Annotated in this window: 50 protein-coding genes and 1 pseudogene; 25 read left to right on the top strand and 26 right to left on the bottom strand. The window is 65.1% G+C overall.

Features of this window, described 5'->3' with window-relative positions; all coding sequences use genetic code 11:
- Positions 1-83: 83 nt before the first annotated feature.
- Entirely contained in the window at positions 84-2,249 is a 2,166-nt protein-coding gene (locus GA0061098_RS09445) for an anthranilate synthase component I (protein ID WP_091956084.1), read from the top strand.
- Positions 2,250-2,395: 146 nt separating this feature from the next.
- Positions 2,396-2,935: an adenine phosphoribosyltransferase gene (locus tag GA0061098_RS09440; protein ID WP_018323310.1), complete on the top strand. Its 540-nt coding sequence runs from the start codon at positions 2,396-2,398 to the stop codon at positions 2,933-2,935.
- Between the two features lie 16 nt (positions 2,936-2,951).
- Here GA0061098_RS09440 and GA0061098_RS09435 read toward each other — a convergent pair whose 3' ends face one another.
- From GA0061098_RS09435 to GA0061098_RS09395, 9 genes are all read right to left on the bottom strand, one after another.
- Positions 2,952-3,284, bottom strand: a complete 333-nt coding sequence (locus tag GA0061098_RS09435; RefSeq protein ID WP_091956083.1) for a GIY-YIG nuclease family protein — start codon at positions 3,282-3,284, stop codon at positions 2,952-2,954.
- Positions 3,285-3,370: 86 nt separating this feature from the next.
- Positions 3,371-4,039, bottom strand: a complete 669-nt coding sequence (locus tag GA0061098_RS09430) for a P-loop NTPase family protein (RefSeq protein ID WP_091956082.1) — start codon at positions 4,037-4,039, stop codon at positions 3,371-3,373.
- 60 nt (positions 4,040-4,099) lie between these two features.
- Entirely contained in the window at positions 4,100-4,852 is a 753-nt protein-coding gene (locus GA0061098_RS09425; RefSeq protein WP_038972150.1) for a P-loop NTPase family protein, read from the bottom strand.
- Between the two features lie 218 nt (positions 4,853-5,070).
- Entirely contained in the window at positions 5,071-6,291 is a 1,221-nt protein-coding gene (locus GA0061098_RS09420; RefSeq protein WP_091956081.1) for a M48 family metallopeptidase, read from the bottom strand.
- Positions 6,292-6,325: 34 nt separating this feature from the next.
- Positions 6,326-6,886, bottom strand: a complete 561-nt coding sequence (locus GA0061098_RS09415; protein ID WP_091956080.1) for a LemA family protein — start codon at positions 6,884-6,886, stop codon at positions 6,326-6,328.
- Between the two features lie 138 nt (positions 6,887-7,024).
- On the bottom strand, positions 7,025-8,005 hold the full coding sequence (locus GA0061098_RS09410; RefSeq protein WP_165637262.1) for a small ribosomal subunit Rsm22 family protein: 981 nt from the start codon (positions 8,003-8,005) through the stop codon (positions 7,025-7,027).
- Between the two features lie 57 nt (positions 8,006-8,062).
- A complete protein-coding gene (gene smc, locus GA0061098_RS09405; RefSeq protein WP_091956078.1) occupies positions 8,063-11,527 on the bottom strand; it encodes a chromosome segregation protein SMC in 3,465 nt (1,154 codons plus the stop codon).
- A 218-nt stretch (positions 11,528-11,745) separates the two neighbouring features.
- Positions 11,746-12,402 carry a DsbA family protein gene (locus GA0061098_RS09400; RefSeq protein ID WP_091956077.1) on the bottom strand — a complete coding sequence of 219 codons (657 nt, stop codon included), beginning with the start codon at positions 12,400-12,402 and terminating at the stop codon, positions 11,746-11,748.
- 138 nt (positions 12,403-12,540) lie between these two features.
- Positions 12,541-13,032, bottom strand: coding sequence for a DUF721 domain-containing protein (locus GA0061098_RS09395; protein ID WP_091956076.1), 492 nt, complete (start codon positions 13,030-13,032; stop codon positions 12,541-12,543).
- 197 nt (positions 13,033-13,229) lie between these two features.
- Here GA0061098_RS09395 and mutY point away from each other — a divergent pair, with 197 nt between their 5' ends.
- Positions 13,230-14,348 (top strand): A/G-specific adenine glycosylase, encoded by a 1,119-nt coding sequence (mutY, locus tag GA0061098_RS09390; RefSeq protein ID WP_091956075.1) that lies wholly within the window; start codon positions 13,230-13,232, stop codon positions 14,346-14,348.
- A 52-nt stretch (positions 14,349-14,400) separates the two neighbouring features.
- A pseudogene (locus GA0061098_RS09385) lies at positions 14,401-14,821 on the top strand (PaaI family thioesterase).
- 3 nt (positions 14,822-14,824) lie between these two features.
- Here the strand turns inward: GA0061098_RS09385 and GA0061098_RS09380 are convergent.
- Positions 14,825-15,283 carry a hypothetical protein gene (locus tag GA0061098_RS09380; protein WP_091956074.1) on the bottom strand — a complete coding sequence of 153 codons (459 nt, stop codon included), beginning with the start codon at positions 15,281-15,283 and terminating at the stop codon, positions 14,825-14,827.
- On the opposite strand from GA0061098_RS09380, the gene GA0061098_RS09375 reads away from it, so the two are divergent.
- Entirely contained in the window at positions 15,282-15,548 is a 267-nt protein-coding gene (locus tag GA0061098_RS09375; RefSeq protein WP_091956073.1) for a hypothetical protein, read from the top strand. The genes GA0061098_RS09380 and GA0061098_RS09375 overlap by 2 nt on opposite strands.
- A gap of 437 nt (positions 15,549-15,985) precedes the next feature.
- Here GA0061098_RS09375 and GA0061098_RS09365 read toward each other — a convergent pair whose 3' ends face one another.
- Positions 15,986-17,266: a flavin-dependent oxidoreductase gene (locus GA0061098_RS09365; RefSeq protein WP_091956071.1), complete on the bottom strand. Its 1,281-nt coding sequence runs from the start codon at positions 17,264-17,266 to the stop codon at positions 15,986-15,988.
- 125 nt (positions 17,267-17,391) lie between these two features.
- On the opposite strand from GA0061098_RS09365, the gene GA0061098_RS09360 reads away from it, so the two are divergent.
- Entirely contained in the window at positions 17,392-18,012 is a 621-nt protein-coding gene (locus tag GA0061098_RS09360) for a glutathione S-transferase family protein (RefSeq protein ID WP_091956347.1), read from the top strand.
- A 98-nt stretch (positions 18,013-18,110) separates the two neighbouring features.
- Here the strand turns inward: GA0061098_RS09360 and GA0061098_RS09355 are convergent, their stop codons facing one another.
- Positions 18,111-19,034, bottom strand: a complete 924-nt coding sequence (locus tag GA0061098_RS09355; RefSeq protein WP_091956070.1) for a LysR family transcriptional regulator — start codon at positions 19,032-19,034, stop codon at positions 18,111-18,113.
- Between the two features lie 91 nt (positions 19,035-19,125).
- On the opposite strand from GA0061098_RS09355, the gene GA0061098_RS09350 reads away from it, so the two are divergent.
- From GA0061098_RS09350 to GA0061098_RS09340, 3 genes are all read left to right on the top strand, one after another.
- Positions 19,126-19,569 carry a nuclear transport factor 2 family protein gene (locus GA0061098_RS09350; RefSeq protein WP_165637261.1) on the top strand — a complete coding sequence of 148 codons (444 nt, stop codon included), beginning with the start codon at positions 19,126-19,128 and terminating at the stop codon, positions 19,567-19,569.
- Between the two features lie 11 nt (positions 19,570-19,580).
- Positions 19,581-19,790: a DUF1127 domain-containing protein gene (locus GA0061098_RS09345; RefSeq protein WP_245323220.1), complete on the top strand. Its 210-nt coding sequence runs from the start codon at positions 19,581-19,583 to the stop codon at positions 19,788-19,790.
- A 329-nt stretch (positions 19,791-20,119) separates the two neighbouring features.
- Positions 20,120-22,129, top strand: a complete 2,010-nt coding sequence (locus GA0061098_RS09340; protein WP_165637260.1) for a methyl-accepting chemotaxis protein — start codon at positions 20,120-20,122, stop codon at positions 22,127-22,129.
- Between the two features lie 58 nt (positions 22,130-22,187).
- Here the strand turns inward: GA0061098_RS09340 and GA0061098_RS09335 are convergent, their stop codons facing one another.
- The 3 genes from GA0061098_RS09335 to GA0061098_RS09325 all read right to left on the bottom strand — a co-directional run bounded on the left by GA0061098_RS09335 (position 22,188) and on the right by GA0061098_RS09325 (position 24,641).
- Positions 22,188-22,874 carry a glutathione S-transferase family protein gene (locus GA0061098_RS09335; RefSeq protein WP_091956067.1) on the bottom strand — a complete coding sequence of 229 codons (687 nt, stop codon included), beginning with the start codon at positions 22,872-22,874 and terminating at the stop codon, positions 22,188-22,190.
- A gap of 125 nt (positions 22,875-22,999) precedes the next feature.
- Entirely contained in the window at positions 23,000-23,326 is a 327-nt protein-coding gene (locus GA0061098_RS09330) for a hypothetical protein (RefSeq protein ID WP_018323332.1), read from the bottom strand.
- Between the two features lie 184 nt (positions 23,327-23,510).
- Positions 23,511-24,641, bottom strand: coding sequence for a site-specific DNA-methyltransferase (locus tag GA0061098_RS09325; protein ID WP_091956066.1), 1,131 nt, complete (start codon positions 24,639-24,641; stop codon positions 23,511-23,513).
- Positions 24,642-25,074: 433 nt separating this feature from the next.
- Between GA0061098_RS09325 and ypfJ the strand changes: the two genes are divergently transcribed.
- Both ypfJ and moaB read left to right on the top strand, forming a co-directional pair.
- Entirely contained in the window at positions 25,075-26,010 is a 936-nt protein-coding gene (gene ypfJ, locus GA0061098_RS09320; RefSeq protein ID WP_091956065.1) for a KPN_02809 family neutral zinc metallopeptidase, read from the top strand.
- A 222-nt stretch (positions 26,011-26,232) separates the two neighbouring features.
- Positions 26,233-26,796 carry a molybdenum cofactor biosynthesis protein B gene (gene moaB / locus GA0061098_RS09315; RefSeq protein WP_091956064.1) on the top strand — a complete coding sequence of 188 codons (564 nt, stop codon included), beginning with the start codon at positions 26,233-26,235 and terminating at the stop codon, positions 26,794-26,796.
- A 181-nt stretch (positions 26,797-26,977) separates the two neighbouring features.
- On the opposite strand, the gene GA0061098_RS09310 is transcribed toward moaB, so the two are convergent.
- A complete protein-coding gene (locus GA0061098_RS09310) occupies positions 26,978-27,937 on the bottom strand; it encodes a bifunctional helix-turn-helix transcriptional regulator/GNAT family N-acetyltransferase (RefSeq protein WP_091956063.1) in 960 nt (319 codons plus the stop codon).
- 63 nt (positions 27,938-28,000) lie between these two features.
- Positions 28,001-28,576, bottom strand: a complete 576-nt coding sequence (locus tag GA0061098_RS09305) for a glycosyltransferase family protein (RefSeq protein WP_028141674.1) — start codon at positions 28,574-28,576, stop codon at positions 28,001-28,003.
- 325 nt (positions 28,577-28,901) lie between these two features.
- Between GA0061098_RS09305 and GA0061098_RS09300 the strand changes: the two genes are divergently transcribed.
- Positions 28,902-29,741, top strand: a complete 840-nt coding sequence (locus tag GA0061098_RS09300) for an RMD1 family protein (RefSeq protein ID WP_091956062.1) — start codon at positions 28,902-28,904, stop codon at positions 29,739-29,741.
- Positions 29,742-30,117: 376 nt separating this feature from the next.
- Here GA0061098_RS09300 and GA0061098_RS09295 read toward each other — a convergent pair whose 3' ends face one another.
- From GA0061098_RS09295 to GA0061098_RS09285, 3 genes are all read right to left on the bottom strand, one after another.
- The gene (locus tag GA0061098_RS09295) at positions 30,118-31,152 is read right to left on the bottom strand and encodes an AbiJ-NTD4 domain-containing protein (RefSeq protein ID WP_091956061.1); all 1,035 of its coding nucleotides are present in this window, start codon (positions 31,150-31,152) and stop codon (positions 30,118-30,120) included.
- 103 nt (positions 31,153-31,255) lie between these two features.
- The gene (locus GA0061098_RS09290) at positions 31,256-32,458 is read right to left on the bottom strand and encodes an acetate/propionate family kinase (RefSeq protein ID WP_091956060.1); all 1,203 of its coding nucleotides are present in this window, start codon (positions 32,456-32,458) and stop codon (positions 31,256-31,258) included.
- A gap of 2 nt (positions 32,459-32,460) precedes the next feature.
- Positions 32,461-34,875 (bottom strand): phosphoketolase family protein, encoded by a 2,415-nt coding sequence (locus tag GA0061098_RS09285; RefSeq protein ID WP_165637259.1) that lies wholly within the window; start codon positions 34,873-34,875, stop codon positions 32,461-32,463.
- Positions 34,876-35,085: 210 nt separating this feature from the next.
- Between GA0061098_RS09285 and GA0061098_RS09280 the strand changes: the two genes are divergently transcribed.
- From GA0061098_RS09280 to GA0061098_RS09265, 4 genes are all read left to right on the top strand, one after another.
- A complete protein-coding gene (locus GA0061098_RS09280; protein WP_028141670.1) occupies positions 35,086-36,252 on the top strand; it encodes a PA0069 family radical SAM protein in 1,167 nt (388 codons plus the stop codon).
- A 23-nt stretch (positions 36,253-36,275) separates the two neighbouring features.
- Positions 36,276-36,731: a VOC family protein gene (locus GA0061098_RS09275; RefSeq protein ID WP_091956059.1), complete on the top strand. Its 456-nt coding sequence runs from the start codon at positions 36,276-36,278 to the stop codon at positions 36,729-36,731.
- A 73-nt stretch (positions 36,732-36,804) separates the two neighbouring features.
- Positions 36,805-37,662, top strand: a complete 858-nt coding sequence (rnhB, locus tag GA0061098_RS09270) for a ribonuclease HII (protein ID WP_091956344.1) — start codon at positions 36,805-36,807, stop codon at positions 37,660-37,662.
- Between the two features lie 240 nt (positions 37,663-37,902).
- On the top strand, positions 37,903-39,411 hold the full coding sequence (locus GA0061098_RS09265) for a glycosyltransferase family 39 protein (RefSeq protein WP_091956058.1): 1,509 nt from the start codon (positions 37,903-37,905) through the stop codon (positions 39,409-39,411).
- A gap of 134 nt (positions 39,412-39,545) precedes the next feature.
- On the opposite strand, the gene GA0061098_RS09260 is transcribed toward GA0061098_RS09265, so the two are convergent.
- Positions 39,546-40,352, bottom strand: coding sequence for a uracil-DNA glycosylase (locus GA0061098_RS09260; protein WP_091956057.1), 807 nt, complete (start codon positions 40,350-40,352; stop codon positions 39,546-39,548).
- 146 nt (positions 40,353-40,498) lie between these two features.
- Between GA0061098_RS09260 and GA0061098_RS09255 the strand changes: the two genes are divergently transcribed.
- From GA0061098_RS09255 to GA0061098_RS09245, 3 genes are all read left to right on the top strand, one after another.
- Entirely contained in the window at positions 40,499-42,160 is a 1,662-nt protein-coding gene (locus tag GA0061098_RS09255) for an electron transfer flavoprotein-ubiquinone oxidoreductase (RefSeq protein ID WP_091956056.1), read from the top strand.
- Positions 42,161-42,456: 296 nt separating this feature from the next.
- On the top strand, positions 42,457-44,253 hold the full coding sequence (locus GA0061098_RS09250) for a tetratricopeptide repeat protein (protein ID WP_091956055.1): 1,797 nt from the start codon (positions 42,457-42,459) through the stop codon (positions 44,251-44,253).
- 28 nt (positions 44,254-44,281) lie between these two features.
- Entirely contained in the window at positions 44,282-45,166 is an 885-nt protein-coding gene (locus tag GA0061098_RS09245) for a 4-(cytidine 5'-diphospho)-2-C-methyl-D-erythritol kinase (protein WP_165637258.1), read from the top strand.
- A gap of 122 nt (positions 45,167-45,288) precedes the next feature.
- Here GA0061098_RS09245 and GA0061098_RS09240 read toward each other — a convergent pair whose 3' ends face one another.
- The 5 genes from GA0061098_RS09240 to GA0061098_RS09220 all read right to left on the bottom strand — a co-directional run bounded on the left by GA0061098_RS09240 (position 45,289) and on the right by GA0061098_RS09220 (position 49,891).
- Positions 45,289-46,164 carry an alpha/beta fold hydrolase gene (locus GA0061098_RS09240; protein WP_091956343.1) on the bottom strand — a complete coding sequence of 292 codons (876 nt, stop codon included), beginning with the start codon at positions 46,162-46,164 and terminating at the stop codon, positions 45,289-45,291.
- A gap of 7 nt (positions 46,165-46,171) precedes the next feature.
- Positions 46,172-46,804 (bottom strand): LysE family translocator, encoded by a 633-nt coding sequence (locus GA0061098_RS09235; protein ID WP_091956053.1) that lies wholly within the window; start codon positions 46,802-46,804, stop codon positions 46,172-46,174.
- 44 nt (positions 46,805-46,848) lie between these two features.
- The gene (gene fabF / locus GA0061098_RS09230; protein WP_091956052.1) at positions 46,849-48,111 is read right to left on the bottom strand and encodes a beta-ketoacyl-ACP synthase II; all 1,263 of its coding nucleotides are present in this window, start codon (positions 48,109-48,111) and stop codon (positions 46,849-46,851) included.
- Position 48,112: 1 nt separating this feature from the next.
- Complete coding sequence (locus tag GA0061098_RS09225) at positions 48,113-48,628, bottom strand: winged helix-turn-helix transcriptional regulator (RefSeq protein ID WP_091956051.1); 516 nt, start codon at positions 48,626-48,628, stop codon at positions 48,113-48,115.
- A gap of 255 nt (positions 48,629-48,883) precedes the next feature.
- Positions 48,884-49,891 (bottom strand): polyprenyl synthetase family protein, encoded by a 1,008-nt coding sequence (locus tag GA0061098_RS09220; RefSeq protein WP_091956342.1) that lies wholly within the window; start codon positions 49,889-49,891, stop codon positions 48,884-48,886.
- 135 nt (positions 49,892-50,026) lie between these two features.
- Here GA0061098_RS09220 and GA0061098_RS09215 point away from each other — a divergent pair, with 135 nt between their 5' ends.
- The 6 genes from GA0061098_RS09215 (at position 50,027) to glyS (ending at position 55,697) form a co-directional block, all read left to right on the top strand.
- A complete protein-coding gene (locus GA0061098_RS09215; RefSeq protein WP_018323354.1) occupies positions 50,027-50,254 on the top strand; it encodes a putative signal transducing protein in 228 nt (75 codons plus the stop codon).
- Positions 50,247-51,011 (top strand): tRNA1(Val) (adenine(37)-N6)-methyltransferase, encoded by a 765-nt coding sequence (locus GA0061098_RS09210; protein ID WP_091956050.1) that lies wholly within the window; start codon positions 50,247-50,249, stop codon positions 51,009-51,011. Before GA0061098_RS09215 ends, GA0061098_RS09210 begins: the two co-directional genes overlap by 8 nt.
- 214 nt (positions 51,012-51,225) lie before the next feature.
- Positions 51,226-52,134 (top strand): S49 family peptidase, encoded by a 909-nt coding sequence (locus tag GA0061098_RS09205; RefSeq protein WP_091956049.1) that lies wholly within the window; start codon positions 51,226-51,228, stop codon positions 52,132-52,134.
- 105 nt (positions 52,135-52,239) lie between these two features.
- Positions 52,240-52,431 carry a hypothetical protein gene (locus GA0061098_RS09200; RefSeq protein ID WP_008131462.1) on the top strand — a complete coding sequence of 64 codons (192 nt, stop codon included), beginning with the start codon at positions 52,240-52,242 and terminating at the stop codon, positions 52,429-52,431.
- Positions 52,432-52,662: 231 nt separating this feature from the next.
- The gene (locus GA0061098_RS09195) at positions 52,663-53,598 is read left to right on the top strand and encodes a glycine--tRNA ligase subunit alpha (protein ID WP_038948278.1); all 936 of its coding nucleotides are present in this window, start codon (positions 52,663-52,665) and stop codon (positions 53,596-53,598) included.
- Complete coding sequence (gene glyS, locus GA0061098_RS09190) at positions 53,598-55,697, top strand: glycine--tRNA ligase subunit beta (RefSeq protein ID WP_091956048.1); 2,100 nt, start codon at positions 53,598-53,600, stop codon at positions 55,695-55,697. Before GA0061098_RS09195 ends, glyS begins: the two co-directional genes overlap by 1 nt.
- Positions 55,698-56,078: the final 381 nt, after the last annotated feature.

Genomic DNA, 56,078 nt, shown 5'->3' with positions numbered 1-56,078 from the left:
GCCAGCGCAGTGCGGCGGCCTGATCGTTTGTCCTGTGTGGCGTTTCCTCGGCAAGTCTCGTAAGAGGACCCCAAGAGGATCACATGAACAGGACAGTCTTTGCCCTCCCGGCCAGAAGCGATTACGTGACCCGCGCGGGTCTCGCGATCACGCGCGTGGCCGAGCAATTCACCGGCGGCGCGAGCCGGCTCGACGACCTCATCAATCTGCTCGACCGCCGTCGCGGCGTGGTGCTGTCCTCGGGCACGACCGTCCCCGGCCGCTACGAGAGCTTTGACCTCGGCTTCTCCGATCCGCCGCTCAAGCTCGAGACATCAGGCGTCAATTTCAAACTGGAAGCGCTGAACGAGCGCGGGCAGGTGCTGATCGCCTTCCTGGCCGATGTGCTGCGCGAGCCCTGCGTCGTCATCTCCGAGAAGACCACGACGCGCCTTGCGGGCCACATCATCCGCGGCGATGCTCCGGTCGAGGAGGACCAGCGCACGCGCCGTGCCAGCGTGATGTCGTTGGTGCGCGATCTCGTCGCCGCCTTCTCTGCCAATGACGACGGGCTGCTCGGCCTGTTCGGTGCTTTCGCCTACGACCTGGTGTTCCAGATCGAGGACCTCGTGCAAAAGCGCGCACGAGAGAGCGACCAGCGCGACATCGTGCTCTACGTGCCCGATCGCCTGCTGGCCTATGACCGCGCCACCGGCCGCGGCGTGGTGCTCTCGTACGACTTTGCCTGGAAGGGCAAATCCACCGAGGGCCTGCCCCGCGAGACCGCCGAGAGTCCTTACCTGAAGACGCCGCGGCAGGGTTTTGCCGACCACGCGCCCGGCGAATATCAGGCGACGGTGGAGACCGCACGCGCGGCCTTCGCCCGCGGTGATCTCTTTGAAGCGGTGCCTGGGCAGCTGTTCGCCGAGCCTTGCGATCGTTCGCCGGCTGAAGTCTTCCAGCGCCTCTGCGTCATCAACCCGTCGCCTTACGGCGCGCTGATGAATCTGGGTGAGGGCGAATTCCTGGTGTCGGCCTCGCCGGAAATGTTCGTGCGCTCGGACGGGCGCCGGGTCGAGACCTGCCCGATCTCGGGCACGATCGCGCGCGGCAGCGATGCGATCGGCGATGCCGAGCAGATCCGCCAGCTCCTGAACTCGGAGAAAGACGAGTTCGAGCTCAACATGTGCACCGACGTCGACCGTAACGACAAGGCGCGCGTCTGCGTGCCCGGCACGATCAAGGTGCTGGCGCGGCGCCAGATCGAGACCTATTCAAAGCTGTTTCACACCGTCGATCATGTCGAGGGCATGCTGCGTCCCGGCTTCGACGCGCTCGACGCCTTCCTGACCCACGCCTGGGCCGTCACCGTGACCGGTGCGCCAAAGCTGTGGGCGATGCAGTTCGTGGAGGACCACGAGCGCTCGCCGCGGCGCTGGTATGCCGGCGCGATCGGCGCGGTGAATTTCGACGGCAGTATCAACACCGGCCTGACCATCCGCACCATCCGCATGAAGGATGGTCTCGCCGAAGTGCGCGTCGGCGCCACCTGCCTGTTCGATTCCGATCCGGCCGCAGAAGACCGCGAATGCCAGGTCAAGGCCGCCGCGCTGTTCCAGGCGCTGCGCGGCGATCCGCCGAAGCCGTTGTCGACCTTCGCGCCGGATGCGACCGGTTCGGGCAAGCGGGTGCTGCTGATCGATCACGACGACAGCTTCGTGCACATGCTCGCCGATTATTTCCGCCAGGTCGGCGCTGACGTCACCGTGGTCCGCCATGTGCACGCGCTCGACATGCTCAAGCGGAAGACATGGGATTTGCTGGTGCTGTCGCCGGGCCCCGGCAGACCGGAAGATTTCGGGATCAAGAAGACCATCGATGCGGCGCTGGAGAAGAAGCTGCCGGTGTTCGGCGTTTGCCTCGGCGTGCAGGCGATCGGCGAATATTTCGGCGGCGAGCTCGGCCAGCTCACCCATCCTGCGCACGGCCGTCCCTCGCGGGTGCAGGTGCGCGGCGGACGCTTGATGCGCAATTTGCCGAACGAGATCGTCATCGGCCGCTATCACTCGCTCTTCGTCGAGCGCGACAGCATGCCGGAGGTGTTGTCCGTCACCGCCAGCACCGAGGACGGCGTTGCCATGGCGCTGGAGCACAAGACGCTGCCGGTCGCCGGCGTGCAATTCCACCCGGAATCGCTGATGTCGCTCAGCAATGAGGTGGGACTACGTATTGTCGAGAATGCGTTCCGGCTGGATGCTGGGGCGAATTGAGTAAGAGCCGTCATTGCGAGGAGCCCGCGACAAATTGCGAAGCAATTTTGCGCTGGCGACGAAGCAATCCAGATTGTTGCGCGGAGAAGGTCTGGATTGCTTCGCTTCGCTCGCAATGACGGTGGAAAAGCCAGAGCGAGATAACCATGACCTTTGACCACGACATCAAGGCGAGCGTCCGGACCATCCCCGACTATCCCAAGCCGGGGATCATGTTCCGCGACATCACGACCCTGCTCGCGGACGCGCGCGCGTTCCGCCGCGCGGTCGACGAGCTCGTCAACCCCTGGGCCGGCAACAAGATCGACAAGGTCGCCGGCATGGAGGCGAGGGGCTTCATCATCGGCGGTGCGGTGGCGCACCAGCTCTCGGCCGGCTTCGTGCCGATCCGCAAGAAGGGCAAGCTGCCGCACACCACTGTGCGCATCGCCTATTCGCTCGAATACGGCATCGACGAGATGGAGATGCATGTCGACGCCATCCAGCCCGGCGAGCGCGTCATCCTGGTCGACGACCTCATCGCCACCGGCGGCACCGCGGAAGGCGCGGTGAAGCTGCTGCGCCAGATCGGCGCCAACGTCGTCGCCGCCTGCTTCATCATCGATCTGCCCGAGCTCGGCGGCGCCGCCAAGCTGCGCGCCATGGACGTGCCGGTGCGAACGCTGATGACGTTCGAGGGGCATTGAGAGGTCGCCGCGATCCTCAGATCGCTTCGGCCTTCAGTTCATCCCGCCAATGCAGCAGGCGCTCCTTCAGGAGCGCGTTCCTGACATAGGCGGTTTCCTCATCCTCCAGGCGCTCGCATTCGCCAAAGGTCAGGCCGGCCTCGCCATGCGCATTCCAGGCAGCCTGAAGGCTGCGGCAGGTGTGGCTGCCCTGGCGTAGCGAGAACCAGATGCGGTTCCGGATCGTCTCGAGGTTCGGCGCCTGGCCGACCCAGGCCTCGCTCGAGACCGCGCAGCGCACGACGAAGATGCCCGCAATGGTCTTTCGCTCCTTGTAGGCGGCAATCGCTGCTTTCCGGTCGATGCTCACGGTGACGGGCCTTGCTGAGGGGATACTGATGTCCGCCTCAATAAGCCCGCTCCAACCCGCAGTCAATATTATCCGGGTGAAATTATCTAGGATCGCTGCAGGATCAGGCTGAGCTCGAGCTCGCGGAAGGCAAAGTAATTCCGCCGGGTCCATTGGTGCAGCTCGGTCGAGGCGTCCTTCTCCTGGCGCAGATAGCCGGTGAAGGAGAAGTTCAGCCGGTCGACATAGATCTTGAGGAAGCCGGGCAAGGCAGGCAGGCGGAACAGGCGGCCGCCGGCCATCGCGGCCGGCAGCTCGCCGCGCACGACATATTCGTTGTCCACGGTGATCAGGTTCATCCGCGGGATCTGCCCGCGCAGCATCTCGTGGGCGCGGGCCGAGGCGCGGTCGGTGTCGGCGACGAACAGGATCTGAGGCGCGACATGGCGGCGGGCGGCCTCCTTCAAGAGGCCGATCTCGTCGGTCATCTTGAAGAACTCGTCGAAGGCGTGGAAGCCGAGGTCGATCACCTTGGCCATGCCGTCATCGACGATGACGCGGTCCATCAGCTGCATCTTGCCGTAGGTATCGATCACGTCGGCGGTCTCCGTGATCTTTGGCAGGTAGTCGAGCAACGACGGTTCCTTCAGATTGACGTCGAAGGCCGCGACATTGCCGTTCTTGAGCAGCAGAAATTCGGCAAGCAGCCGCGCCAGCAGCGTCTTGCCGACCTGCGGGCGGGGCGAGCAGATGATGTAGACAGGCGTTGCGGGCATCGGCAGCTATATCAGTCGAACCTGGCGACCAATCCAGCCGTATCAGCCCTGCTTGCGCAACTATTTTTCGCTGTTGCGGGTCGCGGGTTTCGAGCCGACGATGTCGGTCAGCCGGATCCGGTCGAACTCGCTCCAGACATTCGCCAGCCAGTGCCGGACATAGCCGCGCAGCACGAACGAATAATTCGCGGCCTCGTCGCTGATGCCCTTGTTGGCGACGAATTTCAGGAACGGGACGGAGGACACTTCGACCTGCTCATAGGCCATTTCGTTGAGCTTGGGGATGGTCAGCTCGGTCGCGTCCTTGATGCGGTGGAAGTAGGAATTGTAGGTCGCCTGGTCCCATTGGAAGAACTGGGTGTCGTTGATGAAGTTCTTCACCAGGAAATATTTTGCGCCGGTCATGAAGCCGGCGGTCTCGGCGATCTCCTCCAGCGAGGCGATCGAGGGCCCGAGGATGTGGAACACCGCGAAGGTGATCTGGCCGGCCTTGGCGGCGTCGAGGAAGCCGATGTCGCGCAGCGAAGCCAGAGCGGGCGAGAGCAGGCCGGCGCGAACGTCGATCACGGTCACCGACGGGCTCACCGCGTTGAGCGTGTCGAAGATCTTCATCTGGTCCGATGTCGTCGTCATGTCGACGATCTCGGTGATGTCGGGGTGGAAGCGCTTCAGGGTTCCGCGCGGCGATTCCGTGTCGAAGGCGCGCGTCGGCACGTTGTTGGCGGAAAAATAATCGAGCAAGGTACGCGATACCGTGGTCTTGCCGACCCCGCCCTTGTCCGCGCCCACCACAACCACTGCCGGCTTTGCCATTGCTGTCCCCTAACGCGCGCCCCCGATCGCGAGGTCGCAATCGGCCGGGCCCCAAATCGATGTCCCAAGGATGCCCCAAGGATGTCCCAAGTCTGCTGTTGGGCGCGAACATGGCAGAAACAAGGGAGAATTCAATTCCTCGGCATGTCGATACGGCAATTCCCGAAGTTTTTCCCAATCGCGGCGAAACCCACCGCGCATGGCGGGACATCGCGTGCTTAATGACGGCCCCAAGGACCCATGAGATTGCCCGCGGGGTTGCTGCTCGCGGTCCCGGAGGGGCCGGGTGCGGGTAGGGGCGGCGGAGCGGCCGGCCCACTCGCATCGTCCCACGGGCCATGACGCAGCGGTGGTGGGGCGTTCTGCGGGTCAGCTTGCGCCTCGGGCTCGTCCGTTTCCTCGGTCGGCGGCAGCGGGCCCGGATCGTGGCCGCCGGCGAACTTGACGAGCGCGTCGACCCGGGACTGCACGGAGGGGTGGGTCGCGAACAGATCGGCAAAGCCCTCGCGGGGATTGTCGACGCAGAGCTCCATCACGGCCGAGGTCGCGCCGGGCAGCTCGCCGCGATTCTCGATCTTGCGCAGCGCCGAGATCATCGCATCGGGGTCTTTCGTCAGCTCGACGGAGCCCGCGTCGGCGAGATATTCGCGCGAACGTGACAGTGCGAGCTTGACCACCTGGGACAGCAGCCAGGCCACCACGATCAGCACGATCGCGATGATGATCACGATTACCGCGCCGCCGCCGGAACTCTTGTTGTCGCTCGATGATGAGGACGACCGCGACGACGAGGAGGAGCCCGAGGACCATGAGCCGCCGGAGCCGGAGTTCCAATTGAAATTGGTGAACAGGCGGAAGAACAATTCGCCGAAGAAGCCGACCACGCCGGCGATGATGACCGCGACCACCATCAGCTGCACGTCGCCGTTCTTGATGTGGGTCAGCTCGTGGCCCAGCACCGCCTCGATCTCCTTGTCGTTCAGCGCGTTGAGGAGACCCGTGGTGACGGTGATCGAATATTGCCTGGGATTGAGGCCGGTCGCGAACGCGTTCAGCGCCGGGCTCTCCATGATCTTCAGCTTCGGCATGGTGATGCCGCGCGAGATGCAGAGGTTTTCCAGCAGATTGTAGAGCCGCGGCTCCTCCTGCCTCGTGACGTCGTGGCCGCCGGTCACCGCGTCGATCATCGACTGGTGGAAGAAATAGGCGATCACGACCCAAGCCGCCGCCACGATCGTCGCAACCGGTGCGGCCACGATCAGATCGTGGAGGGCCCGCCTCAGGTAATAGACGACGGTCTCATTGCCGTTGATGACGACTTCGGCGACCAACGCGCCAGCATAGACCAGCACGTAGACCAGCATGAACAGGCCGGCGAGCAGCAGCATCGAACGAAACTTGTTCGAGGCGATGTGCGTGTAGAGACCATACGCGGCCATGACGCGGGTGCCCTGCCGGCCTATCGGCTCAAGATCAGAACTTCACCTGCGGCGCGGCCTCGACCTCGGTGCGGCTGGCGCCGAGATCGAAGAAGTCCTTCCTGGTGAAGCCGAACATGCCGGCGAACAAAGCGGCGGGCAGCTGCTGGATGCCGGTGTTGTATTCCTGGACCGCGTTGTTGAAGAAGCGGCGGCTCGCCGCGATCTTGTTCTCGAGGTCGGAAAGCTCGGATGCGAGTTGCTGGAAATTGGCGTTGGCCTTGAGGTCGGGATAGGCCTCCGACAGCGCGATCAGCCGGCCGAGCGCGCCGGACAGCTGGTTCTCGGCCGCGGACACCTGCGCAGGACCCTGCGCCGACATTGCCGAGTTGCGCGCCTTGATGACATCGTCGAGCGTGCCGCGCTCATGCGAGGCGTAGCCCTTCACCGTCTCGACCAGGTTCGGGATCAGGTCGTGGCGCTGCTTGAGCTGCACGTCGATATCGGCAAAAGCCTGGCCGACGCGCTGGCTCAGCGCCACCAGGCGGTTGTAGGCGTTGAAGGCGAACAGCGCGAGGACGACGATGACGCCGAGAACGATCCAGCCGGTCGACATGGAGAACTCCTGAAGGGGGAAGAAGCAGGGCGCTAGGGTAGACCAAATCGGCGCGAAACGAGAGCCCGGCGCAGAGGGGAGGTAAGACTTGGTCGAATGAGGAACCGCCCGAGTTCAAGGCGAAAGTCCGGAACGAGGTTAACTTTCGGACAGAATGGCGTCGCCCCAGCGCCAACGCCGGGCACTTGCATAGGCGGTCTTGTCGCGCCGCGGGACTTTCGTCAGCGCGACGCCATCCCCGGTGCAGAGCTTCGCCGTGATCTCGGCCTTACCGACATCCGGCGGCGCCAGCACGCGCGCAGCACGCGTTGCGGGCGGCTTGCGAGTCAGCGCGACGTAAATAAAACGTTCGTCCTCGAACGGCACGTCGGCGCCCTTGATCTGGCGGTGGGCCTGCGAGCGCGGCAGGCGCTGGCTGAAATGGCACCAGTCGGGGGCGGTGAGCGGGCAGGGCCTTTCGTGCGGGCACGGCGCGGAGACAAAGGCGCCCAGCGCGATCAGCTGCTGGCGCAGGGCGAGGATGCGCGCGTAGCCCGCGGGCGTGCCGGGCTCGATCACGACCAGCGCGTGGCGCGCTTTCGCCCACATCGCTTCCGCGAGCTTGCGTTGATCGGCCTCGCTCAATTCGCCGATGACGTAGCTCGCGACGACGAGATCGGCTTCGGAAACTTCGACGAGATTCGCGCCTGCATCGCCCGGCAAATAACGGCACTCCGCCAATCGCGAGCTGTCGCGCGCCAGCTCGAGCGCGAGCCGGCTGAGCGTGGCGTTGGCGTCGAGCAGGGTGAAATCTTGCAGCGAGGAAAAGGCCTCCGCGGCAGCCCAGCTCGCGGTGCCCGGGCCCGCGCCGACATCAAGCAACGTTTCCGGGGCGAGATCGGGCGCAATCTCGGTGAGCGCATTGAGGCTGGCGGCCACGGCCGCGTAGGTCGCCGGCATTCGCGCGAGCGCATAGGCGAGCGCATCGGCGTCCGACTTGATCGTGCCGGAGCCGCCGCCGGCGCGATAGGCGGTCGAGATCTTCTGCGACCGCTGTGCAGCGTCGGTGCGGGAGAAGCCCTGCAGCTTGCCGTCGAGGGCGGCCTTGAGTTCAGGAGGGAGCGTGGGCGAGATCATCATCAACCTCACGTCATTCCGGGTTCTCGCTTCGCGAGCCCCGGAATGACGCCAAGGATATCACGCCACGTTCTGGTCGAGAATGTCCACCGCCTCTGACAGGCTGACCGACACCAGCTGCGAGACGCCGCGCTCGGCCATCGTGACGCCGAACAGGCGGTTCATCCGCGCCATCGTGATCGGATTGTGCGTGATGATGATGAAGCGCGTGTCGGTCGAGCCGGTCATCTCGTGCAGCAGGTTGCAGTACCGTTCGACGTTGTGGTCGTCGAGCGGCGCGTCGACTTCGTCCAGAACGCAGATCGGCGAAGGGTTGGTCAAGAACACCGCGAAGATCAACGCCATCGCGGTCAGCGCCTGCTCACCGCCCGAGAGCAACGACAGCGTCTGCGGCTTCTTGCCGGGCGGCTTGGCAATGATTTCGAGGCCGGCTTCCAGCGGGTCGTCGCTCTCGATCAGGTGCAGCGCCGCTTCGCCGCCGCCGAACAGCTCGACGAACAGGCGCTTGAAGTGGTTGTTGACGACCTCGAACGAGGTCAGAAGCCGCTCGCGCGCCTCCTTGTTGAGGCTCTGGATGCCCTGGCGCAGACGCTTGATGGCCTCGACGAGGTCGTCGCGCTCGGTGACCAGACCATTGTGCTGGGTCTCGACCTCGCGCAGCTCTTCCTCGGCGCGCAAATTGACGGCGCCGAGGCGCTCGCGGTCGCGGCGCATCTTTTCGAGGTCTTCCTCGATGTCGTGCAGCGGCGGCAGCTCTGCGCCGGGCTCGATCTCGGCGAGGCCGGCAACGGCCTGCGGCTCGACTTCCAGCATGTCGCGGATCTCGCGCTCGATGTCCTCGAGCCGGCGCCGCGCGCCTTCCATGCGCTCCTCGGCGCGGGCGGTGGCCTCGCGCGAGCTGGAGAGTGCCTCCAAGGTCAGCTTGGCGACGCGATCGGTCTCGGCCATCGCGGTCTCCGCGGCGGCGAGCGCGTCGGCGGCCATGCGGCGGTCGTTCTCGGCGTATTCGATCTCGGTGATCAGCGCGCTGCGCTTTTCCGCGAACACTTGCGGCGCGTTTTCGAGCTCGCTGCGCTCGATCGTGAGCTCGGCGATACGGGCCTGGATGGTGTCGATGTGGGAAGCCGCGCTCTCCTTGCGGTTCTGCCACTCGGTGCGTTCGGCCAGGATTGCCTGCACGCGGCGGTCGGCGAGCTCGGCCTCGCGCGCCAGCGCCTGCGCCTCGGCGCGGACCTGGGCGGCCATGCGGCGATGGCCTTCGATGTCGCTGCGGACCGCGGCGAGACGGGTCTCGGTGTCCTCGCTCGACGGCAGCTCGGAGATGCCGGCTTCGGCATATTCATACGCAGCTTCGGCCTCGGCGCGGTCGGCGGCGAGACGGCTGTGCGCTTCCGACAGTGTCGCCTTGCGCGCGGCGTGACGGCTGATCTCGCGCTCGGCGGTGGCATGGCGCTCACGCGCGACGTTGAGCTCGCGCTGCGCGGCGCGCCAGGCTTCGCGGCTGGCGCCTTCCGTGCTGGCCGCCATCTGCAGCTCGGACTCGGCATTCTCCAGCGCCTGGCGCTTGATCTGCGCGTCGATGCGGGCCTGCTCCAGCTCGTTCTCGATGTCGACGAGACGGGCGCGCTCGGCAAGGCGCCGCGCGGCACCGGTCGGCGCATGCGCCGCGGCAACAAAACCGTCCCAGCGCCAGACGTCGCCCTCGGGCGAAACCAGCCGCTGGCCGGTCTTGAGCTGCGAGACCAGCTCGGCACCGCGCTCGCGCGGCACCACACCGATCTGGGCCAGACGGCGCGTCAGCTCGGCCGGCGCCTGCACATGATTGGCGAGCGGCACGGCGCCTTCGGGCAGCTCCGGATCGCCGTCGGTCTGTCCGACATTGGTCCAGCGCATCGGCGCCGACGGGTCGATCGGGGCATCGAGGTCGTCGCCGAGCGCGGCGCCGATCGCCTTTTCAAAGCCCTTGTCGACGGTGATGCCGTCGATGATCGGCGGCCACAGATTCTTGGTCTCGCCGTTGAGGATCTTGGAGATCGTGCGCGCCTCGGTTTCGAGCCGCTGTGCGCGCTTGTCGGCCTCGACCAGCGGTGAGCGCGAGGATTCCAGCGTCTGGCGTGCCGCGACGTGGGCGGCTTCGCTCGCTTGCGCTGCGGCTTCCGAGGCGGCCAGCGTCTGCTCCGCGGTTTCGACCGTCGCGGTCAGCTCGTCGAGATCGCCAAAGCCGCCGGTCTCGGCGGCAAGCTTCTGCTCTTCCGCAGCGACGTTCCCGATCTCCTGGTCGAGCCGGGCGAGCTTGTCGCGGTGGGTGCGGACGTTGGCCTCGAGCTGATTGCGCTTGGCGGTGAGGTCGGCCAGCGCGGTGGTAAGCTCGGCGAACTGCTGCTCGGTTTCGGTCAGCACCGCCTCGGCTTCGCCGACGCGCTCGTCGACGCCCGAGCGCTTCTCGACGCGCGACTTGATCTCTTCCTTCAGCTCGGAATCTTCGGTGTCGAGCCGCTGCAGCGCGACGTCGGCGTCCATGGTCTGCTGCTGGGCGCGCGAGATATCGCCTTCGAACTGGGCGAGACGACGCTCGAGCTCGGCGACGCGCTCCTTGGCGCGCTCTTCCTCGCGGTCGAGCAGCTCGCGAGCATTGGTCAGGCGCTGCAAGCCTGCGGCGGCGCGCGCCTCGGCATCGCGCAGCGCCGGCATTTCGGCGGCGCGGATCGCCTGGATGCGGGCGGCTTCGGCCTGGTGCTGGGTGCGCTCGGCCATCTCGCGCACCGCGAGATCATGAGTCTGGCCGGATTCGTTGACGTCGGCATGCGCGCCGATCCAGCGCAGGTGGAACAGCGTGGCTTCGGCCTTGCGGACCTTGGCCGCGACCTCGCGGTAGCGCACGGCTTGGCGGGCCTGCTTCTTCAGGCCTTCCATTTGTCCTGCGAGCTGGCCGATCACGTCCTCGACGCGGGTGAGATTGGTTTCGGCCGCCTTCAGCCGCAGCTCGGCCTCGTGGCGGCGGGCGTGCAGACCGGCGACGCCGGCAGCGTCTTCCAGCACGCGACGGCGCTGCTCGGGCTTGGCCTGGATGATCTCGCCGATCTTGCCTTGGTGGACGAGAGCCGGCGAACGCGCGCCGGTGGCGGCATCCGCAAACAGGATCTGCACGTCGCGGGCGCGCACGTCGCGGCCGTTGATGCGATAGACCGACCCCGCCTCGCGCTCGATGCGGCGGGAGATTTCGAGAAGCTGGCTGTCGTTCATCGCTGCTGGGGCGGTGCGATCGGCATTGTCGATCGTCATCGTCACTTCGGCGTGGTTGCGCGCGGGACGGTTGCCGGAGCCTGCGAAGATCACCGCGTCCATGTCGGCGGCGCGCAGCGACTTGTACGAGGTCTCACCCATCGCCCAGCGCAGCGCTTCGACGAGATTCGACTTGCCGCAGCCGTTGGGTCCGACCACGCCGGTCAGGCCGGGCTCGATGACGAAGTCCGTGGCCTCAACGAAGGACTTGAAGCCGTGAAGGCGCAGGCGGGTGATTTTCATAAGCACGCATCTCTGTTGGCAGGCGCGAATCCCCCCTGCCGGGACAATACCATGGAAGGCAATGTCGTTATCCGGGCGAGTCGCGCGAGGCGCCTCATGCGGCTGGACAATGGCCGCGGTGCGCCGCGAGGGCAACCGGCGAAAGCCGCTTTTCCCAAGGGATTTATGCCGGGAAAGATACGGCTTTCGAGATGCGAATCAGAATTGGGGCGTGCGAATCAGCTCTTCAACAGCGGATTGATCTTCTTGGCGAATTCCTCGAACGAGGCCTCGCCCTTGATCTTCTCGCCGTTGATGAAGAAGGTCGGCGTCGAATCCACCTTCAGAACGTCGCTGGCATATTTCTGGTCGGCGGCGATCTTGTCGAGCAGCGCCTGGTCCTTCAGGCAGGCTTCGACCTGCTGCTGGGTGAGACCGGCCTGCTTGCCGATCCGCGTCAGGGTCTCGGTGGTGTTCTTCACCACCCAGTCGTTCTGCTGCCGGAACAGCATGTCGGTGACGGCGAAGTATTTCGGCCCATCACCATTGGCGATGCAGCGCGACAGCATCGAGCCGGCGGCGGCTTTGATGTCGAGCGGGAACTCGCGGAAGATGTACTTCACCTTGCCGGTGTCGATGTATTCCTTCTTGATCTTCGGGAACACCTGCTCGTTGAAGGCGGCGCAGTGGGGGCAGGTCATCGAGGCGTATTCGGTGATGGTGACGGCGGCATCGTTGGGCCCGAGCGCCATGTCGGGCAGCGACACGGGCTTGGCGACGTCGGCAGCCGACTGCGCCATGGCGTCGGAGATGAGCCGCAGCGGCGAGAACCCGGCGACCGCGGCAAGCCCGGTCAGCGACAGCATCGTGGTGAAGGCGCGGCGGGTGATGATCAAGGTCGGCTCCCGAATTGGCAAAAATGTCGCCCCAGGGTCTATGAAGTTCCCGCCCGGGCGGCCTGTCGCTAGCTTGAAACGTAGCTTGAGGCAATGGCGAGCGGTAGAGACGGGTCCAGATTGACCGCGAAATAAGGCTCAATTTCGCTTGATGGCGGCCCCCAGCCGCGCCAGCGCCGTCTTCAGTTGTTCATCTTCGATGTCACCAAGGCTCTCCGCCACCTTGGCCACCGATTTGGGATCGGGCGGGCCGGGCCGCACCGGCCGGCGCGCGCGCGACAGCGGAGCCTGGCGGAAGGCGAGCTTGCCGACCGCGCTCCAGCCGAAGAAACGGTTGACGCGCTCCAGGATGATGTCGGCGGAATGCTGGATCTCCAGCGCCATCGGCCCCTCGACCCGCAGCACCAGGGTCGCCGGCTCCTGCGGCTGGCCCTCCACCGGGCGGGGCCATTGCATCTTCAGCGGCTCGGCATGGGCCGCGATCTCGGGACCTGCAATCTGCGCCCACCGCGTCACCAACTCGCGCGCCGCAAAGCCCTGCTTGGCATAGGCCTCGGCAAAGACGTCGTTGAGCAGGATGCCCAGCGGCTTGGCGCTGATGGGACCGGGTTTGGGAGGGAATTTGGACATGGGTCCTTATAGCACTCTGACGCGCCGGCCGCAGAGACTTCGTCGTCATGGCCGGGCATAGCCGACCGAAGGACGGCGTCGCTTCCGCTCGCCTATGTCCCGGCCATCCACGTTCTCCCGCGAAGAAAGGCGTGGATGCCCGCGACGAGCGCGGGCATGACGTAGAGAGATTGGTGTCACACCGCTACAGTGGGAGCATGAGCCCTAAATCCGCGCTGAAGGCGAAATCGGAACCCAGTCAGCCGGAGACCTCGTCGCGGCCGGTGGCGTTGCTCGCTTGGTACGACCGCCACCGGCGCAGGTTGCCGTGGCGGGCCGCGCCCGGCGAGACGTCGGACCCATACCGCGTCTGGCTGTCGGAGATCATGCTGCAGCAGACCACGGTGAAGGCGGTCGGGCCCTATTTCGAAAAATTCGTAGCGCGCTGGCCGGATGTCACTGCGCTCGGACGGGCCTCGCAGGATGATGTGCTGCGGATGTGGGCCGGGCTCGGCTATTACTCGCGCGCGCGTAACCTGTACGCCTGCGCGGTCGCGGTGACGCGCGAGCATGGCGGCATCTTTCCCGACACCGAGGAGGGGCTGCGTGCGCTACCGGGCATCGGGCCGTACACGGCGGCGGCGATCGCGGCGATCGCCTTCGATCGCCACACCATGCCGGTCGACGGCAATATCGAGCGCGTGGTGTCGCGGCTCTTTGCAGTTGAAGATGAACTCCCGCAGGCGAAACCTCTGATTCAGCAATTGGCGGCGACGCTGCTTGCAAACTCCCGCGCCGGCGACAGCGCGCAGGCGCTGATGGATCTAGGCGCCTCGATCTGCACGCCGAAAAAACCGGCTTGCTCGTTGTGTCCGCTGAACGAGGATTGCACGGCGCGCCTCCAGGGCAAGCAGGAGACCTTTCCGCGCAAGGCGCCGAAGAAGAGCGGAACGTTGCGGCGCGGAGCGGCCTTCGTCGTCACACGCGGCGAGGAGCTGCTGGTCCGCAGCCGGCCCGAAAAGGGCCTGCTCGGCGGCATGACCGAAGTGCCTGGCTCGGACTGGCTCGCCGGCCAGGACGACGCGGCGGCGAAATTGCAGGCGCCGGCGCTGAAGGGGCTGTCGCGCTGGCAGCGCAAAATGGGCGTCGTCACCCACGTCTTCACGCATTTTCCGCTGGAACTGGTGGTCTACACGGCGAAGGCCGCAGCCCGCACCCATGCGCCCGAGGGCATGCGCTGGGTGCCGGTCGCCACCCTTGCGGACGAGGCGCTGCCCAATGTCATGCGCAAGGTGATCGCGCACGCGCTCAACCTTTCAGCGGGCTCGTCCTCCTGACAGCACGCTGGCAGCAGCGCTACGCTATCGGGATGCGAAACGGAGGCTGCCAATGGTCAAGACCGCGCTCGACAATTTTCCAAGGCCACCCTGTGCGGAGCTGTTGGGATGGCGCCTGCTCGATGCCCGCCCCGAGGAGGGCTGGATCCAGCTCGGCTTCGAGGGTAAGCCGGAATTTCTGCAATCCGGCCGGCTTCATCCAGGGCGGCATGCTCTCGGCCATGCTCGACGACACCATGGGCCCGGCGGTGCTGGTGATGAGCGAGGGCCGGCTCTATACCACCACCATCAGCATGACCGTGAATTTCCTCAGCCCCGCCAAGCCCGGTCCGATCATCGGGGAGGCGAAGGTGACGCAGCTCGGCAAGACGATTGCGTTCGTCGAGGCCAAGCTGATGGCGGAGAACGGCACGGTGCTGGCAACGGCAAGCGCGACCGAGCGGTTGCTGGAAGCGGCGAGGGTGGTGCGGTAGTCGTTACCGTCGGGGCCGTCTCGCGGAGTGCTGCGCGCAAGGCTTATACAGCGCCTGAAGTGCTTTGCCGCGCAGCAAGATGAGTTGCGGCCTCAACCCGCCGCGCGCCGCGATCCAACGCTGCACCGGCGCGGGATACATGGAGTATAGGTAATTGGTGGCGTCAGGGTCGGTAATCGTCCTTCCTTTCCGACCGAAATCCCAAGCAGCGTGGAAGCCGAGAGCGGCCTTCGAGGTCACACAGATTTTGTCAGCGCCAACTGCGCCGAGAACGATGGTGCACGATGAGGCACAAAGTCCATCGATGATGACGGTCTCTCCGGAAGTGCGCAGGCGTTCATATCTGTCAACATAGGTGTCGATTAGCCCGCCACGATCGCCGGCGATCCGTATCGCCGCATGACTTACGTGTATTTCGGCCAGCAAGATGGCCGCCGCAAGCAACCCCGCCCGGAACTTCATGATCGCAGCCTCGGTTATTCGCGTCTATCGAATGGACAAATTTCTCTCGCATCCAAGGATGTGGCTTAGATCGAAGCGCACCAGCGGGCGGTTGCGGCCGCTCATGGTCTTCAGCCTCGGCCTGAAAGCGCTGGACCATTCCGGGTCTTTGAAACAGGCAGGCGTTGATCTAGGTCAATTGGACATGCAGGGCGCGCCAAATGATGGGGCAAGTGCCTGTCCCGTTGACGGCATCACCCTGCGGATAGAACCGGCACTCCAATGACGGGAGGACGCCCATGTTTCGATATGCTCTGGTTGGCTTGGCCGCAGCCGTTCTTGTCGGCGCAAGCCTTGTTCCCGATGACGCACTCGCCCGCGGCGGCCGCGGAGGAGGTGGCGCCTATCGGGGAGGGGGATTTCATGGAGGAGGCGCGCACTACAGAGGCGGTGCCGTTCACGCTGGTCGCTACGGCCGCGCTCACGTCTCCCGGCCGATAGCAGGGTACCCCGTAGCACGTACTGCGGCGCGTAGAGGCGTCTACCGGGGAGCCGCATACGGAGCCGCGGCAGTAGGAGTCGGAGCGGCGGCGGCAGGTGCATACGGCTACTACAACAACCGTTGCTACGATGCCTACGGCAACTGGGTGTGTTCCGGACAGTATGGTTATTGATGGGCCGTGACGGACGCGGGGCGGTTGGACAACTCTTACCGCCCCGCCTTCAGGCGCTCGCGCGCTTCGCATCTCCACTGACGATCGGCGGCTTCGCGTTCAGCGCCTCGACCTGGAAGCCCGCAACGCGCTTGTAGTTGGCGGCGATGTCTTCCAGTTCCTTCTGCGACAGCACGTCGGTGACGACCTCAAAGCCGTCGGGCGCGCGCTCCTCGACCAGTTGCATGACCTGCTCGGGTCCGTTCTTGCGATTGAGCAGGACGAGGTCGGTGGTCGCGGACCGGCGCTCGGCCTCATAGGCGAGCAGCGCCGCGGTCGTCGGTCCATGCGCGAGAATCTCGCGGGTGATGGTGCGGGCATCGAGGATTGCCTGCGAGGCGCCGTTCGAGCCGATCGGGTACATCGGATGCGCGGCATCGCCCATCAGCGTGACCTTGCCGAAGGTCCATTGCGAGACCGGATCGCGGTCGACCAGCGGATATTCGTAGGCGTGCGGGCAGTTCTTGATCAGGCCGGGCACATCGAGCCAGTCGAACTGCCAGCTCTCGAACCAGGGCAGAAACTCTTCCAGCCGCGCGGTGCGATTATAGTCCTCGCGCCGCCATTGATAGGTCGGTGGCATGTGGCGCTCGGCGACCCAATTGATCAGATGGTTGCCCGCGGCGTCCGGCGCCTTGCTGATCGGATAGCAGACGAATTTGAGGATCTCGTGACCGGCCATGATCATGGTGCGGCCAGTCAGGAAGGCCTTGGAAGGCGTGACGCCGCGCCAGAGGATGCGGCCGTTCCAGATCGGCGGACCTTCATTGGGATAGAGCTTTTCGCGCGCGGCGGAATGAATGCCGTCGGCGGCGATCAGGATCGCGCCGTCGTAACTCCCGGCGGCCTTGCCGGTCGCCCGATCGATGAAGTCGGCGCGCACGCCGTCTGCCGTCTCGCTCCAGCCGGTCAGATGGTGGCTGGTGAGGATGTTGTCACGGCCGAGCCGCTCGATCGCGGTGTCGAGCAGGAGCTGTTGCAGCGTGCCGCGATGGATCGAGAATTGCGGCCATTTGTAGCCGGCCTCCAGCCCGCGCGGCTCGCTCCAGATCGGCTTGCCGTGCTTGGAGAAATAGGCGAGTTCGCGCGTCCGCACCCCGCTGGCGTCCAGTCTGTCCATCAGCCCGAGCTCGATCAGCTCGCGCACCGCATGCGGCAGCACGTTGATGCCGACGCCGAGCGGCTTCAGTTCCGCGACGCTCTCGAACACTTTTGCGGGAACGCCGATCTGGTGCAGGCTGAGCGCAAGCGTCAGCCCGCCGATACCGCCACCGGCGATGAGTACGGTCATGACAAAATCCCCCTCCGATTGACGGCGTCTTCGCACGGCCGGGCGGCCGTGGGCAACTGCGAAGAGGTCCCTATGGACGGGGCGGCGGAGGGCCGTTAACCTCGGGCTTTCCCATGAGGCCCGACATGCTCAAGCTCTACTACGCCACCGGCACCTGCGCGCTCGCCACCTACATCACCCTGGAGGAGGCCGGCGCCGACTACGCGGCTGAACGGCTGAGCTTCAAGGACAACCAGCAGAACAGCCCGGACTATCTCAAGATCAACCCGAAGGGCCGCGTGCCGGCGCTGGTGACCGATCGCGGCGTCCTCACCGAGACGCCGGCGATGCTGGCCTATCTCGCGCAGACCTTCCCCAAGGCAAAGCTCGCGCCGCTCGATGATCCCTTCGACTTCGCCCAGGTGCAGTCGTTCAACTCCTACCTCTGCTCGACCGTGCACATCAATCATGCCCACAAGATGCGCGGTCCGCGCTGGGCGACGCAGGAGAGCTCGTTCGCCGATATGAAGGCGATGGTCCCGAAGACCATGGCCGCCTGCTTTGCCCTGATCGAGCAGAAGATGTTTCGGGGGCCCTGGGTGATGGGCGATCAGTTCACGATCTGCGATCCGTATCTCTACACGCTCTCGACCTGGCTCGAAGGCGACAGCGTCGACATCAACGCAACCCCGAAGATCGCCGACCATTTCAAGCGCATGTCTGACAGGCCCGCGGTGCGCAAGGTGATGGACGCGCAGAAGGCGTAGTGCGCGGCTCTTGTAGGGTGGGCAAAGGCGCAAAGCGCCGTGCCCACCATCTTTCCGCGAAGACGACAGAATGGTGGGCACGCTCCGCTTTGCCCACCCTACGAGAGCTTGCGCTTGGCTTGCTCCAATTCCCGCCCCGTCTCCAGCATCAGTCGGCGCAGCCAGATCGAGCCGGGGTCCATCTGCGCGCGGGTCGGGTAGAACATGAACTGCTCGTCGATCCCGGGGTCGAGCGGCGGGGTCACCGCGACGAGGCCGAGCTGTTTCGACAGTGCTGCGATCAGCCGGCGTGGCACGAAGGCGACGAGATCGGTGCGGGCGGCGACGTGCAGCGCTTCGAGATAGCCTGACACGACCAGCGAGATGTGCCGCTCGATGCCCTTGGCCCTGAGCCAGGTGTCGATCAGATCCTCGTTGCTGCCTCGGATGATCACGCCGACATGGCGCGCGGCCAGGAACGTCTCGCGCCGCTTCAGCTTCGCGGCCAAGGGGTGGCCGCGCCGCACCGCCAGCGCGTCGCTGTCGACGTAGAGCAGCTGGCGGTGAAAGCCCTTGAAGGCGTTGCCGATCGAGATCACGAGGTCGATGGTGCGGGCGAACTCGGCGTGGAAGATCGCCGATCCCCGCCATGGCACGATGTCGATGCGGACGTTGGGCGCGGCCCGCGTCACTTTCTCCATCAGCGGCGGCATCAGCAGCTCGACTGCGAGATCCGGCATCATCAGGCGGAATTGCCGCTCGCTGCGTGCGGCATCGAAGTCATCGGGCACGAACAGGCCGCGCACCTGATCGAGCGCCTGCGCCAGCGGCGCGCGCAAGGCCTGCGCCCGCGGCGTCAGCTCCATCCGTGCACCGGTGCGCACCAGCAGCGGATCGCCAAGTATGTCGCGCAGGCGCTGCAGTGCGTGGCTGGCCGCCGGCTGCGACAGGCCCATTCGAAGCGCGGCGCGGCTGACACTGGCCTCGCGCAGCAGGGCGTCGAGCGCGGTCAGCAGGTTGAGGTCAAGCGAATTCAAATTCATCAGGCGAATAGATATCATATTCTCTATCGATTTGAAGAATTATGATGCTGCGGCGATGATCTCCGCGTTCCCACCAAACGGAGATGCCGCCATGAACGTGAGCGCCAACAAGAAACTGATGCAGGATATTTTCGCCGCCGCCGCCAATCCAGATCCGGCTGCGCGCGATCGCGCCCTGTTCGCTGCAAGCCTTGCCGAAGATGCCAAATGGGTCGTGACCGGCCAGTATTCATGGTCGCGCACCTTCTCAGGCAAGGAGTCGATCCTCAACGATCTGCACGGCTATGTGCGCACCCGCCTGCGCGACCGCACGCGCACGGTCGCGCACCGCTTCATCGCCGACGGCGATGTGGTCGTCGTGGAGGCCAAGGGCGACAACGTCACGCCCGAAGGCGTGCGCTACGACAATGACTACTGCCTGGTGTTTCGTCTCGAGGACGGCAAGATCAAGGAGATCCGCGAGTACTGCGACTCGATCCTGACCGAGCGGGCGCTCGGTTCTTTTCCCCAAGGGGGCGTCAGAGCCGCGGGCTGACTGACTTGAGCATGATCTGGTCCGCAAGCCGGCGCCGTCCGTCACGGTTGGCGATGGTCGCGTCGGCCTGGCAAAGACTGGCGAAGATCGTCCGTATCAGGCGCGAGCGGTCTTCGGCGCGCCGTCAGCTCGTGGCGATGAGCGAGCGGGAGCTTCTGGACTGCGGGATGTCTCGTTCGGAGATTGAGTACGAGCTGAAGAAGCCCTTCCGGCGGAAATGAAAACAGAGAGAGAATGGGAGGGATTCGGGGCGGCAATTGCAGCAGGCCACCGCGTAACAGGCATGCATCCGGGCGCCCATGCGGGTATCTATCTGCATGGGTCGCACGCCTTGCGCCAAGGGCGCACGCAACTGGCTATAAAATCAGCAGATATTGTGCGCGCCACTTTGGTGCGCGCGAAAAATTTGAAGGTTCAATTAACGAGTGTCCCCCATTGTGTCGCGGTGCAGCGTGGGTCGCAAAGACGCGCGGCTGCCAGGGTGGTCGTGACGATTTGCCGGACTTGTTCGGCCGCTCGAAGTGAAATGACATCTGGGTGGACAGTGGGAATGCCGAAGTTTCGTTTGCGGATCAGGGGACGCCTGTACGCAGGCTTCATGGCCTTGGTGGCGGTCGGTCTCGCGATGGCGGTGGTTGCCGTCTGGAATTTGCGGGCGGTGCAGGATCAGGTCGCGAGACAATCCGCACTTTCGGACAGCACGGCGCGGGTTTTGGAAATATCGACCCATCTTCAGGCGATCCAGCGGGCCAATCTGCGTTACGTCTACGACGCCAACGAGCCCGCGATGAAGGAGGCGCAAGAGCGGGAAACCGCGGCGACCGAGCTGTTGCGGATCGGCGCCAAGGGGACGCTCTCGGAGGATCGGCGAGCGCTCTACAACGGCCTCATCGACGACATTGCCAAGATGCGACGCCTGCGTGACAACCTCGGCGACGCCGTCAACGAGGCGCGAACGGGCAAGGCCACGTTGCTGCCGAGCGGCGAAGAGCTGGCCGTCAAGATGGGCAAGCTGGTCGATGCAGCGCGCGCAGCCGTCGACGAAGACACCGCGGCCCTCGTCGCCGACCTCGAATCCAGGATCCTCCTTGTTCGGGTCGCAAACTGGCGTTTCCTGGCCTTGCGCGACGCGCAGGGACCCGCGAATTTCAGGGCGAGCGTAGATAGGGCGGCGCAACGGCTCGCGGCTCTCGAAAAGAGCCCGCAGGCAGCGGAATTGCGATCCACGCTCGCGCCCGTAAAGACCTCGCTCGGAATCTACAAATCGGCGTTCGAGACGACATCCGCCGCGATGCTTCAGGCCGACGAGATCTACCACAAAACCCTCGCGCCCCTCATCGTTGACAGCGTCGGCAGGCTCAAGGCCGCGGAAACGACCCTGAAGAAGGACTACCAGGAATCGCGTACGACCGCCGAAGCCGTGATCGCCGGTACGACGACCATTCAGGAGATCGCCGGTGGCCTCGCCATCCTCTTCGGCGGCATCGTCGCCTTCCTGATCGCCCGCAGCATCGTCGGTCCCCTGACCTCGATGACGCGCGCGATGGGACTGATCGCGGGCGGCAATCTCGAGGTCGAGATCCCCGGACGCGGCAAGGCCGACGAGATCGGCGACATGGCCAAGGCGATCCAGGTGTTTAGGGACAACATGGTCGAGACCGAGCGCCTGCGCGCCGAGCAGACCGAGGTCGAGGCGCGGCAGGAGGAAAGCCGCAAGGCCGACATGGTCAGGCTCGCCGATCAGTTCGAGCAGGCGGTCGGCGAGATCGTGAACACCGTGTCGTCGGCATCGAACGAGCTCGAAGCCTCCGCCGGCACCTTGACCACGACCGCCTCGCGGGCCCAGGATTTGTCGACGGAGGTCGCCAGCGCCTCGCAGGAGGCCTCGGCCAATGTGCAGGCGGTTGCCTCGGCGACCGAGGAGCTGTCCTCCTCGGTGTCCGAGATCGCCCGCCAGGTGCAGGAATCCGCCCGTATCGCGGTCGAGGCCGTCGGTCAGGCGAGCAGGACCAATGACCGGGTCGGCGCGCTCTCCAAGGCCGCCGCGCGGATCGGCGACGTGGTCGAGCTGATCAGCACCATCGCCGGCCAGACCAACCTCCTGGCGCTGAACGCCACCATCGAGGCGGCGCGCGCGGGTGAAGCCGGCCGCGGCTTTGCCGTGGTCGCCTCCGAGGTCAAGGCGCTCGCCGAGCAGACTGCGAAGGCCACCGGCGAGATCGCCCAGCAGGTGTCGGGCATCCAGGCCGCGACGGAGGAATCGGTCGGCTCCATCAGGGAGATCAGCGGCACCATCGAGCGGCTGTCGGAGATTTCGTCGACGGTTGCGGCCGCCGTGGAGCAGCAGGGCGCGGCGACGCAGGAGATTTCCCGCAACGTCCAGCAGGCGGCTCATGGCACGCAGAGGGTGTCGTCCAACATCGGCGACGTGCAGCGCGGCGCCTCCGAAACCGGGTCGGCCTCATCGCAGGTGCTGTCGGCAGCGCGCTCGCTGTCGGCCGACAGCAACCGCCTCAAGCTCGAAGTGGCCAAGTTCCTGAACTCGGTCCACGCCGCCTGAATCCCAAACGCAAAAGGCCACGCGCATGCGCGTGGCCTCGAAGAGCGGCGCGGTGCGATCAGGCGACCTTGGTCGCCATGTGCTTGAACATGTTGGCGCGCGCCTCGTCGTCCATCTCGGCCTTGAAGGTGAACTTGTCCTTCAGGGCGATCGCACGCCCGGCCGCGGGGCGCGCCGAGATCTCGTCGACCAGCCGCTTCACGTTCGGGTAGCGCGCAAAGGCGTCGTCGCCGAGCTTGAATGGCAGCATCCGCGCCCAGCCCCACAGCGCCATGTCGACGATCGAATAGCTGTCGCCGACCATGTAGCTGCGCCCTTTGAGGTGAGCGTCGAGAATCTTGTAGTGGCGATCGGTCTCGTACTGATAGCGGTTATGGGCGTAATCGTGGTTCTGGTCCTTCGGCGCAAAATGCTTGAAGTGCACGGCCTGACCCGAATATGGCCCGACGCCGGTAGCGATGAACATCAGCCATGACAGCGTCTCGCCGCGCACGCTCGCGGCGGGCAGGAACTTGCCGGTCTTCTCGGCGAGATAGAGCAGGATGGCGTTGCTGTCGAACACGATGGTGCCGCCATCGTCGATCGCCGGCACCTTGGCATTCGGATTGATCTTGAGGAATTCCGCCGTGAACTGCTCGCCCTTGCGGGTGTCGATCTTCACCGGCTCGAAGGGCAGGCCGGACTCCTCCAGATAAAGCGCGACCTTGGTCGGGTTCGGTGATCCGTTGAAATAGAATTTGAGCATCGATCTCCCCAGTGTTTGTTGCAAGGCGCGAACGCAGCGTCATTGCCGCGCCGCCTGTCTTGCCTGAACCCGTTGCGGAAGGGCAACTGGCGAGTTTGCCGGGCGGTATCTGCGCGCCACGCAGATCAGCCGGCGTAACAAAGGCCGATTGCCGCCGTAATGACCATCGCGGCGCCGACCGCTTCCAGCCGCAGCCCGAGCCGCGTGGCCAGATGCATGTCGGAGGCCCGCGCCGCGCGCTCCGATCCGCGCGCATAGCCGTGAACGATGACGTCGTGATTGAAATTGTCGTGAGCCTCGTTGCTGCTGGCGAGCCCGACGCAGATCACGAGCACGCCGAACAGCGCGAGGCCGAAGAATCCCAGCAGGGCGATCAGGAACATCGGAAACATGCCGAGCAGGAAGATCGGCAGCAGCGGCACCAACAGCAATGTCTCGGACTGTCGTCGCATAGGGCCCACCGGTCAGGACGGGGCTGATCGAGGAAACTTAATCCCGGCTGGCGCGGCATTCAAGGCGCCGTAGGGTGGGCAAAGGCGCGTTTGCGCCGTGCCCACGTCTTCGCGTCAATTGGGTAGGACGTGGGCACGCTTCGCTTTGCCCACCCTACAAGATCGCTACGAGAGCGGAGGGAAGCTACTCCGCCGCCATGCCGGCGCGGATTTCGGCGCGGAGCTCGTCGATCAGCTTGAGACCCTTCTTGGTCTCGACGTGCCAGAAGGTCCAGCCGTTGCAGGCTTGCGCGCCCTGCGCCACCGCGCCGATGCGGTGGATCGAGCCGACCTTGTCGCCAAACATGATGGCGCCGTCGGCACGCACCAACGCGCCGAGCTTCTTCTTGGCGTCGAACAGCTTCGTGCCGGGCATGATCATGCCGCGCTCGATCAGCTCGGAGAACGCGACCCGCGGCGCTTCGCGCGCGGTCATGAACGGGGCGAGGCTCTCCTCCGGCAGCGGCTCGACTTTGGCGATTCGGGCCTCCGCGGCCTTCGCATAAGTCTTGTCGCGCTCGAAGCCGATATAGGAGCGGCCGAGGCGTTTTGCGACCGCGCCGGTGGTGCCGGTGCCGTTGAAGGGATCGATCACGAGATCGCCGGGCTTGGACGAGGACAGCAGCACGCGCGCGAGCAGGCCTTCCGGCTTCTGCGTCGGATGCACCTTCTTGCCGTCGGCGCCCTTGAGGCGCTCCTCGCCGGTGCAGAGCGGGATCAGCCAGTCGGAACGTGCCTGCACGTCCTCGTTCGCGGCCTTCAGCACCTCGTAATTGAACGTGTAGCCCTTGGCTTTTTCGTCGCGCGCGGCCCAGATCATGGTCTCGTGCGCGTTGGTGAAGCGGCGGCCGCGGAAATTCGGCATCGGGTTCGACTTGCGCCAGACGATGTCGTTCAGGAGCCAGAAGCCGAGGTCCTGCATGATCGCGCCGACGCGGAAGATGTTGTGATAGGAGCCGATCACCCAGATCGTCGCCGACGGCTTCATCGCGCGGCGCGCGGCAAGCAGCCAGGCGCGGGTGAAATCGTCATAGGCGGAGAACGAATCGAACTTGTCCCAGTCGTCGTCGACGGCGTCGACATGGGACTCGTCGGGGCGCTTGAGATCGCCCTTGAGCTGGAGATTGTAGGGCGGATCGGCGAACACGAGATCGACCGAACCAGCCTGAAGCTTCGACATCTCGGCGACGCAATCACCGAGAATGATGCGATGCGAGGCGGACTCAAAATTTGTGCGGGGCGCCCTTGCAGACGCCCCGCGACGCGACTCTACCATGACTCAAGAACTCTGACTCAGGCGACGCTGTCGGCGACGCGGGACCAAACAACCGACTGACCGTTACATTGAAGCGGCAAAGTAAAAATCGACTTAACCCGCCGCTTTCGTGAGCAGTCCCCGCATCGCGTCCGGCGCGCCGATCGTCGCGCGCGTTTATCGTGTTTTGCAGTGTATTTCGCAATTCTTCGCGTTGCGGGAGCAGCCCCGGCGCCAAAAAAGCCCCAAATTTCTCTCGGAAAAAATTGCTCGACCCTCGGAAAAAATTGCTGGCATCGGCATGTTGCCGCACTAGGCAATTTTTGCCGGCCACGATATTGATAAAGGCAACGGAAATTTTACGTGTGTGGCGCGTTGAGCTTTCGCGCTCCTGCGCGCCGACGAAACTGAATCAGGGATCCCGGGAATCGGGGACTCCAAAGGGAAGGCCGCCATGCGTTACGATGACTTCCGCCGCAGCGACGACATCGAGGATCGTCGCGACGAAGGTGGTGGCGGCGGTGGAGGCGGCGGGTTCGGCCTGCCCATGGGCGGCGGCGGGCTCGGTATCGGTACCATCATCGTGCTCGGCCTCGTAGGCTACGCCTTCGGCATCGATCCGCGCATCCTGATCGGCGGCGCCGAGATTCTCACCGGCGGCGGCCAGGCGCCGAGCTACCAGACCGACCGCCAGTCGTCCTCGACCGCCAAGCGTGGCGCGCCGACGGACGAGATGGGCAGCATGATCTCCGGCATTCTCGGCGAGATCGACGATCGCTGGAGCGAGATCTTCCAGGCCTCGGGCCAGTCCTACACCGGTCCGAAGGTCGTGCTGTTCCGCAACGTCACCAATGGCGGCCGCTGCGGCCGGGCAGAGTCGGCGATGGGGCCGTTCTATTGTCCGCCGGATCGCACCATCTTCCTCGACACCTCGTTCTTCCGTGAGGTCGAGACGCGCTTCCGCGGCTGCTCCGGCAAGTCCGCCTGCAATTTCACCACCGCCTACATCATCGCGCACGAAGCCGGCCATCACATCCAGAACCTGCTCGGCATCATTCCGCGCGTGACGCGGCTGCAGCAGCAGGCGGGCTCGAAGGCGGAGGCCAACGCGCTCCAGGTGAAGGTCGAATTGCAGGCCGATTGCCTGTCCGGCGTCTGGGTCAATCGCGAGTCGAAGAAGCGTCCGAACTTCCTCGAGCCCGGCGACATCGACGCCGCGCTGACCACGGCGAGCGCGATCGGCGACGACACGCTGCAGCGCCAAGCCACGGGACGCGTCGTGCCTGACTCCTTCACCCACGGCTCGGCCGCGCAACGCAAGCAGTGGTTCATGACCGGCTATCAGCAAGGCACGGTCCAGGCCTGCAACACGTTCGGCGGCGGGCAGTAGTTGCCACAAGCGTCCGTGCCCCGGGCGCAGCGTGAATTATGATGCGCCATTGCGCATCATGGGATTCAGAAGTAGTGGCGTCATCCTGAGCTCGCCTCTTCGGCGAGCCCTGGAGGAGGACGGGGCCCCGGCCCATCCTTCGAGGCTCGACGAGCGGTGCGCTTGCACCGCACGGCGCGCACCTCAGGATGACGGCGGTGATTGGGGAAATAGGAGCGAGCAATGGCCTCCATCGACGAAGCAAAACAGTTCATCCCGCTCGACATCGCGGTGCTCACCGTGTCCGACACCCGCGCGCTCGCGGATGACAAGTCCGGCCAGACGCTCGCCGACCGCCTTGCCGCCGCCGGCCATCGCCTCGCCGCCCGCGAGATCGTCACCGACGATGTCGAGGCGATCCGCGCCGTCGTTCGCCGCTGGATCGCGGATGCCGGCATCGACGTCGTCATCACCACCGGCGGCACCGGCTTCACCGGGCGCGACGTCACGCCGGAGGCGATCGAACCGCTGTTCGAAAAGCGCATGGACGGATTTTCCATCGCGTTCCACATGCTGAGCCACGCCAAGATCGGCACGTCGACGATCCAGAGCCGCGCCACCGCCGGCGTCGCGGGTGCGACCTACATCTTCTGCCTGCCAGGCTCCCCCGGTGCCTGCCGCGATGGCTGGGACGGCATCCTGGCCGCTCAGCTCGACTACCGCACGCGCCCCTGCAATTTCGTCGAGATCATGCCGCGGCTGGACGAGCATCTGCGCCGGCCGAAGGCGCAAGGCGCAACGGTGTGATTGCTTTCTCCCTTCTCCCCTTGTGGGAGAAGGTGGCGCGAAGCGCCGGATGAGGGGTATCTATCCGCACGGAATACGCTGAGACACACCCCTCACCCAAGTGAGCCTGTGTCTGCCGGCGTCGCTGCCCTCTCCCACAACGGGCGAGGGCACATTCATGCGCATCGCGCTCGTCGCAAAATCAGAGATCCCGCTCCCAGGTCTCGCCGACCAGATCGGCACCGAAGCTGTGGTGCTTTTCTTCCTTCACGAGCTTGAAGCCTGCACTTTGATAGATGCCGCGTGCGGCGACCAGGATGCTTTGCGTCCACAGCGTCATCCTGCTGTAGCCCCGCTCGCGTGCACCCTGGATGCATTGCTCGACCAGCGCGCGGCCGACACCGAGCCCGCGCGCTTTCTTCTCCACCTGCAACAGGCGCAGCTTGGCGATCTCGTCGGTGGCCTTGACCAGGAAGATCGAGCCGACCGGCTCGCCGCCCACTTCCGCGATCCAGCAGTGTTCGCGCGCGGCATCGTAATTCTTGATGAACTGTGCGCAGATCTCGGCGACCAGCGCTTCGTAGCTGATGTCCCAGTTGTAGTCCGCGGCATAGGCGGCGGCCTGCTTGGAGATGACCCAGCCCATGTCGCCGACGCGGTGGCTGCGCAGCATGAAGGCCGCAGGCTGGGTTCGACGTTGCTCCAGCACGGCCTCGATGGTCGCCATGGCCTGCGTGAGCCGCGTTGCATTGCTGGCCGAAAGCTGAGCCAGCATTGCGGCGACCTCGTTTTGCGAGCTCAGGTTCAGCTTGGCGTAGGTCTGGCGGCCCTTGGCGGTGAGGCTGAGCTGGTATTGCCGGCGATCGGCGGGCAGGGGCCTGCGCGTGATCAGGCCCTTTTCGTCGAAGCTTTGCACGATGCGGCTGAGATAGCCGGGGTCGAGACCAAGCTCGTTCCCGATCTCCTTTGCCGCCAGTTCGTCGCGATGCGCGAGTTCGTAGAGCACGCGGGCCTCGCTGAGCGAGAACGGACTCTTTCCAAGATGCTGGTCGAGCACACCGAGCTTGCGGGTATAGAAGCGGTTGAAGGCGCGGACCGCCGCGATGCGATCGTCGGCGACCTGTTCGATCGCAAGGGCTGATGGGGAAGAGCTTGATGGCATGACGGCACCTCGATATTTGCCATTGTCAAATAATTATTTGACTTTGGCAAGTATCAGGTGACTTCAGCCGACCATGACGATCTGGCTGCGCAGCACGGTCCGGGACGAACGGCCGAGCCGGCGGAGCAGCCGTGCCTCGGACCGGCGGGCCTGCGGCGGGTAGCCGCCGATCCGGTCGTAGTGATCACGCGCAATCAAAAGGCCCTGATCGCCGAGCGGGCCGATCACCCTGCGCACCACGGCCCGGAGGATGTCGCGCAATCCGGTATCGGCGTAAGGCGAGCGGGCATAGCGGAACACGGCAGCACGGTCCCGTCCGCTGGTCGCGACGGCTTGGATGAACTGGGTGGTTTCCTCGATCCAGCCGGTTTCGAGCACGGCGCCTGCGGGCAGGAACATCAGCCACGGCGAGCGGGCCTGGAGCGCGCCGGCCGCGAGCGCGGCGCCTTGCGAGGATCCCTCGAAGCCGACGAAACGGCAGCCTGCGACGTCGGCAACCCGCTCGATGACGCCGTTGCGGGTGCCGTCGACCAGAAGCACCTCGCGGATGACGCCGGCGGCGGCCCCGGGGACCAGCGCGGCCAGAGTCGCCACCGCGGTCTGCTCGACGCCTTCGGTCGGAATGATGACGCTCAGCATGATTGAGGCTTCAATGTCTGCACTTCGGGAGAAGCGTAGCTTGTTATGATGTTGTCATAAACACGTGGCGTTGCCGAGTGCAACTTTCCGGCCGCGCTTCGGCGTGCGATGGTAAACTGCAGCCAGTCCTCGCAGCCAAATGTGTCGCGCGCGGGTTGGCAACGTTGCCGAATGTTTCGGCTCAAGCTCGTCCCGGGGGTATTAATCCGGAGTTTTACGGCGACATTGCGCGGCGCACGGGTAGCCGGCTCCTGCAGGGACGGGGCGCCCTGCAAGAAAGGTTCGAACGGGAAATGTGTGACTTTGGCGCCGGCGGAGGCTTCCTGTGAACGCCGATCAACTCGCTGTTGGCACGGCGTCGACATCGCCGAAGCCGGAGGCAGTGCCGACCTTGCGGATCCGCGCGCTGATGCTGGGCGACCGCATCAACGCCGCCGGTCTCGAGATCGGCACGCTGGTCTCGTCGACGCCCGCCGCCTTCCGCGTCCATGCCGGCCTTGCCGTGATCTTCCGCTACGGCGTCGTGGTGCTGATCGGGCTGCTTCCTTCCGAGGAGAAAGTGCTGATCGACAGCCTGAAGCCGCGGGTGATCGGCGAGCTCAGCCCGTATGAGGAAGAGATTGCGCAGGCACAGCTCTGTAAGGATGAAAGCACTGAAGCGATCCAGCCGGGCGGGCCGATCTGCCTCGCAAAGTTCTCCGACGACCGGCTGCTGCTGGTTGCGGACGCGCTCGCCAAAAGCACGTCGCTGGCGCGCGATGAGCGCCGCGTCGCCGCGGTCTTCGATGTGATCGAGCCGTTTGCGCGGGAGCTCGCCGAACACGGCCGCACGCCGCGCCGTCGCAAGGGCATCCTGCAACTGATCGGCAATGCACTGCTGGTGCAGCAGCGCGTCGCCGGGCGCGTCGCGATCGCCGAGAAGCCCGACGTGCTCTGGGAGAAGCCCGAGCTCGACCGGCTCTATTCCCGCCTCGAGGACGAGTACGAGCTGAAAGAACGCCTCGACACGCTCGAGCGCAAGCTCACCGCGGTGTCGGAGACCGCCAACGCGCTGACCGACATCATCGACACCCAGCGCTCGCTCCGCCTGGAGATCGCGGTCGTGGTGCTGATCGTGATCGAGGTCGCGATCGGGTGTTTTCAGATCCTGACTGGGACGCATTAGCTGTCGGCCTACGGGCGAGATGCGCACTGCTGTGCCCTCTCTCCCCTTGTGGAGAGGGCAACACCGCTGGTGGACGCAGGCTCACTGGGGCGAGGGGTCTGCCTCCGCATGCTCGGCTGTGAACGGCGTAGTGGCTCAGCTTGCCGTGCCTCTACCGAAGAGAGCGCCAGTCATATCCTCACGGCTGACCCGCACCGCCTGGCTTCCCAATGAGATGGACTCGAACTTTTAGATCCCAATGGGAAATTCGAACCGAACAACGACTTCTGGATAAAACCATGTGAGTTTGCAATATCGACTAATGCCGGGGCGGCTCCTATTCATCGGGGCCGTAGAACTTCTCTTCAACTTCGACACCGATGAGGTTGGCTCTCGGTCACATCCTGCGAATAAGGCTCTTAATCCAGATCATTGCATTCTCAATGGCCCAGTTGGTTTGCTCGTCAGTAAGGCCCGGCATCGGCGCTGCGCCAGGGCCGTGCCCAAATGGATTGCGGACCTTCGCAAAGAAGTGCTTTAGGGCCTCCATCTCCCAGACTTCGGTGAATTTCGCGCCCATCAGGTTATCAATATAGTTGGCAGCGCCTTTTTCTTTGCCTGTGGTCAGCTGCTTTTCGTCTGAAATGATCTTGATGGTGCTTTCCAGTGAACGGGCTGCATAGAGGGCAGGGTCGCGGCCGCCCGTATCGCGCAGATCGATGGCCTCCTTCATATCGTGGTCGACGTTGTGCCATTTCGCCTCTGCCACAAGCTTCCAGAAAGGTGTCTCAACTTCCTGCGCGATCGTTTGATCCTCAGAGACTTGAATGTAGCCGTTATGGTAGTGCAATTGGCACTCCGCTTGGCGAAAGCGGGCATTCAGCTCACTAACTGCCATCTGAAATTTAGCATTCATAGTGGCGTTTGCCGCTCGCACCCCATTGGCGCTGCTGCCGGGTATCCGGAGGCCGCCTATGCGGAACTGGTCGAGCTGCTCAGCGGCTGCAATGCTGCCTACAAGTTTAGCGTTCAGTCCCGCTACGAAATTCTCATGCTCACGGAAACCAATTTCGACTAAGCTGAGGCGCTCCTTGACGAAGCGATCAGCGGATATCTTGCCGTCGAAAGGTGTCAACATCCACGTCTCGCACATCTGCGCCGTATTGTAACGACCGCTCTGCCATTGATCTTGCTTGTTGTAGAAGCCCCAGAACTGCGGAGATAGCTCCTTCAGTCCAAGCTCTCGCGCAAGCAAATCGTGTATCCGCGTCCAAAAGTCCTTCCCATATTTGTCCGTTTTGCCATCCACAAAATAGGGGCAAAGGTCATTCAACAGCTGGTAACCTTGCACGAGGAGGCGGCGCTGCTGCTCGAAAAATGTTTCCCACATGATGGGCTGTGCGTAACGATGAGCAAAAATATCGGTCAACATCGGTGGCTTCCCGCAATCTCCTAGCGAATCGCAGGCCCTATGATGGCATAATGCAAGGTGGCAGCGGGAGGGGGCGGCGGCCAATCGTATATCGCATCTCGCTCTAGTTGGCTGGATTCCTCATCGTTCGCAGCACCGCTGCACAGTGGCGCGCGATCGCCAGTTCCTCGTTCGTCGGAATGACGAACACCTCCGCCGCACTGTCGCCAGCGCTGATCCGCTCACGTGCCTCCTCGTTCGCCGCCGCGTCGATGCGCACGCCGAGCCAGCCGAGACGTTCGCCGATCGCGCTGCGGATCTCCTTGGCGTGCTCGCCGATGCCGCCGGTGAAGACCAGACAATCGAGGCCGCCAAGCGTGGTCGCCATCATCGCGACCTGCTGCGCCGCGCGTAAGGTGAAGAGATCGACCGCGTCTCGCGCGGCAATCTCGCCGCTCGCAAGCAGCGTGCGCATGTCCGCGGAGATGCCGGAGACGCCGAAGAGGCCCGACTGATGATAGAGCAGGTGCTGGACATCCTCGATCGACATCTTTTCGTGTTGTTGCAGATAGAGCAGCACGCCGGGATCGATCGTGCCGCAGCGTGTGCCCATCACGAGGCCGTCGAGCGGCGTCAGTCCCATGGTGGTGTCGACGCTGCGGCCGTTGCGCAACGCGCACAGGCTGGCGCCGTTGCCGAGATGCGCGATGACGGTACGCTTGGCGACGAGCTCCGGCGCAATCTCGGCGAGGCGTCCTGCGACATATTCGAAGGAGAGGCCGTGAAATCCGTAGCGTCGCACGCCTCGTTCCTCGTAGCGCCTCGGAATGGCGAAGCGGCTCGCCGGCGGCGCCAGGCCGTGATGGAACGCCGTATCGAGGCACGCGATCTGCCTCAGCGCTGGCCGGATCGCCGCGAGCGCGCGAATTGGCGCGAGGCACCGCGGCTGGTGCAGCGGCGCCAGCGGCGTCAATGCCTCCAGCTTCGCGACGACGTCGTCCGTCAGCGCGACCGGGCCTGAATAGTCCGGCCCGCCATGAACGATGCGATGGCCGACGGCGCGCAGATGCAGATGATGTTCGCCGAACCGGTCCTCGATGAAGGCGAGCACATCGGCGAACAGATGGCCGCCGTCGGCGTCCGGCGCCTCTGTCCGCGTCTCGAACAGGTCTTCGCCCGCGGGGCTCTTCACCACCAGCCGGGGCTTTGCCTCGTGCTCGTCGAGCAGCCCCTTGCAGAGCAGGCTGGGTTCAACAGCCGAGATCTCGAACAGGCCAAACTTGATGCTCGACGATCCCGAGTTGAGGACGAGGACCGTGTCCGGCATGGCTAATCGCCGGCTTCGGCGGGGGTGTTGCCGCCGGAGCTATTGGGCCAGACCCATCCCTGGACATCGGGCATGTCCTCGCCGTGCTCGCGCACGTAGCGCGAATGCTCGATCAGCTTGTCGCGGAATTGCTGCTTCGCCTGTGCAGCCTTGGCCGCGAGCCCGGGTACGCGTTCGATCGCCTCGATCGCGAGATGGTAGCGGTCGAGCTCGTTGAGCACGACCATGTCGAACGGCGTCGTCGTGGTGCCTTCCTCGGCAAAGCCGCGCACATGCATGCCGGCATGGTTGGTGCGGTTATAGGTCAGGCGGTGGATCAGGTAGGGATAGCCGTGATAGGCGAAGATGACGGGCTTGTCGCGCGTGAACAGGCTGTCGAAGTCGCGGTCGGATAGGCCGTGCGGATGCTGATCCCTCGGTTGCAGCGTCATGAGGTCGACGACGTTGACGACCCGGATCTTCAAATCCGGCAGCGCCTTGCGCAAGAGGTCGACGGCAGCGAGCGTCTCGAGCGTCGGCACGTCGCCGGCGCAGGCCATCACGACATCCGGCTCGCCCGTTGCATCTTCTGTCCCCGCCCAGGTCCAGATGCCGATGCCGGCATCGCAATGCGTGGCTGCTTCCTGCATCGAGAGCCATTGCGGCGCGGGCTGCTTGCCGGCGACGATGACGTTGATGCGGTTATAGGTCCGCAGGCAGTGATCTGCGATCCACAGCAGGGTGTTGGCATCGGGCGGGAAATAGATGCGAACGATATCGGCCTTCTTGTTGGCGACAAGATCGACGAAGCCGGGGTCCTGATGGCTGAAGCCGTTATGGTCCTGCCGCCAGACATGCGAGGTCAGGAGATAGTTGAGCGAGGCGATCGGGCGCCGCCACGGCAGATCGCGCGTGACCTTCAGCCATTTGGCATGCTGGTTGAACATGGAATCCACGATGTGGATGAAGGCCTCGTAGCAGGAGAAGAACCCGTGACGTCCGGTGAGCAGATAGCCCTCGAGCCAGCCCTGGCAGAGATGCTCGCTCAAGACTTCCATGACGCGGCCGTCTTGCGCCAGATGCACGTCGTAAGGCTCGATCGGCTCCATCCAGACCCGCTCGGTCGCCTCGAACACGGCGTCCAGACGGTTTGACGCGGTCTCGTCCGGACCCATGATGCGGAAATTGCGCTCTTTCGCGTTGAGGCGGATGACGTCGCGCAGGAATTTGCCGAGCTCGCGCGTCGCCTCGGCGATGACGCCGCCGGGCTGCGGCACTTCGACAGCGAAGCTGCGGAAGTCCGGCAGCTTCAGCTCCTTCTTGAGCAGCCCGCCATTGGCATGCGGATTGGCGCCCATGCGGCGAATGCCTTCGGGCGCGAGCGCCTGAAGTTCTGGAACGAGCGCGCCGCTCTGGTCGAACAGCTTTTCCGGCTCGTAGCTGCGCATCCAGTCTTCGAGCACTCTCAGGTGCGCCGGGTTCTCGCGGCAGCCCGCCACCGGGACTTGATGCGCGCGCCAAAAACCTTCGACCTTCTTGCCGTCGACCTCTCTCGGGCCGGTCCAGCCTTTCGGGCTGCGCAGCACGATCATCGGCCAGCGCGGCCGCTCGACGGCCTCGCGGCCGTCGCGGGCGTGCTGCTGGATCGAGCGGATGCTGGCGAGCGCGACGTCGAGCGCGTCCGCCATGGCCTGGTGCATCAATTTGGGATCATCACCCTCGACGAACAGCGGCTCGTGGCCGAATCCGCGGAAGAGATCGCGGATCTCCTCGTCCCGCATCCGCCCGAGCACGGTCGGATTGGCGATCTTGTAGCCGTTCAGATGCAGGATCGGCAGCACTGCGCCGTCATGGGCGGGGTTCAGGAACTTGTTGGAGTGCCAGGAGGCCGCGAGCGGACCGGTTTCCGCTTCGCCGTCACCGACCACGCAAGCCACGATCAAATCAGGATTGTCCAGCGCCGCACCATAGGCGTGCACCAGCGCGTAACCGAGCTCGCCGCCTTCGTGGATCGAGCCCGGCGTTTCCGGCGCCGCGTGGCTCGGAATGCCGCCGGGAAAGGAGAACTGCCTGAACAGCTTGCGCAATCCGTCCGTGTCGCGCGCGATGTCGGGATAGATCTCGCTGTAGCTGCCTTCCAGATAGGTGTTGGCGACCATGCCCGGCCCGCCATGGCCGGGACCGCAGATATAGAGCACGCTGGTATCGAGCGCGCGGATGACCCGGTTGAGATGGGCGTAGATGAAGTTCAGACCGGGCGTCGTGCCCCAATGGCCGAGCAAGCGCGGCTTGATGTGCTCGGCCCGCAAAGGCTCGCGCAGCAGCGGATTGTCGAGCAGGTAGATTTGCCCGACAGAGAGGTAGTTTGCCGCGCGCCAGTAGCGATCGAGGAGGTCGAGGTTGCTGCTTGCCGCGGCCGACTGTTGTTGATTTGTCATGTTCCTGTTGACCTTCACCCGGCGATCGTCACCAACATTGTTCCGCGACGATTGATCCCTGGCCGGCATCAAACGAAATCGTTGCGACCGGCGTGTTGCGTGAGGTCAAAGGACCGCGCCCGAAATTTGGGCGGCTACTGTGCATGGGGTTGTTTTCCCATTTTTTGTTTGTGTTCTTGATTTGTTCCGTTGTCGTGCTATCTTGGCTTCATGAGTCCAGCAGCATCCTCTCATGCTCTCAAACACCCGCCGGTCAAGGCGCCCTCCGAGCCGGCGGGTGTGGACTCTGACTTTCCAGAACTTGGCGTCGCCATCGACCGCGCGCGCAGGCGAGGGCGGGGCGCACAGTCGAATGCCAGCGGCCGCTATGAGGCCGAGGCGCGCGTCGCTTTCGACGACGGCTGGCAGAGCCTGGAAGAGCTGCCGCCGTTCAAGACCAGTGTCGGCGTCGACACCTCGCGCAAGGTGATCACCCGCAACGACTCCCCCGATATCGGCTTCGATCGCTCGATCAATCCCTATCGCGGCTGTGAGCATGGCTGCGTTTATTGCTTCGCGCGGCCGACCCATGCCTATCTCGGCCTGTCGCCGGGGCTCGACTTCGAGTCAAAACTGTTCGTCAAGCCCGAGGCGCCGGCGCTGCTGGAGAAAGAGCTCGCCGCGACCGGCTATGAGCCCCGGATGATCGCGATCGGCACCAACACCGATCCCTATCAGCCGATCGAGCGCGAGCGCAAAATCATGCGCGGCATCCTCGAGGTTCTCGAGCGTGCCGGCCATCCCGTCGGCATCGTTACCAAGTCGGCGCTGGTGGTGCGCGACATCGACATTCTCGCGCGGATGGCCAAGCGCAACCTCGCCAAGGTCGCGATCTCGGTCACCTCGCTCGATCCGAAGCTCGCGCGCACCATGGAGCCGCGCGCCTCGACGCCGCCGAAGCGGCTGGAGGCGCTGAAGCAGCTCTCGGACGCCGGCATCCCGACCACCGTGATGGTCGCGCCCGTGATCCCCGCGCTGAACGATTCCGAGATCGAGCGCATCCTCGATGCTGCCGCCCATGCCGGCGTCAAGGAAGCCTCCTATGTGCTGCTGCGGCTGCCGCTGGAGGTGCGCGATCTCTTCCGCGAATGGCTGATGGCAAACTACCCCGATCGCTATCGCCACGTCTTCACCCTGATCCGCGACATGCGCGGCGGCCGCGACTACGATGCGAAATGGGGCGAGCGGATGAAGGGCACCGGACCAATGGCCTGGACCATCGGCCGCCGCTTCGAGATCGCCTGCGACAGGCTCGGCCTCAACAAGCGGCGCTCCAAGCTGACGACCGATCACTTTGCCCGGCCGAAGCGGAACGGCGATCAGCTCAGCCTGTTCTGATCGGGAAGTGGAAGAGGCGTCGCATGGTCAAGGAACTTCACTCGCCGGTGCCGCGGCTCACTGTCATCACGCTCGGCGTCAGCGATATCCGCGCCAGCATCGCTTTTTACGACGCGCTCGGTTTTTCGCGCCGGCTAAAGGCGACCGGCGAGGCCGTCGCTTTCTACGATACCGGTGGTCCGGTGCTCGCGCTGTATCCCTGGGATCAGCTCTCGGCCGACGCGGCGTTGCCGGACCAGCCGAGGCCATCGACCTTCCGCGGCATCACGATCGCCTGGAACTGTCGGACCCGAGAGGAGGTCGATGCAGTGCTGGCCTTTGCCCTCGGCAAGGGGGCAAAGCTCGTGAAGGCCGCGCATGAGACCGATTATGGCGGCTATTCCGGTTATTTTGCCGATCCTGACGGCCATCCCTGGGAGGTCGTGGTCGCACCCGGCATCGAGGTCGGCGAGGACCGGCGGGTGCACCTGGCGGAATAGGGCGGCCTGAATAACGGGAATTGCGCGGGGTTCCCGGTTGCGCCGGCCGGGCCGCTTGCGCACGATCCCCGCCATGATTCGGGACAAGTCCGCCAAGACACCGGCCAAAGACGCGCCAAAGAAGGACGCTGCGAAGAAGGCAGCGCCCGCCAAGGCCGGCAAAGCGCCTGCGACCAAAACAACGACCGTTCCGGCAGGCAAGAAAGGCATCATCGCAGTCGCACCGCCGAGCTTCCGGCGCGAGCGCGCGCTGATCAAACGCGGTGTCTGGCCGGTCGCTGGCTGCGACGAGGCCGGCCGCGGGCCGCTCGCCGGCCCCGTGGTAGCCGCGGCCGTGATTCTCGACCCCGACCGGATCCCGCGCGGCATCGACGATTCCAAGCGCCTGACCGCCGAGGAGCGCGAAAAACTGTTCGACAAGATCTGCGCCACCGCCCAGGTCTCGGTCGCCGTCGCCTCGCCCTCGCGAATCGACCGCGACAATATATTGCGCGCCTCATTGTGGGCGCTGAAGCGCGCCGTGGTGGCACTGCCGGAGGCGCCGAGGCACGTCTTCGTCGACGGCCGCGACCGGCTCGACACGGAATGCGACTGTGAGGCCGTGATCGGCGGCGATGGCATCGTGCTGTCGATCGCGGCGGCCTCCATCATCGCCAAGGTGACGCGCGACCGCTTGATGTGCGCGCTGGCGCAGGACTGCCCCGGCTACGGCTTCGAGCAGCACAAGGGCTACGCCGTCCCCGAGCACCTCGACGCGCTCGACCGCCTCGGCCCCTCCGTTCATCACCGCCGCTTCTTTGCCCCGGTCGCCGCCGCGCGTGCCAAGCACATGCCGTGGACGGTCGAGCCGGTGCAGGACTTGTTTACGGTCCCCGAGGTCGAGGTGCCGGTGGAAGCCAGCGTCGAGATCGACGCGTCGGCCAATCTCTAGAGTTAGCCCTACAGCCTCTGCATCGTCATGGCCGGGCTTGACCCGGCCATCCACGCTTTGCCAAGTGGTGCGAAGAAGGTGGATGCCCGGGCCGCGCCGGAGCGGCTTCGGCCGCGCAGGCGGGACAAGCCCGGCATGACGAGCAGACCGAAGTTGCCACAACGCGTGACGCCCCTTATCAAAGTACACGTGAGCGAATAGGGCCGGCTGGACGGGTTGGCTGCATCTTTCGGACGTTGCATGCGGTTTACCTCCCTGGTCATCGAGCTCATTCGCGCCCGGCCGCGGCTGATCGTCTGGATCGCCGTGCTGCTGCAGGCCGCGATGTGGCTGTTCGTGGCGCTGGTGTTCTACCGCAGCCCGCCCGGCAGCCTTGCGACGCTCCTGGCTTTCGGACGCGAATACCAGGTCGGCACCGATCTCGGTCCGCCCTTGCCGGTCTGGCTCGCCGACATCGCCTATCGCGCCGCCGGCGGCCACATGTTCGGCGTCTATGTACTCGCCGAGCTCTGCGAGATCGCGACGTTCATTGCGCTCTATCATCTGTCCCGCGCCGTGGTCGGCTCGCAGCAGGCGGTGCTCGCCGTGCTCTTGACCATGACGGTGCTCGCGTTCTCCTCGTCGGCGCTCGACTTCGGCCCGCTCGTCCTGGCCCGGCCGCTCTGGGCGCTGCTGCTGCTGCACTCCTGGCAGATCATAGGCCAGCGCCGCGGCAATGCCTGGTTCGCCTGGTCGATCGAGGCCGGTCTCTTGCTGCTGACGACGCCCGCGGCGATCTTCCTGTTGCTGCTGCTCGTCGTCTTCGCGGTCTTGACTGCTGGCGGCCGCCGGACGCTGCGCGCGCTCGATCCGCTGTTCGCGCTTGTTGTCGTCGCGGTGCTGGCGCTGCCCTATGCGGTCTGGCTGATGCGCGCCGAGACTCTCGTGATGCCGGCCCTGCCGCAAGTTGCGGAGCTGAATGCCCGCGCCCTGCATGCGGCCTGGCTGTTCGGCGGCCTTGTGCTCGGGGCGGCCGCGATCCCGGCGCTGACCTTCCTCAACACCGGCCTGTTCGCCGGCAAGGGCGAGGAGCCGCCGATCATCTATCGGCCGCCGGTCGAGCCGCTGGCGCGCAACTTCGTCTATTTCTTCGCGCTGGCGCCTGCGCTGGGGGCGGTGCTCATCTCCGGCCTGCTCGGGCTCGACTCCGTCGTCGGCGGCGCCGGCGTCGTGCTGGTTGTGTCCGGGCTTGCCGTGGTGGTCGCAGCCGGCGATCTCATCGCGATGCGCCGTACGCGGATGCTGCGGACGGTCTGGGCCGCCGCCGCCGTGGCGCCGGCCGTCGGCGTCGTGCTCGCCGTCCTGCTGCTGCCTTGGACCGGCACGAACGAGATCGCGACCTCGATGCCGGCGCGCGCGATCTCGGACTTCTTCGACGAGAGCTTTGCCCGCCGCACCAACCATCGCCTGCGTGCGGTGGCCGGCGAGACCTCGCTTGCGAGCCTGATCACGCTGCATTCCGGCCGGCCGCATCTCTTCATCGACGCCGACCCTGCGCGCACGCCGTGGATCAATCAGGCAAAATTCAGCGAGACCGGCGGCGTCGTGGTCTGGCGCGCCTCCGATACCGCCGGCACGCCCCCGCCGGATATCCTCAAACGCTTTCCCGGCATCGTCCCGGAAGTCCCGCGCGCCTTCGAATGGCTGGTGACCGGTCGTCAGCAGCTCCTGCGCGTCGGCTGGGCCATCGTGCGGCCGAAGGGGACGTAGGATAGGTCTCGTGCCCCGGACGCAGAAATCGTAGGGTGGGCAAAGGCGCAAAGCGCCGTGCCCACGTCAACTTTATCCGCCGCCATGATAGAGGTGGTGGGCACGCTTCGCTTTGCCCACCCTACGAGAGCTCGCTAGCCCGCCAGCACCTTGGCGATCGCGCGCAGATCCTGCCAGGCCAGCCGCTTGTAGGACGGCGAGCGGAGCAGATAGGCCGGATGGAACGTCGGCAGCGCGCGGATGGTGCGCGCCCCCGTCTCGTAGTCGAACCAGCGCCCGCGGGTGCGCATGATGCCTTCGCGTGTTCCGAGCAGCGTCTGCGTCGAGGGATTGCCGAGCGTCACCAGCACGTCGGGATTCACCAGTTCGATCTGGCGCTGGATGAAGGGCAGGCAGATCTGCGTCTCCTGCGGCGTCGGCGTGCGATTGCCGGGCGGCCGCCAGGGAATGACGTTGGCGATGTAGGCGGTGGTGCGGTTGAGGCCTATTGCTCCTATCATCAAATCGAGCAGCTTTCCGCTGCGCCCGACGAAGGGCAGACCCTCGATGTCCTCGTCGCGGCCCGGCGCCTCGCCGACGAACATGATGCGCGCCTGCGGATTGCCGTCGGCAAATACCAATCGCGTCGCGGTGTGCTTCAGCGCGCAGCCCTCGAAGCTCTGCATCAGCTCGCGCAGCGCTTCCAGCGTCGGCGCAGTGCGCGCGGCCTCGCGTGCGGAGGCAATCGCGACGTCCGGCGCCGGTGCGGCCTCGCCGCGCATCACCGCCGGGGCGGCGACAGGACGAGGTGCCTCGATCGGAGGTGCCGCGCGCGGGGCAGGCGGCGGGGCATCCAATTCCGCCAGGCGGTCGATCGGTTCCTCCGCGAGCGCGCAATCGACCCCGGCCTCCAGATAGAAGGCGAGAAGCTCGCGGACGGTGGGTGCGGGTTCGGGTATCATGGGAAAGTCTGACTATTAGTTCAGTTTAGGGCGCCTTGCACCCCCCTTGCACCCCGGCGAAACGCATTTCCGTGGTTGTCCTACCCGGAAAAATCGGAAACAAGAGGGCGCAAATGACCAAGGACCGTCTCAAGGGCTGAGATCAGATGAGCACCGAAGAACTTCCCCCGCGCGAATCCATGGAATTCGACGTCGTCATCGTCGGCGCCGGCCCCTCGGGCCTGTCGGCTGCGATCCGGCTGAAGCAGCTCAGCGCCGATCTCAACGTCGTCGTGGTGGAGAAGGGCTCGGAGGTCGGCGCGCATATTCTTTCCGGTGCCGTGATCGATCCTGCCGGGCTCGACAAGCTGATCCCGGACTGGCGCGAGGATTCCGACTGCCCGCTCAAGACGCAGGTCAAGGACGACCGCTTCTACTGGATGACGGGCGGCGGCGCGATCAAGCTGCCGAACTTCATGATGCCGCCGCTGATGGACAATCATCACTGCTACATCGGCTCGCTCGGCAATGTCTGCCGCTGGCTGGCGCGCAAGGCCGAAGCGCTCGGCGTCGAGATCTATCCGGGCTTTGCTGCGGCCGAGGTGCTCTATGACGACGCCGGCAACGTCAAGGGCATTGCCACTGGCGACATGGGCATCGGCCGGGACGGCAAGCCGAAGGACTCCTTCACCCGTGGTATGGAATTGCTCGGCAAGTACACGCTGTTCGCCGAAGGCGCCCGCGGCAGCCTGACCAAGCAGCTCATTGCCAAGTTCGCGCTCGATTCCAAGAGCGAGCCGGCGAAGTTCGGCATCGGCCTCAAGGAAGTCTGGCAGATCGATCCCGCCAAGCACCAGAAGGGCATGATCCAGCATTCCTTCGGCTGGCCGCTCGACCTGAAGACCGGCGGCGGCTCGTTCCTCTATCATTACGACGACAACCTCGTCGCCGTCGGCTTCGTCGTGCATCTGAACTACGACGATCCGTACCTGTCGCCGTTCGACGAATTCCAGCGCTTCAAGACCCATCCTTCGATCCGCGGCACCTTTGAAGGCGGCAAGCGTCTCGCCTATGGCGCGCGCGCCATTACCGAGGGCGGCTACCAGTCGGTGCCGCGGCTGAGCTTCCCCGGCGGCGCGCTGATCGGCTGCGCGGCCGGCTTCGTCAACGTGCCGCGCATCAAGGGCGTGCACAATGCGATGGGCACCGGCATGCTCGCGGCTGAACATGTCGCGGCGGCGCTGGCCGCCGATCGCGCCAATGACGAACTCGTCGAATACGAAAATGCGTGGCGCTCGTCGTCGGTCGGCAAGGATCTGTTCCTGGTCCGCAACGTCAAGCCGCTGTGGTCGAAGTTCGGCACCGTGCTGGGCGTCGCGCTCGGCGGTATCGACATGTGGTGCAACACGCTGTTTGGCGCTTCGCTGTTCGGAACGCTGTCGCACGCCAAGCCGGACCGCGCCACGCTCGATCCGGCCAAGAGCCACGCGCCCAAGAACTATCCGAAGCCGGACGGCAAGATCTCCTTCGACAAGCTGTCCTCGGTGTTCCTGTCCAACACCAATCATGAGGAGGACCAGCCGGTCCATCTCAAGGTTACCGACATGAACCTGCAAAAGACCTCCGAGCACGACGTGTTCGCCGGTCCCTCGAATCGTTATTGCCCGGCCGGCGTCTATGAATGGGTCGAGGAGGGCTCGAGCCCGCGCTTCCAGATCAACGCCCAGAACTGCGTCCACTGCAAAACCTGCGACGTGAAGGACCCCAACGGTAACATCACCTGGGTTCCTCCGGAGGGTGGTGGCGGTCCGAACTACGAGGCGATGTAGGGCCGGCCGAGCAAAAAGGACCTGATCACGAGGGTGATCCGGCGCACGTTCGCGTGAGGACACCGCTGCGGCCACCGGTCGCGGCCACGATAAGGCCATACTGGCAGCGTCTTGGGACCGCTCTTGGCTGATTTAAGGCGTGCGGAGGGGATCGCCCGGCCCGAATCCTTGCGGCGAAGCGCCAAAAGCGGCATTGTCCGCCGGACGGTTCCGGGTCCCGATGCCACCGGCCGCGTTCGCATGCGATACGGCCCTCTGCTGCAAACCCAGGCACTACCAACTCAAGGCGAGCCCTGATGTTTTCAAATCGTTTCAACCGCTGGACTGTTGCCGCCATCGCCCTCATGGGCACAGCGATCGCGACCGTCCCCGGCAGGGTCCTGGCGCAGACGCCGGATCACCCGGAGAACACGGCGGCGCAGTTTCCGACCCGAAACGATCTGAAGTCGCTCACCGGTGCCGGTAGCTATCTCGCCGCCCGCCACGCCAGCGTCGAGCGCGACGCCGCCTCCGCCGCCGCCTTCTACCGCTCGGCCCTGCGCACCGATCCCAAGAACAACGAGCTGCTCGACCGCGCCTTCATCTCGTCGGTCGCCGACGGCGACATCGACGAAGCGGTCAAGCTCGCCGAGCGCGTCCTCACCATCGACAAGACCAACCGCGTCGCGCGTCTCGTCGTCGGCGTGCATGATCTCAAGGTGAAGAAGTACGCGGCCGCGCAGACCAACATCAACCAGTCGATCCGCGGTCCGATCACCGATCTCGTCGCCACGCTGCTGTCGGGGTGGGCCGCCTATGGTGCGGGCGATGCCAAGGGCGGTGTCGCCACCATCGACAAGCTGGCAGGTCCCGAATGGTACCCGCTGTTCAAGGACCTTCACGCCGGCATGATCCTCGAGCTCTCCGGCAAGGAGAAGGACGCCGGCACCCGCTTCGAGCGCGCCTACAAGCTCGACGATTCCATGCTGCGCGTGACCGAGGCCTATGCGCGCTGGCTGTCGCGCAACAAGGATTCCGCCGCCGCGACCACCGTCTATCAGGCCTTCGACAAGAAGCTCGCGCGCCATCCGCTGGTCCAGGAAGGCCTGCGCGAGACCAAGGCCGGCAAGAAGATGCCGCCGCTCGCCGATACCGCCCAGGCCGGCGCTGCCGAGGCGCTCTACGGCATCGGTGCCACGCTGACCCGCCGCGGCGGCGAGGACCTGGCGCTGGTCTATCTCCAGCTTTCGCTCTACCTCCAGCCGACCCATCCGCTGGCGTTGCTCTCGCTCGCCGATCTCTACGAGTCCGTGAAGCGGCCGCAGATGGCGATCAAGGTTTATGAGCGCGTGCCGTCGACCTCGCCGCTCAAGCGCAACGCGCAGATCCAGCTTGCCATCGATCTGGATTCCGCCGACCGCACCGACGAGGCGATCAAGATTCTCAAGGGCGTGACATCGGAGGATGCCAAGGACCTCGAAGCCATCATGGCGCTCGGCAACATCGAGCGCGGCCGCAAGAGGTTCGGCGACTGCGGCGCGACCTATTCGCAAGGCGTCGACGTGCTGCCGCCCGGCAACGACAAGGCCAACAGCGTCTGGTACTATTATCGTGGTATCTGCGAGGAGCGCTCCAAGCAGTGGGCCAAGGCCGAGACCGACATGAAGAAAGCGCTCGAGCTCCAGCCCGATCAGCCGCACGTCCTCAACTATCTCGGCTATTCCTGGATCGACCAGGGCGTGAACCTCGACGAAGGCATGAAGATGATCAAGCGCGCCGTCGAGCAGCGTCCCGACGACGGCTACATCGTCGATTCCCTGGGCTGGGCCTATTATCGCATCGGCAACTACGAAGAAGCGGTGAAGAACCTCGAGCGCGCGATCGACCTCAAGCCCGAGGATCCCACCATAAACGACCATCTCGGCGACGCCTATTGGCGCGTCGGCCGCACGCTGGAAGCCAAATTCCAGTGGTCGCACGCGCGCGATCTCAAGCCCGAGCCGGAAGAGCTGCCGAAGATCGAGGCCAAGATCGCCAATGGCCTCGCCGACGACAATTCGAACTCTTCGGCCGCGCAGGCGGAAAAGAAGAAGGATGACGGCAAGGGCGGCTAGTTTAAGCGAAGTTGGGGGCGTGTCGCCGATGCCGGCGTTGATTGAAGAAGGACGGGCGAAGGTCAATCTCAGCCTTCGCGTCGTCGGCCGTCGCGCCGACGGCTATCATGATCTCGAAAGTGTGGTCGCGTTCGCCGATTGCGCCGATCGGCTGACATTGGAGCCGGGCGGCGAGCTGAAGCTCGCCACCACCGGACCGCTTGCCGCGGCTTGCGGCGATACCGCGGACAATCTCGTCTTCAAGGCGGCCAGGCTTCTGGCCGACGCGGTGCCGAACCTGAAGCTCGGCGCCTTCGCGCTCGACAAGGTGCTGCCGGTTGCCGCCGGTATCGGTGGCGGCTCGGCTGATGCGGCAGCGGCGCTGCGGCTCTTGGCGCGTCTCAACAATTTGTCGCTCGACGATCCGCGCCTGCAGAAGGTCGCGCTCGCGACCGGCGCCGATGTGCCGGTGTGCCTGCTCTCGCGCGCCTGCGACATGACCGGCGTCGGCGAGCAGCTGCTGCCGCTCGCACTGCCGAGCATGCCTTGCGTGATGGTCAATCCGCGCGTGCCTGTGGCCACCAAGGATGTCTTCCAGGAGCTGGGCCTGCGCAACGGCGAGCTCCTGGTCGGCGCCACCTCGGTTCTGGGAGCTCCGGCCTGGCCGGAGGAGGGCGGGTCGATTGCCGATTGGGTCGACGTTCTCGAAACCGTCGTCAACGATCTCGAAGAGCCTGCGCTGCGTATCGAACCTGTGATCGGCGACGTGCTGGAGGCCTTGCGCGGCTCCGCCGGCGTCAAGCTCGCCCGCATGTCCGGCTCGGGCGCGACGTGCTTTGCGATCTACGGCTCGCCCGCCGATACGCATGCCGCGGCCGAGAAGATCCGCAGGGATCACACCGGCTGGTGGGTGCATGCGGGGACGTTGAGCTAGGTATTTCGCCGGCGACAGTGCCGTAGGGTGGGCAAAGGCGCGAAGCGCCGTGCCCACCATCATCCACTCACGCGATCGAAGTGGTGGGTACGATTCGCTTTGCCCGCCCTACGGCAGCGGAGCTAGCACACGCCGTCCTCCGCCAGCCCGAGAAACCGCCGGATCTCACCCAGCACCTCTTGCGGTTTGTCATGCTGCAGCCAGTGCCCGGCCCCGGCGATGGTCTCGATGCGCGCCTGCGGGAAGTAGCGCTCCAGGCCCGCCGCTCTGGCACCGGCGAGAAAGCTCTCGCCGGCATTCAGCAGCAGCGTCGGGCACGTAATGCGCGACCACAGCGCGACGTGGTCGTCCGGCCAGAGCCGGTGCGGCGCACTGGCGCGCTGATAGGGATCGAACTTCCAGCTATAGGTGCCGTCCTCGTTCTGCCGCGCGCCGTGCGTGGCCAGATGCAGCGCGAGGTCGCGGGACAGACGTTTGTTGTGAAGCACCATCTGCGCCGCTGCGTCTTCGAGGGTCGCATAGCGGCGCGGCGTGCGGTCGTGTAGTTTGTCGAGCTGGCCGATCCATTTGCCGATGCGCTCGTGCGCCGGCGGCTTCGGCGTGTCCGGCAACATGGTCACGCCGTCGAGCACGACCAGCTTCGACACCTGCTCGGGAAACGCCCCTGAAAAGATCAGACTCACCATGCCGCCCATCGAATGGCCGATGAGGGTCACCTCGGGCGCTGCGATGGTGCGGATGAGCTGGGCGAGATCGTAGACATATTCGGTCAGCGCGTAGCTGCCGCCTTTGGTCCAGTCGGAATCGCCGTGACCGCGCAGGTCGGGTGCGAGCACGTGAAAATGCGGTTGCAGCGACCGGGCGATGACGTCCCAGCTGCGGCAGTGATCGCGGCCGCCGTGAACGAGGATGAGAGGTGGCGCTCTCTCATTGCCCCAATCGGCGTAATGCAGCCGCAGGCCGTGGGACTCGTAGGTGCGGCTTTGCGGGGCGAGCATCGCGGCGCTATCCATTCGCCGGCCGCCGCACCAGGGCCAGCGACAGGCCAAGGCCGGCGATGAAGACGCCGGAGCCCTGGGTGAGACGCCGCATCAGATGCGGCCGTCCAATCAGCTGCGTGCGTGTCGCCGAGGCCATCAGCACCACGACGACATCGGCGAGCGTGTTCAACGCCACCGAGATCGCGCCGAGCATGATGAATTGCAGCGTGGGATTCGATCCCGCGGGATCGAGGAACTGCGGAATGAAGGCGAGGAAGAACGCGGCGGTCTTCGGGTTCAGCGCCTCGACCAGCACGCCGTCGCGGAACGCGCGCTTGTCGCCGAGAGCTTCGCCGTCGAGCGACAGTGTCCGGCTGGCGCTGCGAAAAGTCTTGATGCCGAGCCAGACCAGATAGAGCGCGCCGACGAATTTGACGGCAGCGAACAATTCGGCGCTAGCAAGGATGATTGCGGAGATGCCGAGGCTGCCCGCGACGACATGAACCAGCCCGCCCAGCGCCGTGCCCGCGGTCGAGGCGAAACCGCTGGCGCGCCCCTCCGACAAGGTCCGCGCCGCGACGTAGAAGATGCCGGGGCCGGGAACGGCGGCAATGAGACAGGCTGCAGCCAGGAACAGCCAGAAATTCGTTTCAATCATCCTGTTTTCGTAGCGAAGCGTGCCACGATTGCAAGGCCTGTTGTCTAGCCCATGCGGCGAAAGATCACGCTGGCGTTCACCCCGCCGAAGCCGAAGCCGTTGGAGATCGCGTATTGCATCGGCATCGCTCGCGCGGCGCCGGCGACGATGTCGATGCCGTCGGCGCCCTGATCAGGGTTTTCGAGATTGAGCGTCGGCGGTGCGATCTGGTCGCGCAAAGCAAGCACGGTGAAGATCGCCTCAAGGCCGCCGGCGGCGCCGAGCAGATGGCCGGTGGCCGATTTGGTCGCGCTGACAGCGATGCCGCGATTGCGGCCGAACAGCGCGGCAATGGCGCCAAGCTCGCTTTCGTCGCCGGCGGGCGTCGATGTTGCGTGGGCGTTGAGGTGCTGCAGATCCGCCGGCGCAAGGCTCGCCTGCCGGAGCGCGATCTCCATGGCGCGGCGCGCGCCGTCGCCATCGGGCGGGCCTGATGTCATGTGGTAGGCGTCCGCCGTCGTGCCGTATCCGATCACCTCCGCGATCGGCGTGGCGCCGCGCGCGAGCGCATGTTCGAGTTCCTCGATGACAAGAATGCCGGCGCCTTCGCCCATCACAAAGCCGTCGCGGTCCCGATCGAACGGGCGCGAGGCGCGCGCCGGCTCCTCGTTGAACCCGCTCGACAGCGCGCGCGCTGCCGCAAAGCCGCCGAGGCTGACGATGTCGATGCAGGCTTCCGCGCCGCCGCAGATCGCGATGTCGACTTCGCCGGCACGGATCATGCGCGCGGCATCGCCGATCGCCTGCACGCCGGCGGCGCACGCGGTGACCGGTGTGCCGAGCGCGCCCTTGTAGCCGTATTTGATCGAGACCTGGCCGGCGGCGAGATTGGCCAGGAACGAGGGGATCGTGAACGGCGAGAGCCGGCGCACGCCGCGCTGCTCGGTGATGCGCACCGCCTCCGCCATCGCAGGGAAACCGCCGACGCCGGAGGCGATGATCGTCGCGGTGCGCTCCAGCGCGGCAGCATCCTGCGGCGTCCATTTCGCCTGCGCGATCGCCTCGGCGGCCGCGAGCAGCGCGAACAGGATGAAGCGGTCCATCTTGCGCTGGTCTTTTGGTGCGGCGGCCTGCGCGGGATCGAAGCCGCTATCGGCATCGTCGGCCTTGTCGGGCACGAGTCCGGCAATGCGCGCCGGTAGCGCCTGCGCCCATTCGGGCAGCGGGCGCAGGCCGCTATGGCCGGCGAGCAGCCGGCGCCAGGAGGTTTCGACACCGCAGCCGAGCGGCGACACCGCGCCCATTCCTGTCACGACGATATGACGCATGTTACTCTCCAGCCGGCGCGACGGCCGGGTTCATGGCCTTGAGTGAAGCGATGCGCTTGCGCATGCCGCGGCTGGCGCGGGGACCGGCGACGACGACCGTATTGGCGAGCGTGATCGGCTGCATGTCGGCAGCGTCGACAACGACCGGATCGAACGGGCGAGCGTCGCTCCGGTTCGCCAGCAGAATGGATTCACCTTTGGGCGCGAGATGCTTGTTGCCGAAGGCGAGCAGCATAGCGATCACCGGGAAGAAATCCCGCGCCTTGTCGGTCAGAACATATTCGTAACGCGGCGGCCGCTCCTGATAGCGGCGGCGCACGAACATGCCCGATGCGGTGAGATGGGCAAGCCGCCGCGACAGGATGTTCGGCGCAATGCCGAGGCTTTGCGAGAACTCGTCGAATTTCGTCGCACCCTGAAACGCATCCCGCAGGATCAGGATGCTCCACCATTCGCCGACCGTCTCCACGGCACGGCCGACCGGGCATTCCAGGATCGATGGGGATTTGGGCTGCATGGCGGGAAGGTAGGAGAGTCACTTGCAAAATGCAAGTCACTAGATAGGCCGCACGAGCGCTGGCGAAGGGCGGGCCGCACATCCGGAAAGCTGTCACTGTGATTTGAAATGCGAATTGGCGAGTGCCGGCTTCGCGCCATACTCCGTCATTCCGAGCGTCACCCCGAGTTGCGCGACGAGCGACGCAACGCATCGCGCCACTCGCGCCTCAGGATGACGGAACTAATAGCCGTGCAAAGATCGAAAGCGGGTCGCTCAGTGCGACCGTGCCAGACAGAACGCCACCACCTGTTCCAGCGCGCTTTTCATCGGCGAGGCGGGGAACAGCGCCAGTGCGTCCACCGCCATGGCGCCGTAGTGCTGGGCGCGGCTGAGCGTGTCCTCGAGCGCGCGGTGCTTGTTCATGAGCCCGATGGCGTGATCGAGGTCGCTATCGCCGATCTCGCCGCGCTCCAGCGCCCGGATCCAGAACGCGCGCTCGGTGTCGTTGCCGCGGCGGAAGGCGAGCACGACGGGCAGAGTGATCTTGCCCTCGCGGAAATCGTCGCCGGTGTTCTTGCCGAGCTTTGCACTCTTGCCGCCATAGTCGAGCACGTCGTCGACGAGCTGGAAGGCGATGCCGAGATTCATGCCGACCGAGCGGCAGGCGGTCTGCTCGGCCTTGGGGCGGTTGGCGATGACAGGGCCGACCTCGCAGGCCGCGGCAAACAGCTCGGCGGTCTTGCCGCGGATCACGGCGAGATATTCGTCCTCGGTGGTCGCGGTGTTCTTGGCGGCGGCCAGCTGCATCACCTCGCCTTCGGCGATGGTGGCGGCGGCCGCAGAGAGGATGTCGAGCGCGCGGAGCGAGCCGACCTCGACCATCATGCGGAAGGCCTGGCCGAGCAGGAAGTCGCCGACCAGCACGCTCGCCTCGTTGCCCCAGAGCATGCGGGCTGAGAGCTTGCCGCGGCGCATCTCGCTCTCGTCGACGACGTCGTCGTGCAGCAGCGTGGCGGTATGCATGAACTCGACGGAGGCGGCGAGCTTGATATGGCCGTCGCCGGTGTAGCCGGCGAGGTTGGCCATGGCGAGCGTCAGCATCGGCCGCAGCCGCTTGCCGCCGGAGGAGATCAGATGATTGGCGACCTCCGGGATCATGGTCACGTCCGAACCGGTCCGCGACAGGATCGTGGCGTTGACGCGCTCCATATCAGGGGCGACAAGGGCAACCAGCTCTTCGATCGACGCGCCGGGAGTTTCGAAAGGTACGATGACGGCCACGCCGGTCTCCAATATTTGCCCCGGAGGGGCTATTCTGACGGAAAGACAATAGAAACTGGCGGCGGATGCGGCAAGGCCCGCGGAACCATTGACATTTGCCGCTTTAGCCCCCTCTCAGGCAAGGAAACCTGCGTTTTGCGTGAACTGGTTCGGACCAACGATATGGTGCTGGTGTCGGCGATCGGCGCGCTGCTCGACGGCGCCAACATCCATCATCTGGTGCTGGACCAGAACATGAGCATTATCGAGGGCTCGCTCGGCATTTTGCCGCGGCGGATCCTGGTTCACGAGGACGACGCCCAGGAGGCCAGGGAGCTCCTCACCGAAGCCGGCCTCAGCCACGAACTGCGCGGCGATGAGTGAGGCCGCAGATATTACCGAGGACGCCTTTCTCGGCGGGCAATTGCGCCTGAGGCAGAAGCGGAGTGGCCACAGAGCCGGGCACGACGCCATTTTGCTTGCAGCGGCGACGGAGGCCCGTCCCGGGGACCGCGTGGTCGATTTCGGCGCCGGTATCGGCACGGCCGGGCTGGCGCTGGCCCGGCGCGTCGCTGGTATCGCGCTGAGCCTGGTCGAGATCGATCCGGAGCTGGCCGAGCTCGCACGCGCCAATGCCGCCGCGAATGCGCTTGCCGCCGAGACCATCCTGCTCGATGTCACCGCCGACGCCGCGGCCTTTGCGGCAAACGGGCTGTCGCCCGACAGCTTCGACGTGGTGCTGATGAATCCGCCCTTCAACGATCCGGCGCGGCATCGCGGCTCGCCGGATCAGGCGCGTCACACCGCGCATGTGGCGACGGACGAGACCCTGCATGCCTGGGTGCATGCAGCGCGGCGCATCCTCCGATCGAATGGTGTGCTGACATTGATCTGGCGCGCAGATGGCATCGCCGATGTCCTGGCGGCGCTGTCACGCGGCTTCGGTAGCCTTTCGATCCTGCCGGTTCATGGTGAGGCGGGGCGGCCTGCGATCCGCGTGCTGGTGCGTGCGGTCAAAGGTGGCCGGGCTCCGACGCGATTGCTGCCGGGCCTCATGCTCAACGACGAGTCAGGCGCGTCCAAAAAAGAGGTGACGGAGATTCTGGAGGGGAGAGCGGCCTTGCCGCTGGTGGAACCGTGACGGCTTACTGCGGAAGCGATTCCGGCTGCTGCTCTTGCGGGGACGTCAAGCGGATCGCCATGAACAGCGCACCGATCAGCAGCATCAGCAGATAGATTTTCATGGTGTTCTCCGCTGCCTCATTGCAGCCTCCCAACGGGAAATCTGCAAAACACGTTCCAGGCACTTCCAATGACAGTCGCGTGATAAGAAATGGTTAATCAGAGGTAACGGCATGGCCGAGCAATTGAAAGATCGTGAGAGTTCCGGCCTGGCCGACAAGCTCATGCAATATCTGCCGGCGCGCTTCCGCCCCGGTACCGCGGTCGTGCCGGTGGTGCGGCTGTCCGGTGTGATCGGTGCGGTGACGCCGCTGCGCCCGGGCATGACGCTGGCGGGCGTTGCGCGGGTGCTGGAGCGCGCGTTCTCGTATCGGCACGCCAAGGCGGTGGCGCTGGTGATCAACTCGCCCGGCGGCTCGCCGGTGCAGTCGCGCCAGATCTATCTGCGCATCAAGCAACTCGCGGCGGAGAAGAAGCTGCCGGTGCTGGTGTTCGTCGAGGACGTCGCGGCCTCCGGCGGCTACATGATCGCCTGCGCCGGCGACGAGATCATCTGCGATCCCTCTTCGATCCTCGGCTCGATCGGCGTGGTCGGCGGCAGCTTCGGTTTCCAGGAGGCGATCAAGCGGCTCGGCATCGAGCGGCGCCTCTATACGGCCGGCGCACACAAGGCGATGCTCGATCCTTTCCTCCCCGAGAACCCCGACGACGTCGCCAAACTGAAGGCGCTCCAGCGCGAGATCCATCAGATCTTCATTTCCCTGGTGAAGGAGAGCCGCGGCGCGCGCCTCAAGGGCGCGGACGACGCCCTGTTCACGGGCGAATACTGGGCCGGCGAGAGTTCGATCGCGCTGGGGCTCGCCGACAGCATCGGCGATCTCCGCTCAACTCTTCGTGCCCGCTATGGCGAGAAGGTTCTCACCCCCGTGATCGCGCAGCCGACCGGGCTGCTCTCCGGCTTTCTGGGCCGGAAATCGCCTGGCGCGGGGCAGCTTTCGGCCATGGAATCAATGGCGGGCCTGCCGGACGATCTGATCTCGGCGCTTGAGACGCGGGCGATCTGGGCGAAATTCGGGTTCTAGGCCGAGCCCTCCCGCGCCATTTGGCCTCTTGGCCTGCCGATTGCGGCGCAGCCCCGACTGCGCAACAATGTGCGTGGGGGCTGAGCACTAGACGAGGATCGACCGATGCCGCCGTTCGTCGCTTTCGCGGGCGTTCTGGGTGGGCTTGCCGTGGTCCGCTGGGCCTACAAGACCGCTGTCAGGATCAACCAGGAGCTGGAGGAGATGCGCCTGTCGCGTGTCGCCGAAGCCGCCCATATGGGGAACATCCAGACGCTGAAACGTGACCCCGTGACCGGAGCCTACCGGCCGGGGTAGCGCTCTCAACACGTAAGGTGCCGTAGGGTGGGCAAAGCGAAGCGTGCCCACGACAGCGCCTCAATTCTGGCAAGATGGTGGGCACGGCGCAAGAGCGCCTTTGCCCACCCTACGGCACCGTCCGGGATGAGGGCTGATTGGCCCGAATCCGCCCCCTTTGCCTTGATTCCCACTCCCGCCGTCGATACGGTCCCGCGCGATTCAAACCCCCCGCGAGAGCCTGATCTGACGATGGACGCCTCATTGCCCGCCCATATGCGCCCGGAACGCTCGTTCCAGGGCTTCATCCTCGCGCTTCAGAGATTCTGGGCCGAGCAGGGCTGCGTGATCCTGCAGCCCTACGACATGGAGATGGGCGCGGGCACCTTCCATCCGGCGACCACGCTGCGCGCGCTCGGGCCAAAGCCTTGGAACGCGGCCTATGTGCAGCCCTCGCGCCGGCCCAAGGACGGTCGCTACGGCGAGAACCCGAACCGGATGCAGCACTATTACCAGTTCCAGGTGATCATGAAGCCGTCGCCGCCGAACCTTCAGGAGCTGTACCTGAAATCGCTCGCCGCGATCGGCATCGATTCCGCCGTGCACGACATCCGCTTCGTCGAGGACGATTGGGAGAGCCCGACGCTGGGCGCCTGGGGTCTCGGCTGGGAGTGCTGGTGCGACGGCATGGAAGTCAGCCAGTTCACTTACTTCCAGCAGGTCGCCGGCTTCGAATGCGCCCCCGTCGCGGGCGAGCTCACCTACGGGCTCGAGCGTCTCGCGATGTATGTGCAGGGCGTCGACCGCGTCTACGACCTCAACTTCAACGGCCGCGACGGCGATGCCAAGGTCACCTATGGCGACGTCTTCCTGCAGGCCGAGCGCGAATATTCGAAGCACAATTTTGAAGTCGCCGACACAGCGATGCTGTTCGAGCAGTTCAAGATGGCCGAAGCGGCCTGCCGAAAGTACCTCGATGCAGGTTGGAAGGACGACAAGCGCGAGGCGCATCTGATGGCGCTGCCGGCCTATGACCAGTGCATCAAGGCGAGCCACGTCTTCAACCTCCTGGACGCGCGCGGCGTGATCTCGGTGACGGAGCGGCAGAGCTACATTCTGCGTGTGCGCGAATTGGCAAAAGCCTGCGGCGAGGCCTGGATCCATACTGAAGCGGGCGGAGCGGCCTGATGCCCGAACTTTTGCTTGAACTGTTCTCGGAAGAGATTCCCGCGCGCATGCAGGCTAAGGCGGCCGACGATCTGCGCCGCATGGTCACCGACAAGCTCGTCGCCGAAGGCCTCGTCTACGAGGGTGCGAAAGCCTTCGCGACGCCGCGCCGCCTTGCGCTCACCGTGCACGGCATTCCTGCGCGTCAGCCTGACCTCAAGACCGAACGCCGAGGCCCGAAGATGGGCGCGCCGGATGCGGCCGTGCAGGGCTTCCTGAAAGCGACGGGTCTGAAGTCGCTGGATGAGGCCAAGATCCAGCGCGACCCCAAGGGCGACTTCTACATCGCGCTGATCGAGAAGCCCGGCCGCGATGCGATCGACGTGCTCGCGGAAATCCTGCCCGTCATCATCCGTACCTTCCCCTGGCCGAAATCGATGCGCTGGGGCGCGCGCTCGGGCAAGCCGGGATCGCTGAGCTGGGTGCGTCCGTTGCACGCGATCACCGCGACGTTCGGGCTCGAGACCGAAGAGCCCGATGTCGTGAAGTTCGAGGTCGACGGCATCGAGACCGGCCAGACCACCTACGGCCATCGCTTCATGGCGCCGAACGCGATCAACGTGCGGCGGTTCGAGGACTATGAGGCGAAACTGAAAGCCGCCAAAGTCATTCTCGATCCGCAGGCGCGCAAGGACATCATCTTCGCCGACGCCAAGGAGCTGACCTTCGCGCAGGGCTTCGAGCTGGTCGAAGATCAGGTGCTGCTCGACGAGGTCTCGGGCCTCGTCGAATGGCCCGTTGTCATGATGGGATCGTTTGAAGCGGAATATCTCGCGATCCCGGACGAGGTGATCCGCGCCACCATCCGCAACAACCAGAAGTGCTTTGTGGTCAAGGACCCCAAGACCGGGAAGCTGACCAACAAGTTCGTCCTCACCGCCAATATCGAGGCGGCCGACGGCGGCAAGGTCATCGTATCAGGCAACGAACGCGTGATCCGTCCGCGCCTGTCGGATGCGAAGTTCTTTTACGAGACCGACCTGAAGACGAAACTCGAGGATCGTCTGCCGAAGTTCGAGCAGATCGTATTCCACGAGAAGCTCGGCACCCAGGCCGCGCGCATCAAGCGGATCGAACGCCTTGCTGCCGAGATCGCGCCGCTGGTCGGTGCCGACGTGGTCAAGGCGACGCGCGCCGCGCATCTGGCCAAGGCGGATCTGCTGGCCGAAGTCGTCGGCGAATTCCCTGAGGTGCAGGGCCTGATGGGCAAGTACTACGCGCTGGCGCAGGGCGAGGATGCCTCCGTCGCCGCTGCCTGCGAGGAGCATTACAAGCCGCAGGGTCCCGCCGATCGCGTGCCGACCGATCCTGTGAGCGTCGCGGTGGCTTTGGCGGACAAGATCGATACGCTTGTTGGCTTCTGGGCCATCGACGAGAAGCCGACGGGGAGCAAGGACCCGTATGCGCTGCGTCGTGCAGCGCTGGGCGTGATCAGGCTGATCGCCGAAAACGCGCTGCGTCTCTCGCTCACGAAAGTCGCGGCTTCCGCACTTGCGGGCTTGTTGTTGAAGCCTGCCGATGCGCAGAAGCTTCCGAGCGATCTGCTCGCCTTCTTTGCCGACCGCCTGAAAGTCCAACTTCGCGAGCAGGGCGCGCGTCATGATCTCGTCGATGCCGTGTTCGCGCTGGGCGGCCAGGATGATCTGCTGATGATCGTCCGCCGCGTCGAGGCGCTCGGAAAATTCCTCGACACCGATGACGGCAAGAATCTGCTCGCCGGCACCAAGCGCGCCAGCAACATCCTCTCGATCGAGGAGAAGAAGGACAAGCGCAGCTTCGAAGGCGCGCCCGATGCTGCGCTTTACAGCCTGGCCGAGGAGAAGGCGCTGGCCAAGGCGATCGGCGAAGTGCAGGCGGAAGCCAGCGCTGCCGTCGCCAAGGAAGACTTCGCCGCTGCGATGAGCGCGATGGCAAAGCTGCGTCCGCCGGTCGATGCGTTCTTCGACAAGGTTCGCGTCAACGACGACGATGCCAAGGTGCGCGAGAACCGCCTGAAGCTGCTGAACGAGATCCGCAGCGCCACGCGTGCGGTGGCGGATTTCTCGAAGATCCAGGATTGAGGCCGCGGCTGTTGCGGCTTTCGCGCCCCGGACGCAGCGCAGCGCCACTTGGCGGTGCGCTGCAGAGCCGGGGCCCATGCCGGCCGCGTGCTCGGAGCTTCTGGGTCCCTGTGTCTTGGAAGTCTGTCAGGATGGGGTTGGGCGGGAAGCCGTTGGGTCCTTGGCGCTTGACGCCGTGAGCCGGCTCGGTCTCCCGCCCGTTCCATTACCAACCTGAACAGTTGCACGAGGCTGCGCCAACAGACCTCGCATCACAGGGACAGGCACCGTGATCATACCCGCTCGTTGCGTCGGAATCGACGTCTCCAAACAACACCTCGATATCTTCGATGACGGTTTAGGCGTGCCGGAGCGCATCGCCAACGCGCCGCAGGCCATCAC

Origin of the sequence: Bradyrhizobium shewense (assembly GCF_900094605.1) — a bacterium.
GTDB classification, from domain to species: Bacteria; Pseudomonadota; Alphaproteobacteria; order Rhizobiales; family Xanthobacteraceae; genus Bradyrhizobium; species Bradyrhizobium shewense.
This window is presented reverse-complemented; position numbering and strand designations above follow the sequence as displayed.

What these genes read in the sequence shown, in the direction of transcription:
- GA0061098_RS09445 (WP_091956084.1), top strand. Translation starts at nt 84, where the DNA reads ATGAACAGGACAGTCTTTGCCCTCCCGGCCAGAAGCGATTACGTGACC.
- GA0061098_RS09440 (WP_018323310.1), top strand. Translation starts at nt 2,396, where the DNA reads ATGACCTTTGACCACGACATCAAGGCGAGCGTCCGGACCATCCCCGAC.
- GA0061098_RS09430 (WP_091956082.1), bottom strand. Translation starts at nt 4,039, where the DNA reads ATGCCCGCAACGCCTGTCTACATCATCTGCTCGCCCCGCCCGCAGGTC.
- GA0061098_RS09425 (WP_038972150.1), bottom strand. Translation starts at nt 4,852, where the DNA reads ATGGCAAAGCCGGCAGTGGTTGTGGTGGGCGCGGACAAGGGCGGGGTC.
- GA0061098_RS09420 (WP_091956081.1), bottom strand. Translation starts at nt 6,291, where the DNA reads ATGGCCGCGTATGGTCTCTACACGCACATCGCCTCGAACAAGTTTCGT.
- GA0061098_RS09415 (WP_091956080.1), bottom strand. Translation starts at nt 6,886, where the DNA reads ATGTCGACCGGCTGGATCGTTCTCGGCGTCATCGTCGTCCTCGCGCTG.
- GA0061098_RS09410 (WP_165637262.1), bottom strand. Translation starts at nt 8,005, where the DNA reads ATGATGATCTCGCCCACGCTCCCTCCTGAACTCAAGGCCGCCCTCGAC.
- smc (WP_091956078.1), bottom strand. Translation starts at nt 11,527, where the DNA reads ATGAAAATCACCCGCCTGCGCCTTCACGGCTTCAAGTCCTTCGTTGAG.
- GA0061098_RS09395 (WP_091956076.1), bottom strand. Translation starts at nt 13,032, where the DNA reads ATGTCCAAATTCCCTCCCAAACCCGGTCCCATCAGCGCCAAGCCGCTG.
- mutY (WP_091956075.1), top strand. Translation starts at nt 13,230, where the DNA reads ATGAGCCCTAAATCCGCGCTGAAGGCGAAATCGGAACCCAGTCAGCCG.
- GA0061098_RS09375 (WP_091956073.1), top strand. Translation starts at nt 15,282, where the DNA reads ATGATCGCAGCCTCGGTTATTCGCGTCTATCGAATGGACAAATTTCTC.
- GA0061098_RS09380 (WP_091956074.1), bottom strand. Translation starts at nt 15,283, where the DNA reads ATGAAGTTCCGGGCGGGGTTGCTTGCGGCGGCCATCTTGCTGGCCGAA.
- GA0061098_RS09365 (WP_091956071.1), bottom strand. Translation starts at nt 17,266, where the DNA reads ATGACCGTACTCATCGCCGGTGGCGGTATCGGCGGGCTGACGCTTGCG.
- GA0061098_RS09360 (WP_091956347.1), top strand. Translation starts at nt 17,392, where the DNA reads ATGCTCAAGCTCTACTACGCCACCGGCACCTGCGCGCTCGCCACCTAC.
- GA0061098_RS09355 (WP_091956070.1), bottom strand. Translation starts at nt 19,034, where the DNA reads ATGAATTTGAATTCGCTTGACCTCAACCTGCTGACCGCGCTCGACGCC.
- GA0061098_RS09350 (WP_165637261.1), top strand. Translation starts at nt 19,126, where the DNA reads ATGAACGTGAGCGCCAACAAGAAACTGATGCAGGATATTTTCGCCGCC.
- GA0061098_RS09345 (WP_245323220.1), top strand. Translation starts at nt 19,581, where the DNA reads ATGATCTGGTCCGCAAGCCGGCGCCGTCCGTCACGGTTGGCGATGGTC.
- GA0061098_RS09340 (WP_165637260.1), top strand. Translation starts at nt 20,120, where the DNA reads ATGCCGAAGTTTCGTTTGCGGATCAGGGGACGCCTGTACGCAGGCTTC.
- GA0061098_RS09335 (WP_091956067.1), bottom strand. Translation starts at nt 22,874, where the DNA reads ATGCTCAAATTCTATTTCAACGGATCACCGAACCCGACCAAGGTCGCG.
- GA0061098_RS09330 (WP_018323332.1), bottom strand. Translation starts at nt 23,326, where the DNA reads ATGCGACGACAGTCCGAGACATTGCTGTTGGTGCCGCTGCTGCCGATC.
- GA0061098_RS09325 (WP_091956066.1), bottom strand. Translation starts at nt 24,641, where the DNA reads ATGGTAGAGTCGCGTCGCGGGGCGTCTGCAAGGGCGCCCCGCACAAAT.
- ypfJ (WP_091956065.1), top strand. Translation starts at nt 25,075, where the DNA reads ATGCGTTACGATGACTTCCGCCGCAGCGACGACATCGAGGATCGTCGC.
- moaB (WP_091956064.1), top strand. Translation starts at nt 26,233, where the DNA reads ATGGCCTCCATCGACGAAGCAAAACAGTTCATCCCGCTCGACATCGCG.
- GA0061098_RS09310 (WP_091956063.1), bottom strand. Translation starts at nt 27,937, where the DNA reads ATGCCATCAAGCTCTTCCCCATCAGCCCTTGCGATCGAACAGGTCGCC.
- GA0061098_RS09305 (WP_028141674.1), bottom strand. Translation starts at nt 28,576, where the DNA reads ATGCTGAGCGTCATCATTCCGACCGAAGGCGTCGAGCAGACCGCGGTG.
- GA0061098_RS09295 (WP_091956061.1), bottom strand. Translation starts at nt 31,152, where the DNA reads ATGTTGACCGATATTTTTGCTCATCGTTACGCACAGCCCATCATGTGG.
- GA0061098_RS09290 (WP_091956060.1), bottom strand. Translation starts at nt 32,458, where the DNA reads ATGCCGGACACGGTCCTCGTCCTCAACTCGGGATCGTCGAGCATCAAG.
- GA0061098_RS09285 (WP_165637259.1), bottom strand. Translation starts at nt 34,875, where the DNA reads ATGACAAATCAACAACAGTCGGCCGCGGCAAGCAGCAACCTCGACCTC.
- GA0061098_RS09280 (WP_028141670.1), top strand. Translation starts at nt 35,086, where the DNA reads ATGAGTCCAGCAGCATCCTCTCATGCTCTCAAACACCCGCCGGTCAAG.
- GA0061098_RS09275 (WP_091956059.1), top strand. Translation starts at nt 36,276, where the DNA reads ATGGTCAAGGAACTTCACTCGCCGGTGCCGCGGCTCACTGTCATCACG.
- rnhB (WP_091956344.1), top strand. Translation starts at nt 36,805, where the DNA reads ATGATTCGGGACAAGTCCGCCAAGACACCGGCCAAAGACGCGCCAAAG.
- GA0061098_RS09265 (WP_091956058.1), top strand. Translation starts at nt 37,903, where the DNA reads ATGCGGTTTACCTCCCTGGTCATCGAGCTCATTCGCGCCCGGCCGCGG.
- GA0061098_RS09260 (WP_091956057.1), bottom strand. Translation starts at nt 40,352, where the DNA reads ATGATACCCGAACCCGCACCCACCGTCCGCGAGCTTCTCGCCTTCTAT.
- GA0061098_RS09255 (WP_091956056.1), top strand. Translation starts at nt 40,499, where the DNA reads ATGAGCACCGAAGAACTTCCCCCGCGCGAATCCATGGAATTCGACGTC.
- GA0061098_RS09250 (WP_091956055.1), top strand. Translation starts at nt 42,457, where the DNA reads ATGTTTTCAAATCGTTTCAACCGCTGGACTGTTGCCGCCATCGCCCTC.
- GA0061098_RS09245 (WP_165637258.1), top strand. Translation starts at nt 44,282, where the DNA reads ATGCCGGCGTTGATTGAAGAAGGACGGGCGAAGGTCAATCTCAGCCTT.
- GA0061098_RS09240 (WP_091956343.1), bottom strand. Translation starts at nt 46,164, where the DNA reads ATGCTCGCCCCGCAAAGCCGCACCTACGAGTCCCACGGCCTGCGGCTG.
- GA0061098_RS09235 (WP_091956053.1), bottom strand. Translation starts at nt 46,804, where the DNA reads ATGATTGAAACGAATTTCTGGCTGTTCCTGGCTGCAGCCTGTCTCATT.
- fabF (WP_091956052.1), bottom strand. Translation starts at nt 48,111, where the DNA reads ATGCGTCATATCGTCGTGACAGGAATGGGCGCGGTGTCGCCGCTCGGC.
- GA0061098_RS09225 (WP_091956051.1), bottom strand. Translation starts at nt 48,628, where the DNA reads ATGCAGCCCAAATCCCCATCGATCCTGGAATGCCCGGTCGGCCGTGCC.
- GA0061098_RS09210 (WP_091956050.1), top strand. Translation starts at nt 50,247, where the DNA reads ATGAGTGAGGCCGCAGATATTACCGAGGACGCCTTTCTCGGCGGGCAA.
- GA0061098_RS09205 (WP_091956049.1), top strand. Translation starts at nt 51,226, where the DNA reads ATGGCCGAGCAATTGAAAGATCGTGAGAGTTCCGGCCTGGCCGACAAG.
- GA0061098_RS09200 (WP_008131462.1), top strand. Translation starts at nt 52,240, where the DNA reads ATGCCGCCGTTCGTCGCTTTCGCGGGCGTTCTGGGTGGGCTTGCCGTG.
- GA0061098_RS09195 (WP_038948278.1), top strand. Translation starts at nt 52,663, where the DNA reads ATGGACGCCTCATTGCCCGCCCATATGCGCCCGGAACGCTCGTTCCAG.
- glyS (WP_091956048.1), top strand. Translation starts at nt 53,598, where the DNA reads ATGCCCGAACTTTTGCTTGAACTGTTCTCGGAAGAGATTCCCGCGCGC.